This window comes from Pseudofrankia sp. EUN1h (genome assembly GCF_001854645.1).
Lineage (GTDB): Bacteria > Actinomycetota > Actinomycetes > Frankiales > Frankiaceae > Pseudofrankia > Pseudofrankia saprophytica.
This window is the reverse complement of the sequence record NZ_MBLN01000061.1, coordinates 57,672-115,342: the sequence shown is the minus strand read 5'-3', so window position 1 is coordinate 115,342 and position 57,671 is coordinate 57,672. Positions and strand designations below refer to the sequence as shown.

General features: G+C 72.2%; 50 protein-coding genes and 1 pseudogene (2 of these 51 cut by a window edge). 21 read left to right on the top strand and 30 right to left on the bottom strand.

The window, feature by feature from the left end:
* Positions 1-398 carry the 3' end of an AMP-binding protein gene (locus BCD49_RS22325; RefSeq protein WP_007513945.1) on the top strand. Its footprint begins 1,300 nt before the window's first position, so 398 of the gene's 1,698 nt are visible here — the last part of the coding sequence; its start codon lies off the left edge, out of view; its stop codon occupies positions 396-398.
* A gap of 33 nt (positions 399-431) precedes the next feature.
* On the opposite strand, the gene BCD49_RS22320 is transcribed toward BCD49_RS22325, so the two are convergent.
* The gene (locus BCD49_RS22320; RefSeq protein ID WP_007513946.1) at positions 432-1,928 is read right to left on the bottom strand and encodes an aldehyde dehydrogenase family protein; all 1,497 of its coding nucleotides are present in this window, start codon (positions 1,926-1,928) and stop codon (positions 432-434) included.
* A 49-nt stretch (positions 1,929-1,977) separates the two neighbouring features.
* A complete protein-coding gene (locus BCD49_RS22315; protein WP_158072959.1) occupies positions 1,978-3,708 on the bottom strand; it encodes a thiamine pyrophosphate-dependent enzyme in 1,731 nt (576 codons plus the stop codon).
* A 59-nt stretch (positions 3,709-3,767) separates the two neighbouring features.
* Here BCD49_RS22315 and BCD49_RS22310 point away from each other — a divergent pair, with 59 nt between their 5' ends.
* The 4 genes from BCD49_RS22310 to BCD49_RS22295 are packed head-to-tail and all read left to right on the top strand — an operon-like array spanning position 3,768 to position 10,677.
* Entirely contained in the window at positions 3,768-4,571 is an 804-nt protein-coding gene (locus tag BCD49_RS22310; RefSeq protein ID WP_071041856.1) for a TauD/TfdA dioxygenase family protein, read from the top strand.
* Positions 4,568-5,701, top strand: a complete 1,134-nt coding sequence (locus BCD49_RS22305; protein WP_007513949.1) for an Ldh family oxidoreductase — start codon at positions 4,568-4,570, stop codon at positions 5,699-5,701. Before BCD49_RS22310 ends, BCD49_RS22305 begins: the two co-directional genes overlap by 4 nt.
* Positions 5,702-8,098 carry an acyl-CoA dehydrogenase family protein gene (locus BCD49_RS22300; RefSeq protein WP_007513950.1) on the top strand — a complete coding sequence of 799 codons (2,397 nt, stop codon included), beginning with the start codon at positions 5,702-5,704 and terminating at the stop codon, positions 8,096-8,098.
* A complete protein-coding gene (locus tag BCD49_RS22295; protein ID WP_007513951.1) occupies positions 8,095-10,677 on the top strand; it encodes an acyl-CoA dehydrogenase family protein in 2,583 nt (860 codons plus the stop codon). Before BCD49_RS22300 ends, BCD49_RS22295 begins: the two co-directional genes overlap by 4 nt.
* A 23-nt stretch (positions 10,678-10,700) precedes the next feature.
* On the opposite strand, the gene BCD49_RS22290 is transcribed toward BCD49_RS22295, so the two are convergent.
* The gene (locus BCD49_RS22290) at positions 10,701-12,281 is read right to left on the bottom strand and encodes an MDR family MFS transporter (protein ID WP_007513952.1); all 1,581 of its coding nucleotides are present in this window, start codon (positions 12,279-12,281) and stop codon (positions 10,701-10,703) included.
* 454 nt (positions 12,282-12,735) lie between these two features.
* Between BCD49_RS22290 and BCD49_RS22285 the strand changes: the two genes are divergently transcribed.
* Positions 12,736-13,125: an MmcQ/YjbR family DNA-binding protein gene (locus tag BCD49_RS22285; protein WP_007513953.1), complete on the top strand. Its 390-nt coding sequence runs from the start codon at positions 12,736-12,738 to the stop codon at positions 13,123-13,125.
* A 70-nt stretch (positions 13,126-13,195) separates the two neighbouring features.
* Here the strand turns inward: BCD49_RS22285 and BCD49_RS22280 are convergent, their stop codons facing one another.
* From BCD49_RS22280 to BCD49_RS22255, 6 genes are all read right to left on the bottom strand, one after another.
* Positions 13,196-14,035, bottom strand: coding sequence for a GNAT family N-acetyltransferase (locus BCD49_RS22280; RefSeq protein ID WP_007513954.1), 840 nt, complete (start codon positions 14,033-14,035; stop codon positions 13,196-13,198).
* A 26-nt stretch (positions 14,036-14,061) separates the two neighbouring features.
* Positions 14,062-15,495: an SPFH domain-containing protein gene (locus BCD49_RS22275; protein ID WP_442960519.1), complete on the bottom strand. Its 1,434-nt coding sequence runs from the start codon at positions 15,493-15,495 to the stop codon at positions 14,062-14,064.
* Between the two features lie 299 nt (positions 15,496-15,794).
* Positions 15,795-16,004, bottom strand: coding sequence for a hypothetical protein (locus tag BCD49_RS22270; RefSeq protein WP_007513956.1), 210 nt, complete (start codon positions 16,002-16,004; stop codon positions 15,795-15,797).
* Positions 16,005-16,041: 37 nt separating this feature from the next.
* Complete coding sequence (locus BCD49_RS22265) at positions 16,042-17,952, bottom strand: class I SAM-dependent methyltransferase (RefSeq protein ID WP_007513957.1); 1,911 nt, start codon at positions 17,950-17,952, stop codon at positions 16,042-16,044.
* A gap of 198 nt (positions 17,953-18,150) precedes the next feature.
* The gene (locus BCD49_RS22260; protein WP_007513958.1) at positions 18,151-19,230 is read right to left on the bottom strand and encodes an NAD(P)H-dependent amine dehydrogenase family protein; all 1,080 of its coding nucleotides are present in this window, start codon (positions 19,228-19,230) and stop codon (positions 18,151-18,153) included.
* A 44-nt stretch (positions 19,231-19,274) separates the two neighbouring features.
* A complete protein-coding gene (locus BCD49_RS22255) occupies positions 19,275-20,054 on the bottom strand; it encodes an SDR family oxidoreductase (protein ID WP_007513959.1) in 780 nt (259 codons plus the stop codon).
* Between the two features lie 168 nt (positions 20,055-20,222).
* Between BCD49_RS22255 and BCD49_RS22250 the strand changes: the two genes are divergently transcribed.
* Together BCD49_RS22250 and BCD49_RS22245 are read left to right on the top strand one after the other, a co-directional pair.
* On the top strand, positions 20,223-21,395 hold the full coding sequence (locus BCD49_RS22250; protein ID WP_007513960.1) for an NAD(P)/FAD-dependent oxidoreductase: 1,173 nt from the start codon (positions 20,223-20,225) through the stop codon (positions 21,393-21,395).
* Positions 21,396-21,494: 99 nt separating this feature from the next.
* Positions 21,495-22,685 (top strand): allantoate amidohydrolase, encoded by a 1,191-nt coding sequence (locus tag BCD49_RS22245; protein ID WP_007513962.1) that lies wholly within the window; start codon positions 21,495-21,497, stop codon positions 22,683-22,685.
* A 19-nt stretch (positions 22,686-22,704) separates the two neighbouring features.
* On the opposite strand, the gene BCD49_RS22240 is transcribed toward BCD49_RS22245, so the two are convergent.
* The 3 genes from BCD49_RS22240 to BCD49_RS22230 all read right to left on the bottom strand — a co-directional run bounded on the left by BCD49_RS22240 (position 22,705) and on the right by BCD49_RS22230 (position 27,101).
* The gene (locus BCD49_RS22240) at positions 22,705-25,182 is read right to left on the bottom strand and encodes a CaiB/BaiF CoA-transferase family protein (protein ID WP_007513963.1); all 2,478 of its coding nucleotides are present in this window, start codon (positions 25,180-25,182) and stop codon (positions 22,705-22,707) included.
* A gap of 158 nt (positions 25,183-25,340) precedes the next feature.
* Positions 25,341-26,207, bottom strand: a complete 867-nt coding sequence (locus tag BCD49_RS22235; protein ID WP_007513965.1) for a LuxR C-terminal-related transcriptional regulator — start codon at positions 26,205-26,207, stop codon at positions 25,341-25,343.
* A 345-nt stretch (positions 26,208-26,552) separates the two neighbouring features.
* Positions 26,553-27,101 (bottom strand): TetR/AcrR family transcriptional regulator, encoded by a 549-nt coding sequence (locus BCD49_RS22230; RefSeq protein WP_007513967.1) that lies wholly within the window; start codon positions 27,099-27,101, stop codon positions 26,553-26,555.
* Between the two features lie 140 nt (positions 27,102-27,241).
* Here BCD49_RS22230 and BCD49_RS22225 point away from each other — a divergent pair, with 140 nt between their 5' ends.
* Positions 27,242-28,261 (top strand): NAD-dependent epimerase/dehydratase family protein, encoded by a 1,020-nt coding sequence (locus BCD49_RS22225; protein ID WP_071041855.1) that lies wholly within the window; start codon positions 27,242-27,244, stop codon positions 28,259-28,261.
* A 66-nt stretch (positions 28,262-28,327) separates the two neighbouring features.
* Here BCD49_RS22225 and BCD49_RS22220 read toward each other — a convergent pair whose 3' ends face one another.
* From BCD49_RS22220 to BCD49_RS22205, 4 genes are all read right to left on the bottom strand, one after another.
* A complete protein-coding gene (locus BCD49_RS22220; RefSeq protein WP_007513971.1) occupies positions 28,328-29,194 on the bottom strand; it encodes an SMP-30/gluconolactonase/LRE family protein in 867 nt (288 codons plus the stop codon).
* Positions 29,195-29,400: 206 nt separating this feature from the next.
* The gene (locus BCD49_RS22215) at positions 29,401-30,018 is read right to left on the bottom strand and encodes a helix-turn-helix domain-containing protein (protein WP_158072958.1); all 618 of its coding nucleotides are present in this window, start codon (positions 30,016-30,018) and stop codon (positions 29,401-29,403) included.
* A gap of 139 nt (positions 30,019-30,157) precedes the next feature.
* Positions 30,158-31,978 carry an AMP-binding protein gene (locus tag BCD49_RS22210; RefSeq protein ID WP_007513974.1) on the bottom strand — a complete coding sequence of 607 codons (1,821 nt, stop codon included), beginning with the start codon at positions 31,976-31,978 and terminating at the stop codon, positions 30,158-30,160.
* Positions 31,972-34,032, bottom strand: a complete 2,061-nt coding sequence (locus BCD49_RS22205) for an alpha-ketoacid dehydrogenase subunit alpha/beta (RefSeq protein WP_071041854.1) — start codon at positions 34,030-34,032, stop codon at positions 31,972-31,974. The genes BCD49_RS22210 and BCD49_RS22205 overlap by 7 nt, the downstream gene beginning before the upstream one ends.
* A 475-nt stretch (positions 34,033-34,507) precedes the next feature.
* Here BCD49_RS22205 and BCD49_RS22200 point away from each other — a divergent pair, with 475 nt between their 5' ends.
* The 6 genes from BCD49_RS22200 (at position 34,508) to BCD49_RS22175 (ending at position 41,417) form a co-directional block, all read left to right on the top strand.
* Positions 34,508-35,452 (top strand): alpha/beta hydrolase, encoded by a 945-nt coding sequence (locus BCD49_RS22200; RefSeq protein ID WP_007513978.1) that lies wholly within the window; start codon positions 34,508-34,510, stop codon positions 35,450-35,452.
* A 248-nt stretch (positions 35,453-35,700) separates the two neighbouring features.
* Positions 35,701-37,008 (top strand): sugar ABC transporter substrate-binding protein, encoded by a 1,308-nt coding sequence (locus BCD49_RS22195; protein ID WP_071041853.1) that lies wholly within the window; start codon positions 35,701-35,703, stop codon positions 37,006-37,008.
* Positions 37,009-37,086: 78 nt separating this feature from the next.
* A complete protein-coding gene (locus tag BCD49_RS22190; RefSeq protein ID WP_007513982.1) occupies positions 37,087-38,619 on the top strand; it encodes a sugar ABC transporter ATP-binding protein in 1,533 nt (510 codons plus the stop codon).
* Between the two features lie 8 nt (positions 38,620-38,627).
* Positions 38,628-39,677 carry an ABC transporter permease gene (locus tag BCD49_RS22185; protein WP_083401633.1) on the top strand — a complete coding sequence of 350 codons (1,050 nt, stop codon included), beginning with the start codon at positions 38,628-38,630 and terminating at the stop codon, positions 39,675-39,677.
* Complete coding sequence (locus BCD49_RS22180) at positions 39,674-40,552, top strand: mycofactocin-coupled SDR family oxidoreductase (RefSeq protein WP_007513985.1); 879 nt, start codon at positions 39,674-39,676, stop codon at positions 40,550-40,552. The genes BCD49_RS22185 and BCD49_RS22180 overlap by 4 nt, the downstream gene beginning before the upstream one ends.
* Positions 40,553-40,583: 31 nt before the next feature.
* Positions 40,584-41,417, top strand: a complete 834-nt coding sequence (locus BCD49_RS22175; RefSeq protein ID WP_007513987.1) for a mycofactocin-coupled SDR family oxidoreductase — start codon at positions 40,584-40,586, stop codon at positions 41,415-41,417.
* A 68-nt stretch (positions 41,418-41,485) separates the two neighbouring features.
* Here BCD49_RS22175 and BCD49_RS22170 read toward each other — a convergent pair whose 3' ends face one another.
* The 3 genes from BCD49_RS22170 to BCD49_RS22160 all read right to left on the bottom strand — a co-directional run bounded on the left by BCD49_RS22170 (position 41,486) and on the right by BCD49_RS22160 (position 44,267).
* Positions 41,486-42,817 carry a cytochrome P450 gene (locus tag BCD49_RS22170; protein WP_007513988.1) on the bottom strand — a complete coding sequence of 444 codons (1,332 nt, stop codon included), beginning with the start codon at positions 42,815-42,817 and terminating at the stop codon, positions 41,486-41,488.
* 74 nt (positions 42,818-42,891) lie between these two features.
* Positions 42,892-43,461: a hypothetical protein gene (locus tag BCD49_RS22165; RefSeq protein ID WP_241832375.1), complete on the bottom strand. Its 570-nt coding sequence runs from the start codon at positions 43,459-43,461 to the stop codon at positions 42,892-42,894.
* Positions 43,462-43,772: 311 nt separating this feature from the next.
* Positions 43,773-44,267: a nuclear transport factor 2 family protein gene (locus tag BCD49_RS22160; protein ID WP_083401618.1), complete on the bottom strand. Its 495-nt coding sequence runs from the start codon at positions 44,265-44,267 to the stop codon at positions 43,773-43,775.
* A 124-nt stretch (positions 44,268-44,391) separates the two neighbouring features.
* Here BCD49_RS22160 and BCD49_RS22155 point away from each other — a divergent pair, with 124 nt between their 5' ends.
* Positions 44,392-45,000 (top strand): TetR/AcrR family transcriptional regulator, encoded by a 609-nt coding sequence (locus tag BCD49_RS22155; protein ID WP_007513994.1) that lies wholly within the window; start codon positions 44,392-44,394, stop codon positions 44,998-45,000.
* Positions 45,001-45,091: 91 nt separating this feature from the next.
* On the opposite strand, the gene BCD49_RS22150 is transcribed toward BCD49_RS22155, so the two are convergent.
* Positions 45,092-45,325: a hypothetical protein gene (locus tag BCD49_RS22150; RefSeq protein ID WP_007513995.1), complete on the bottom strand. Its 234-nt coding sequence runs from the start codon at positions 45,323-45,325 to the stop codon at positions 45,092-45,094.
* 291 nt (positions 45,326-45,616) lie between these two features.
* Between BCD49_RS22150 and BCD49_RS46465 the strand changes: the two are divergent.
* Together BCD49_RS46465 and BCD49_RS22140 are read left to right on the top strand one after the other, a co-directional pair.
* Positions 45,617-46,050, top strand: a pseudogene (locus BCD49_RS46465) (AfsR/SARP family transcriptional regulator); the annotation flags it as partial.
* A gap of 168 nt (positions 46,051-46,218) precedes the next feature.
* Positions 46,219-47,487, top strand: coding sequence for a PP2C family protein-serine/threonine phosphatase (locus tag BCD49_RS22140; protein WP_083401617.1), 1,269 nt, complete (start codon positions 46,219-46,221; stop codon positions 47,485-47,487).
* A 103-nt stretch (positions 47,488-47,590) separates the two neighbouring features.
* Here the strand turns inward: BCD49_RS22140 and BCD49_RS43640 are convergent, their stop codons facing one another.
* Entirely contained in the window at positions 47,591-48,124 is a 534-nt protein-coding gene (locus tag BCD49_RS43640) for a DUF4332 domain-containing protein (RefSeq protein WP_158072957.1), read from the bottom strand.
* A gap of 699 nt (positions 48,125-48,823) precedes the next feature.
* Between BCD49_RS43640 and BCD49_RS22130 the strand changes: the two genes are divergently transcribed.
* The 3 genes from BCD49_RS22130 (at position 48,824) to BCD49_RS22120 (ending at position 51,173) form a co-directional block, all read left to right on the top strand.
* Positions 48,824-49,363, top strand: a complete 540-nt coding sequence (locus tag BCD49_RS22130) for a DUF5994 family protein (protein ID WP_071041851.1) — start codon at positions 48,824-48,826, stop codon at positions 49,361-49,363.
* 99 nt (positions 49,364-49,462) lie between these two features.
* Complete coding sequence (locus BCD49_RS22125) at positions 49,463-50,308, top strand: GAF and ANTAR domain-containing protein (protein ID WP_083401616.1); 846 nt, start codon at positions 49,463-49,465, stop codon at positions 50,306-50,308.
* Between the two features lie 178 nt (positions 50,309-50,486).
* A complete protein-coding gene (locus BCD49_RS22120; RefSeq protein WP_131803547.1) occupies positions 50,487-51,173 on the top strand; it encodes an ANTAR domain-containing protein in 687 nt (228 codons plus the stop codon).
* Between the two features lie 36 nt (positions 51,174-51,209).
* Here BCD49_RS22120 and BCD49_RS22115 read toward each other — a convergent pair whose 3' ends face one another.
* The 9 genes from BCD49_RS22115 to BCD49_RS22075 form a co-directional block, all read right to left on the bottom strand.
* A complete protein-coding gene (locus tag BCD49_RS22115; protein ID WP_051466397.1) occupies positions 51,210-51,983 on the bottom strand; it encodes a PP2C family protein-serine/threonine phosphatase in 774 nt (257 codons plus the stop codon).
* A 255-nt stretch (positions 51,984-52,238) separates the two neighbouring features.
* A complete protein-coding gene (locus tag BCD49_RS22110; RefSeq protein WP_007514009.1) occupies positions 52,239-52,478 on the bottom strand; it encodes a hypothetical protein in 240 nt (79 codons plus the stop codon).
* 577 nt (positions 52,479-53,055) lie between these two features.
* Positions 53,056-53,547, bottom strand: coding sequence for a general stress protein (locus tag BCD49_RS22105; RefSeq protein WP_007514011.1), 492 nt, complete (start codon positions 53,545-53,547; stop codon positions 53,056-53,058).
* 118 nt (positions 53,548-53,665) lie between these two features.
* Positions 53,666-54,277 (bottom strand): DoxX family membrane protein, encoded by a 612-nt coding sequence (locus BCD49_RS22100; RefSeq protein WP_071041879.1) that lies wholly within the window; start codon positions 54,275-54,277, stop codon positions 53,666-53,668.
* 321 nt (positions 54,278-54,598) lie between these two features.
* Complete coding sequence (locus BCD49_RS22095; RefSeq protein ID WP_007514015.1) at positions 54,599-55,054, bottom strand: STAS domain-containing protein; 456 nt, start codon at positions 55,052-55,054, stop codon at positions 54,599-54,601.
* 5 nt (positions 55,055-55,059) lie between these two features.
* The gene (locus BCD49_RS22090) at positions 55,060-55,383 is read right to left on the bottom strand and encodes a GlsB/YeaQ/YmgE family stress response membrane protein (protein ID WP_007514017.1); all 324 of its coding nucleotides are present in this window, start codon (positions 55,381-55,383) and stop codon (positions 55,060-55,062) included.
* Positions 55,384-55,533: 150 nt separating this feature from the next.
* Positions 55,534-55,788 carry a DUF4332 domain-containing protein gene (locus BCD49_RS22085; RefSeq protein WP_007514019.1) on the bottom strand — a complete coding sequence of 85 codons (255 nt, stop codon included), beginning with the start codon at positions 55,786-55,788 and terminating at the stop codon, positions 55,534-55,536.
* A 322-nt stretch (positions 55,789-56,110) separates the two neighbouring features.
* The gene (locus BCD49_RS22080) at positions 56,111-57,130 is read right to left on the bottom strand and encodes a hypothetical protein (protein ID WP_007514020.1); all 1,020 of its coding nucleotides are present in this window, start codon (positions 57,128-57,130) and stop codon (positions 56,111-56,113) included.
* Positions 57,127-57,671: the 3' portion of a hypothetical protein gene (locus tag BCD49_RS22075; protein ID WP_007514022.1), read on the bottom strand. 814 nt of this gene lie beyond the right edge of the window; only the last 545 of its 1,359 coding nucleotides appear in the window; its start codon lies off the right edge, out of view — the gene reads right to left on this strand; it ends in the stop codon at positions 57,127-57,129. The genes BCD49_RS22080 and BCD49_RS22075 overlap by 4 nt, the downstream gene beginning before the upstream one ends.

Genomic DNA, 57,671 nt, shown 5'->3' with positions numbered 1-57,671 from the left:
TCCGCCGCCGCGGCGAGAACATCTCCTCGTTCGAGGTCGAGGCCGCGGTGGCGGCGCACCCCGGGGTGCGCGAGTGCGCCGCGGTGGCCGTGCGCACCGAGCTCGGCGACGACGAGGTCCTCGTCGCCGTCATCCCGACAGGCCCGGCGGACGCGGCAGGCCCAACGAACTCGACGGACCCGACAGACTTGGCGGACCCGGCGGCCGAGGGCTTCGACCCGGCCGGTCTGCTGGCGTTCCTCGACGGCCGGCTGCCCGCGTTCATGCTGCCGCGCTACGTCGACGTGGTCGCCGACCTGCCCCGCACCGAGACGACCGGCCGGGTCCGCAAGCACGAGCTGCGCGCCCGCGGCCTGCCCCCGACGGCCTGGGACCGGCTCGCCACCTCCCCCGCGTGACCCCGGCGGCGCCGCCTCGACGGCTACGACGGGCTACATCGGCAGGTAGACGTTCTTGGCGCGGACGAACTCGTCGAGGCCGGCGCGGCCGCCCTCCTTGCCGTACCCGCTGCGACCGAAGCCGCCGAACGGGGCGCTGGCGGGCAGCGCGGCGAAGCCACCCAGCGAGATGTAGCCGGCGTCGAGCCGGGCCGCGACCCGGTGGGCGCGGCGCAGGTCGGTGGTGTGGACGTAGCCGGCGAGGCCGTAGGGCGTGCCGTTGGCGAGCGCGACCGCCTCGTCCTCGTCGCGGAACGTCAGCACCGACAGGACCGGCCCGAAGACCTCCTCCTGGGCGATCTGGGCGGCCGGGTCGACGCGGTCGAGAATGGTCGGCGCGAGGAAGAAGCCATCGGCCAGCGCCGGGTCCGCCGACGCGTCCGCCGGGCCGCCGCCGAGCAGCAGCTCGCCGGCCGGCGTCGGCCCGGCGAGCGCCCGCCCGAGCATGCCGAGGATGCGGTCGCGCGCGGCGGCGCTGACAACCGGCCCGACGGCGGTCGCCGGGTCGAGCGGGTCGCCGACGGGCAGGGCGGCCGCGGTCACGACGGCCGTCGCCACCACCTGGTCGTGGACGGACTCGTGGACGATGAGCCGGGTCGGGAACACGCAGCCCTGACCGGCCATCCCCATGCACACCGTGCCGGCGAACCGGCCGGCCGCCGCGAGGTCCGCGTCGGGAAAGACGATGTTGCCGGACTTTCCGCCGAGCTCCAGGACGACCGGCTTGATGCTCTGGGCGGCGTCGGTGAGGATCGCGCGGGCGGCCCGCTGCCCACCGGTGAAGCTGATCTTGTCGACGCCCGGGTGGCGCACGAGCGCGGCTCCGGCCACCTCGTCGCCGGGGACGACGTTGACGACGCCGGCGGGCAGGCCGGCCTCCAGCGCCAGCTCACCGAACAGCAGGGACGAGAACGGCGCCAGCTCCATCGGCTTGACGACGACCGTGTTCCCGGCGGCCAGCGCCGCGCCCGCCTTGCGGGCGACCGACGAGATGCCGCCGTTCCAGGTCGAGATGATCCCGATGACGCCGTACGGCTCGGTGAGCGTGTAGTCGAACGCGTTCTCCGGGAAGATCGGGATGACCCGCCCCTCGAGCTTGTCCGCGTACCCGGCGTAGTACTCCAGGTAGTCCGCGGCCCGGCGGGGCAGCGCGGCCGCGGTCGCCGCCGGGACGGCGCACTCCAGGGTGAGCACGCCGCCGATCCGCTCGGCGTCTCGGCGCACCAGGGCCGCGAGCCGCAGCAGCGCGCCGCGCCGCCCGTCCGGCCGAAGGTCTCGCCAGCGCACGGCCGCGGCTCTCGCGGCGTCGACGGCGGCGCCGACCTGGCCGGGCCCGGCGAGGGTGACGGCCGCCTGCTCGCGGCCGGTCGCCGGGTTGACGTGCGCGTACGTCCCGGCGTCGCCGTCCGGGCGGTCGTCGCCGACGAGCAGCCGCCCCGGCGGCAGCAGTTCCTTCGCGAGAGCGGCGTGACGGTCCACGTCGACCGGCATCCATGCCTCCAGCAGAGCTCGATTCTGGTGGGAGTGCCGTCGATCCCGGTCAGAACGGGGACGGCAGGCGCTCCATCGGGACGGCGATGACGGTCGAGCAGTCGGCGGCGCAGGCGGCGCGCAGCACGGCGGGCAGGTCGGCGACGTCGTCTACCTGGACGCCCTCGGCGCCGAACGCCCGGGCGAGCGCCACCCAGTCGGGGTTGCGCAGCACGGTGCCGAGCTCGCGGCCCGCGTACTTCTCCCGCTGGTCGCGGTTGGAGTTGCCGTACGCGCCGTCGTCGAAGACCACGGTGACGGTGTGGATGCCGTGCTGGACGGCCGTCGCGAGCTCGTTGGACGTGAACAGGAACCCACCGTCGCCGACCACGGTGACGACGGGCCGGTCCGGCGCGGCGACCTTCGCGCCGAGCGCCGCCGGGTAGGCGAACCCGAGTGTGCCCATGTAGGAGGTGCTCAGGTACGTCCGCGGCTCGTACACCGGATACGCCAGGTGGCAGGCGTAGGCCACGGTCGTCGTGTCGGCGACGAGGATGCCGTCCGCCGGGATCCCGGCGCGCAGCGCGTCGACCAGCGCGAACTGCGGCCCGATCGCGTCGAGCTGGGCGCGCACCGCGCGCCGCGCCTCACCAGCCGCCGCCGCGCGGGCCGGGTCCAGCGGCCGGGCCGGGAGCAGCTCGGCGAGCGCGGCGAGCGCGAGCCGGGCGTCACCCGGCACCGCCATGGTCTGCTGGGCCGGCACGTTGCGCCCGAACGCCGCCGGGTCGGCATCCACGTGGACGACCTTCTGCCCGGGACGCGGGTTGATCCCCTGGACGCGGCTGCCCACGGCGAGGATCACGTCGGCGGACTCCAGCACCGGCCGCAGCCGCCGGTTCACCCAGGCCGTGCCGACGGACAGCGGGTGACGGTCGTCGATCGCGCCCTTGCCCTCCCGGGTCGTGACGACGGGGGCGGACAGCAGCTCGGCGACCCGGCGCAGCTCCTCGGCCGCCCCGGCGCCGACGACCCCGCCGCCGGCGAGCACCAGCGGCGCCGACGCGGCGGCGAGCACCGCTGCCGCCGCCTCCAGGTCCGCGGGATCCGGGACGACGGGCGCGGGGACGGCCGGCGCCAACGGCGGCGCCGCGGCGGTCGGCTCGGCGAACGCCTCCGGAGGGATCTCCACCTCGACCGGCCGCGGCACCCCGGCCAGCAGCTGGGTGAACGCCTCGTGCAGCGCGGGGGCGACGGCGTCCGCCTCGATCGCCCTGGCGGCCCACTTCGTCACCGGCCGGACGATGTCGAGCTGGTCGTGCACGTCGTGGAGCAGGCTCAGGCCGCGGCCGATGCCATGCCGGTTGATCTGCCCGGCCAGCAGGAGCACCGGCGAGCAGCAGGCGTAGGCGGTGGCCAGGCCCGAGGCGGCGTTGTAGACGCCGACGCCCGGGACCACCATCGCGACCCCGGGGCGCCCGGCCGTGCGGGCGTAGCCGTCGGCCATGTAGGTCGTCGCCTGCTCGTGCCGGGTGACGACGTAGCGGATCTCGGGGACGTCGACGAGCGCGTCGAGCGCCGCCATCAGCTGGTCGCCCGGCAGGCCGAAGATCACCTCGACGCCCTCGGCGCGCAGCTGCGCCGCCATCGCCGCGCCGCCGGTCATCGTCGCCGCGGGCGCCGCCGCCCGGTCGGTCACCGTCACGCCGCCCGTCACCGCCCCGCCAGTACCGATGTCGCCGCCGCCAGCGGCGGCCGCGGCGCCGGCGGATCGATTCCGGGCGGGCTCGCCTCTAGCGATCACCTCATGAATCATATATCTAATATGCAAAATGCGCGACCAGCCGGGGAGGGCACGACCTCATGACCACGACAGCCTCGAAGGTCGCGGTCGAGCGGCGGGCGGGCGCGCTGGGCGCGCTGGTCACCGGCGTCGACCTCGCCGCCGGCATCGACGACGAGACGTTCTCCGTCGTCCGCCAGGCGTTCCTCGACCACCAGGTGATCTGCCTGCGCGGCCAGGAGAACCTCACCCCCGCCGGCCAGCTGGAGTTCGCCGCCCGCTGGGGCACCATCTCGATCCACCCCTACGTGGCGTCGCTGGAAGGCCACCCCGGCCTGATGCGGATCTACGACCCGAACMCGGTCACCCAGACCTGGCACGCCGACACCACGCACACCGCCCGCCCGCCGGGGATCACCCTGCTGCTCGCGCGGACGATCCCGCCGTACGGCGGCGACACCATGTGGTCGAACATCCAGCGGGTCTACGAGGACCTCTCCCCCGGCCTGCGGGGGACCCTCGACGGCCTGCGCGCCGTGCACCGCGGCACCGAGCTCGCCGCGTCCGCGGGCCTGTCCGAGCAGGACGTCACCGTCACCCATCCGGTCGTCATCCACCACCCGGTGACCGGCCGCCCGGGCCTGTACGTCAACGGCAACTACACCGCCCGCATCGACGGCTGGACCGACGAGGAGTCCGCCCCGCTGCTGAGCTTCCTGTACGCCCGGGTCGGCCGGCCCGAGTACGTCTACCGGCACCACTGGCGGGTCGGCGATCTCGTCATCTGGGACAACCGGGCCACCCAGCACGCCGTCGTCGGCGACACCGCCGGCGCCGAGCGCACCCTGCACCGCGTCACCATCGAGGGCGGCGAGCCGGCGTGACCGGGACGAGGACGGGGACGGGGACGGGGACGGTCCTGATCACCGCCGCCGACCTGCGGGCGGCGCTCGCCGCGATCCTCGCCGGCTGGCGGGTCCCCGCCGAGCAGGCGGACGCCGTCGCCGAGCTGCTGGTCGAGGCGGACCTGCGCGGCGTCGACTCGCACGGCGCGCACCTGATGCCGATGTACGCGGCGCGGCTCGCGTCCGGGCACCTCACACCGCGCACCACGGTCACGGCCATCGCCGACGACGGGACGACGGCGATCCTCGACGGCGGCCTCGGCTTCGGGCAGCTCGCCGGGCTCGAGGCTGCCCGGCTGGTGTCGGCCCGGGCGGCCGAGCACGGCGTGGCGGCGGTCGCCGTCCGCGAGACCACCCACCTGGGGGCGCTCGGCGCCTACACCGCCCGGGTGGCGGCCGAGGGCCTGATCTGCCTGTGCGTGCAGAACGGGCCGACCTTCGTGCCGCCGTTCGGTGGCGTGACGCCGCTGCTGTCGACCAACCCGCTGTCGTACGCCGTCCCGGCCGGCGAGGAGCCGGCGATCGTCTACGACGTGGCGACGACCGCCGTGGCCGGCAACAAGCTGCTGCTCGCGAAGAAACGCGGCGACGCGGCCATCCCCACCGGCTGGGCGAACGACGAGCACGGCCGGCCGACGACGGACCCGGCGGCGGCGTCCGTGCGCCACCTGCAGTGGTTCGGCGGGCACAAGGGCTTCGGGCTCGCGCTGCTCGTCGAGCTGCTCGCCGGCGTGCTGGCCGGCAGCTCGTTCGGGACGACCGAACGCACCGCCTCCCCGCTGCACGGCGACGCCCGCGTCGCCAAGGGCGTCGTGTTCATCGCCATCGACCCGGCCAGGTTCGCCCCCCGGGCCGTGTTCACCGCCGCCGTCGACACCCTCGTCCGCGAGATCCGCGGGAGCGAGCGGGCCACCGGCGTCGAACGCATCTGGCTGCCCGGCGAGCCGGAGCACGAACGGGCTCGGCAGCGAGCCCGTGACGGCATCCCGCTGCCGGCGCCGCTGGTCGCGGAGCTGGACGAGCTCGCCGCCAAGGTCGGCGCGGCGCCCCCGCGGGTCCGCCCGGCGGGCCACGAGCAGCCAGGGGACCACGAGCAGGAGGAGGCCTAGATGGACCTCGCGCTGGACGAGACGGCGCTCGCGGCACGCGACCTGGTCAGGGCGGTGCTCGCCAGGCATCCGGGCCTCGCGCCGGCCCGGGCCGCGCAGCCGCTCGGGCATGACCCCGGGCTGTGGGACGACCTGCGCGCGGCCGGGTTACCCGGGCTCGCCGTCGGCGCCGAGCATGGCGGCGGTGGCGCCGGCCTGCACGCCGCGGCCGCCGCCGCCCTGGAACTCGGCCGGGTGCTCGCGCCCGTCCCCTTCGCCGAGCACACCGCCGCCGCACGGCTGCTGGCCGCGACCGCCCCGGACCATCCGCACCTGGCGGCCGTCGTCTCCGGCGAACTGGTGGCGACGCTCGCGCCACGGGTGCGCTGCGGCGTCGGCACCGCCGTGCCGGCGGGCGCCGTCGCCGGCGTGGTCCTCGCGATCGTCGACGAGACGCTGACAGCGACGCGGACCGACCCGCCAGGCGTCGCGACGCCGAACCAGGGCGACCTGCCGCTCGCCGACCGACCGCTGGGCCTGGGGTCGCCGGCCGCCGTGGTGCTCGGACAGGGGCCGGCGGCCGTCGCCGCCTTCGGCCGGGCCCGGCGGGAGTGGCTGACGCTCGCCGCGGCGTGGCTGGCCGGGCTGGGTGACGGCGCGCTCGACCTCGCGACCCGATGGGTGCGTGAACGCGTCCAGTTCGGCGTCCCGATCGGTTCCTTCCAGGGCGTCCAGCACGGGCTCGCCGACCTGCCGGGGCTCGTTGACGGCGCCGCGCTGCTCGCCCGCGAGGCAGCCTGGTGCCAGGACGCGGGGCGCCGGTCGTTGACGGGCGCGTCCGGTCCCGAGCTGGCGCTCATGGCCCTGCACTTCGCCACCGACGCGGCCAGGGCCACCGCCGGCCGGCTGGTGCAGTACCACGGCGGCCTCGGGGTCGCCGTCGAGCACGACGCGCAGCTGTTCTACCGCCGCGCCAGCGCCTATCCCCTGCTCGCAGGCGCCCCGCGCCACCTGCTGCGCGAGCTCGGCCAGCGCCTCCTCGGCGCCGCGGCCACCGACGGTTCCGTCGGGACGGTGGACGGCTCGATCGACGCCGGCGAGGGCGCCGGCGAGGGCGAGGGGTTCGGGCACCGGCCGGAGGTCGGCGCGTTCGCGGCCGAGGTGCGCGCGTTCCTCGCCACCTGGCTGACCGACGAGATCCGCCAGCGGATGCGCCGGACCGGGACCATGCACGTCCCCGCGCTGCACCGGGCCATGGCGGCCCGCGGCTGGCTCGCCGCGCCCACGCCCGGCGGGCGCGCCACCAGGAGCGTCTGGGAGCTCTCGGCCCTGTTCCGCGAGCTGGAGATCGCCGACGCGCCCTACCACGGCATCGCGACCACCATGATCGTGGCCGGGGTGCTCGACCAGCTCGCGGGCCCGGCGCTGCGCACAGGGGCACTGCCCCGGCTGCTGGCCGGCGAGGCGATCGCCGTGCTCGGCTACTCCGAGCCCGGCTCGGGCTCCGACGTCGCCGCCGCCCGCACCCGCGCCGAGCCGGTCGGCGACCCACCCACCGCCTGGCGGATCAACGGCCAGAAGATGTGGACCACCCTCGCCCACGAGGCCGCGTACTGCTTCCTGCTGGCCCGCACCAACCAGGACGTCCCCAAGCACCGCGGCCTCACGATGTTCCTGGTGCCGCTCGACACCCCGGGCATCACCATCCAGCCGATCCACACGATCGGCGACGAGCGCACCAACATCGTCTTCTATGACGACGTCGTCATCCCCGACGAGAACCGGATCGGCGAGGTCGACGGGGGCTGGCGGGTGATGGCCGTCGGGCTGAGCATGGAGCGGGGCGTGATGGGCGGCACCGGGATGCTCGAACCGCTCGTCCACGACGCGGTCGCCTGGGCGGCCCGGACCGGACCGGACGGGAGCCGGCCCGGCGACGACCCGGCCGTCCTGGAGACGGTCGCGCGGGCCCGCGTCGACGCGGAGGTCGCCTTCCTGCTCACCCGGCATACCGCGTTCCTGAGCGCGTCCGGCCAGTCCCCCGCCGTGGCGGGGACCGTGGCGAAGCTGTTCGCCTCGACGGCCTACCAGCGCGCCGCCGGCGAGCTGCGCGACGTCGCCGGGACGACGGGCATCCTGCGCGGCCTGGATCACGACGCCCTGGCCACCCCCGGCCCGGCGGACGCGGGCGGCACGGGCGGCGCGCTGGAACCAGCGGCCGGCGGGCAGATCGAGCGGGCGGCCCGGCACAGCGCCATGGTCACCATCCAGGGCGGCACCACCGAGATCGCGCGCAACCTCGTCGCCGAACAGCGCCTCGGCCTGCCGAAGGCCCGCGGCGGCACCCGCGCTGCCGGCGCCGTGGCTAACAGCGCGCCGGCGGCGACCGTGACGCCGGCCGGCGTGACGACGGCGTGAGCTGGCACGAGGGGCCGGGGCTCGGCCCGGACGCCGAGGCGTTCCGCGGCCAGGTCTGCGGCTGGCTCACCGACAGCCTCGCGCCGGCGCGCACCGCGGCGCATGCCGACCCCCGGGACCGGACCGGGCTCGACGAACAGTTCGAACGCCGCCTGCAGCGCGCGGCCGGCGCGCGTGGCTGGCTCGGGATCAGCGTGCCGACCGAGCTGGGCGGCGGGGGACGGCCCGCGTCGTTCGCGGCCGTCTTCGACTACGAGGCCGCGTACCACGACGCCCCGCTGGTCGACACCGCGTTGACGCTGGCCGGACCGCCCGTCCTCGCCTTCGCGAGCCCCGACCAGCGCGACCGGCTCGTCGGGCCGATGCTGCGCGGCGAGATCGAGATGTGCATCGCCTACTCCGAGCCTGGGGCCGGCAACGACCTGGCGTCCCTGACGAGCACCGCGCTCGCTCTCCCCGGCGGCGGCTACCGCCTGTCGGGGCACAAGACGCTCGTCACCGGCGGTGGCAAGGCGGACGTCTGCCTGACCGTCGCGCGCACGAACCCGGCGGTGCCCGCGCGTCGCGGCGTCAGCATGTTCCTCGTCGACACGGCACTGCCCGGAGTGACGCTGGTACCGCGGCGCACCATGGCCGGCTACGACCTGTGGGACGTGCTCTTCGACGACGTGGAGCTGCCCGCCGACGCCCTGCTGGGCACCCGTGACGACGGGTGGCGCCAGCTCAGCTACGCCGTCGAGCGGGAGCGCACCGGCATGTTCAGCCTCGGCTGGTGCCAGCGCCTGTTCGACGAGGTCCACCGCTACCTTGCGACCCCGGTCGACGGGGAGACCCCGGCCTGTGTGGGGACTCCAGCCTGTGTGGGGGCTCCGGCCGATGTGGGGACTCCGGCTGACGGGCACCGCCCGCTGGACGACCTGCGCCTGGCGGACGGGCTCGCCGCGCAGTGGACGCAGCTGCGCGACGCCCGGCACGCGGCGGCCCGCCTCATCCGCGAGGAGCTGGCGGGCCAGCGCAGCGGCGCGTCGGCGTCGGCCGCGAAGGTGCTGCTCACCGAGTACGCCCAGCGGCTGGCCCAGTTCGCGACGGAGGCCGCCGGCCCGGCGGGCACGATCGGGGGCACCCTGTTCGGCCCCGCCGCGCCGGGGGCGCCGGCGGCCGGCCGGTTCGCCTTCGAGTACCTCTTCCGTTTCGACGGCACCGTCTCCGTGGGCGCGAACGAGCTGCACCGCGACGGCATCGCCGCCTCGGCCCTCGGCCTGCGCGCCCCCCGCCCGAGCGCCGAAGCCAGGCAACCGGACCGCGTGCCGACGCGCCCCGGTCCGGCGGCACAGCGCCCGGGCGCCGGCTCGCTCGGCGACGCGGGCGCTCCAGGCGACGCACCCACGCTGCGCGCCCCGATCCGGGAACTGCTCGGCTCGTGGCGTCTCGGCCGGCTGGCCGGCGTCCAGTCCACGTCGCGGGGCTATGACGAGCGGCTCTGGTCGGCGCTGCTGCGCGAGGCGTGGCCGGCCGCCGCCGCGACCTCCGACGCCTGGCTGACGACGGCCCGGGTGGTGGCCGAGGAGCTCGGGTACGCGCGCTGCCCGCTGCCGGTCCATTCCGGGCTCGCGCAGGTCGACGCCGCCCTGTGGGCCCTCGGCGACGCCGGCGCCAAGCACCGGGAGGAGCTGCGCCGCGGTACGACCCGGTACGCGCTGTGCGCGCACGACGGGCTGGGATCGCCGGCCTGGGAGCGCGCCGGGGTGATCGCGCGGGCGGCGCCGGACGGCTCCTGGCGCCTGTCGGGCCGGGCACGGTTCGTGCCCTACGCCGACAGCGCGGACGTCTTCCTCCTGCCCGCCCGGCTCACCACCGGCCCCGGACGGCGTGGCCTTCTCCTCGCGGCCGTACCGGCGACCGCCGCCGGCCTGCGGCTTACGACGCACCGCACCCTCAGCGAGGACCACCTCGGCGACGTCGACCTGGCCGAGGTGGTACTCCGCCCCGACCAGGTCCTGGCCCAGGACGACACGGGGGGTCGCGACAGCGACCGCGCTGGCGATCGGAACGGCGGGGATGACGGGGATGGCGGTGGCGACGGGGCCGCCAGCCGGGCACTCGCCGCGGCACTCGCGATGGGGACCATGGCGCTGTCCGCGGAGCTGACCGGTCTGGCGGCGGGCCTGCTGCGCGCCGCCATCGACCATGCCCGCGCCCGGACGGCCTTCGGCCAGCCGCTGGCCGCGTTCCAGGCCGTCCGTCACCGGGCCGCGGACATGTACCTCGACGTGCTCTGCGCCCGCGACGCCACCGCCGCCGCCTGCGACGTGCTGACCACGACGGCGCCGGAGCCACTGGACGACCATGCCCGGGCCGTCGTCGCCGCCGCGAAGGTCACGGCCACGGCGGCGGCGCTACGCGCGGCCACCGGCGCCCACCAGCTGTGCGGCGGCTGGGGCCACCTCGACGACGCCGGCCTGCACCACTACACGAGGGCGGTCAAGGCCGCCGAGGGCCAGCTCGGCTCCCCGTCCTTCCATCGCGCCACCATCGCCCACCACCTGCGTGGATGCCACCCCGCGCCGGCGCCGAGATGATGGCGACCCGTCAACGGGCCGGGTCAGGCCACCCCCGGCCGGGCGCCGGCGCCGGCGCCCGCCGCCTCGGGCGTCTCGTCGGGCTCGGTCGCCGAGACGCGGGCGGGCAGCCGCAGCGCGAGCAGAACGGTCGCGACGGCGGCTCCGGCCGCGGCGATGAACGCCCACCGCATCCCGGCGACGAACGCGTCGGACTCGGCCGCGCCCGCGTTCGTGAGCTGGTCGGACCTGGTCTCCAGGATGACGACCATCAGGGCCGTACCGAGCGCGCCGGCCACCTGCATGATCGTGCCGAACAGCGAGCTGCCGTGCGAGTAGAGCTGCGGCGGCAGGGCACCCAGGCCGATGGTGAACACCGGGGTGAGCACCGCGGCCAACGAGGCCATCAGCACGACGTGCGCCGCGAGCAGCAGCAGATACGGAGTGTCGGTGCCGGTCCGGCTGAGCACACCGAGCGCGATGGCGGAACCGGTGGCGCCCGGAACGACGAGGGGACGGGCCCCGAACTGGTCGAAGAGACGGCCGACCACCGGCCCCAGCAGGCCCATCGCCAGGCCACCCGGCATCACCAGCAGCCCGGTCCTGAGGGAGCTGAGATCGCGCACGTCCTGCAGATACAGCGGCAGCAGGAACATCGAGCCGAGGAAGGCCATGTTCACGGCCGCCATCAGCAGCAGCGAGACCCGGAACGGGCGGTAGGTGAGCGTGCGCAGGTTCAGCAGCGGGCTGCCTGCCCGCTGCAGGCGTATCTGCAGCGCCGCGAAGGACCCGATCAGCGCCACGCCACCGCCGACGATCAGTGCCACGATGATCCCGTTGCGGGCGCCGACCTCGCTGAGCCCGAACAACAGACCGCCGAAGCCGAGCGCGGCCAGGGCGACGCTGGTCCAGCTCACGGAGCTTCGCTGGGTCTCGCCCACGTTCTCAAGCTGGCGCAGCCCGGCCACCGCGACGATGAGTGCCGCCGGGAGAACGAACACGAAGATCAGCCGCCACGACCCCAGCTGGAGGATGGCCCCGGACACGGCGGGGCCCAGCGCCGGCGCGCAGGACATCGCCATCGTGACGTTCCCCATCACCCGGCCGCGGTCCTGCTCGGGGACGACGGTCATCAGCGTCGTCATCAGCAGCGGCATCATCACGGCCGTCCCGGCGGCCTGCACGACCCGGCCGGCGAGCAGGACCGCGAAGACCGGCGCCACGGCGCCGATGACCGTGCCGACGCAGAAGGTCGCCATCGCGATCCCGTACGCCGTCCGGGTCGTCACCCGCTGCAGGAACCAGCCGGTCACCGGGATCACCGCGGCCATCGTGAGCATGAAGACGGTCGAGAGCCACTGCGCGGACCGCGGGGTGATGCCGAAGTCGGTCATCAGCCGCGGCACCGCATTGATCATGATGGTCTCGTTGAGGATCGCGACGAACGTCGCCCCGACCAGCAGCTTGATCACCAGCGGGGTCCGGCGCCGTGCCTCGCCGTCGGAGCCGGCCACCGTCCCGAGCCCGACGCCGGCCCTGCCCTCGCCCTCCCCGTCTCCCAGGGAGGTGGGGCCGCTCCCGCCGTCCCAGCGGGACGTCTCGTCCGATTGGAGGATCGCGGTCATCTCGGTCCTTCGGGTCGCAGGTGCTGGGGTCGGGCCGCCACGTGCTCGCTCCCGCCGGTCCGACACGTACGACAGATACGACCGGGCGTGGCCGGGGAACTCATCGGCGCGGCGGTGGCGGGCGGCCCCCGCCCGAGCCGGGCGGGTCCTGACAACCTTCGCCCGAACCTCCGACATTTTTCGGGTTGGCGGGCCGGCGGGCCGCGCGTTGGCGGACCGACGACGCTCACGTCCCGGCTGGCCGTGCGCGGTTCTGTCCGACCAGGTGGGCCAGCCGCAACCCGCCCTGGCGAGGTGGCCGGGCGGGAGCCGCCGACCTAGGGAGCATGGACGAGGCCAGGCGGGCTCGCAACGAAATTTGTGGCCGCGGAGTTCGGCGGCCAGCAGGCGGCGCACGGCCACTGCCACGGCGATCGGGCTGGGAATGCGCCCGCCACGTGGCTACGGTGAGGTCATGGCGAGCTGGGAGGATGTGCGCAGAATCGCGCTCGCGCTGCCGGAAACCGTCGAGGCCACCTCGCACGGCCAGTACGCCTGGAAGGTGAAGACGAAGGGATTCGTCTGGGAACGGCCGCTGGGCCGCGCCGACCTGAAGGCGCTCGGCGGCGCCGCGCCGGCCGGCCCGGTTCTCGGCGCCCACGTCGCCGACCTGGGCGTCAAGGCGGCGCTGATCGCCGACAACCCGGACGTCTACTTCACGATTCCGCACTTCGACGGCTATCCGGCGGTTCTGGTCCGCCTCGACCGGATCGAGGTGGGCGAGCTGGCGGAGCTCGCCGAGGAGGCGTGGCTCGCCCGCGCCCCCAAACGCCTCGCCCAGCAGTTCCTCGCGGGCCGCGGCTGACCGGGCGGACTGACTTCCGCCGAGGCCAATGATGGTGCCGCCGGCGGGGTGGGCATTCGCTCGAGCGGCACTAACCGAGGTCGGCGTCGGGGACGTAGCGGTCGGTGTCGAGAGGGCTGCCCGGGGTGGCCATGAACGTGTCCTGGTCGGTGATGCGGAACCCGGCCCCGACGAGGACCGCGGCGAGCGAGTGGGCGGCGAAGACGGCCAGGTGCACGGAGCGGGCGGCGCGGACGGAGCCCGCGGCTTCTCGGGCGGCGGCCAGCACGGCCCGGACCGTGGCGTCGGCGTCGTGACCGCCCGCCGGCCCGACGGCGCATCGGTCGCCGTGAACACGGGTGACGGCGTACCCGCCGGGCGTCCTCCAGGCGGCGACGCCCGGCTGGTCCAGGTACCAGGCGAGGTGCTCGACGCGGTGGCCGCCGCTGACCTCGGCGTCGAGCTCGGCGATGTCGTCGGCGGTGGCGGGGCGGATCTCGGCCGGGGCGTCGGGCAGCGCCGCGGCGCCGCCGCCCAGGTACCAGAGTGGCTGCCTGGGTCGCAGGCCCTGGCGTAGGTAGAGCGAGAGTGCCCGCGGGTCGGAGGATGCGAACGTCACCACGGGATGGCCGGGGCCGGGAAGCACTGCCTCCAGCAGCCGCCGGCCGAGGCCGGCGGACTGCGTCCCGGGGTCGATGAACAGGTCGCCCAGGTGGGTGAGGCCACCGCGGGTCAGTGCGCCCGCGAACCCGACCACACGGGCCACGCCGCCCGCGACGTCCGCGACGTCCGCGACGACGAGCCTGCCGGTCTCCCGTTCCAGGTCGAGGAAGTCCGGCTGGCTTGGCCAGGCGCCCAACAGGTCGAAGCCGGCGGCGATGCCCCGGACCGCGGCCATGTCCGCCGGGCGCGCCGCCCGTATGAGGGTCACACCACCATCCTGGCCACCGGACCGTCTCAGGTGCCCTTCTGGCCGCGGTTGCCGGTGACGGGTGAGCCGTTCGGCTGGCCGGGCGGGGGCGGCGCGGCACCCTCCGGTGACGTGGGCCTGGCCTGGCCCGGCGTGCTGCCGCTGAGCATGGTGCGGGCCATCTGGAGGGCGCTCGTTCCCTGGGAGAGCGCCTGGGCCAGAGCCTCGGAGAGGCCGGTCGCCCCGTTCAGGACGATCAGCTGGTCGATCGCGCCGAACGGCTTGGCCGCGGCCTCCACGATGGCCGGCCACTGCTGGGCGAGCTCCTGACCGATGACGGCGTCCTGGTTGACGGCGAGCGCGTCGGCACGTGCCTTGATCGCCTCCGCCTCGGCCAGGCCGTGGGCGCGCAGCGCGTCCGCCTCGGCCATGCCGACCGACCGCTTGGCGTGGGCGCTCGCCTCGCCGGCCTTGCGGGTCGACTCGGCGTCGGCGGTCGCCAGCAGCTCGATCTGCTGCGCCCTCGCTCCCGCCTCGGCGCGGACCCTGGTCGCGTTGGCCTCGGCGGCCAGCTGGATCTGGCGGGCGTCGGCCTCGGACGAGCTGATCTTGGCGTCGCGGTCGGCGCGGGCCAGGGTGGCCTTCTCGTACGCGCGGGCGTCGGCCGGCTTGCGGACGACGGCCTGCAGCCGCTGCTCCTCCCTGTTGGCCTCCAGCTCGGCGACCTTGGTCTGCTCGACGACGACCTGCTGGTTGGCGACGGCCTCGGCCAGCGGACCGGCCTGGGTGGCCCGGGCGGCGGCCTCGTCGACCTCGGCCTGGAAGCCGGACCGCTTGATCGAGCTGTTCCGGCTCGCCTCCGCCTTGAGCGCCAGGGCGATCTGCTCCTGCTCGGCGGCCTGCCGGTCGGCCTCGGCCTCGGCGATCCTGGCCTGGGCGGCCACGGCGGCGACATGCGGGCGGCCGAGGTTGTGGATGTAGCCGGTCKGGTCGTCGATCTCCTGGATCTGCAGCGAGTCGACGATCAGCCCCAGCTTCTCCATCTCGGTGCCGGAGCTCGCCCGGGTCAGCTGGGTCAGCTTCTCGCGGTCGCGGATGAGGTCCTCGACGGTGAGCTGGCCGACGATGGCCCGCAGGTGGCCGGCGAAGACGTTGTGCACCCGGGTGTCCATCTTGTCCTGCTGGTCGAGGAAACGGMGGGCCGCGTTCGCGATCGAGACGAAGTCGTCGCCCACCTTGAAGATGACGACACCGCGGATGCCGACCGGAATGCCCTGCTGGGTGACGCAGTCGATGCCGAGCTGGGCGGCCCGCAGGTCGAGGGACATCTTGCGGACCGTCTGGACCCCGGGCAGGACGAGCACACCCTTGCCCGTCACGATCTTGAATCCCAGGCTTTCTACCACCGAGTCGGCCGGACTCTTGCGCGCCCGCAGACCGGAGATAATCAGCGCCTCGTTCGGCTCGGCGACCCGCCACATCAGTCTGAACAGCCCCACCGCCAGCAGGACGCCAACCACGACCGCGACGATGGCAATGAGCAGCACGACGCCTCCAGGTTTYCCACGCGCCAGCCGAGCCCGGGCTCGGTGGCCGGACTTCCCGCCCGCCCGGGTCGGTTTCTCCTTCTACACGGAAGTGCGATCCGGACTGGCCGGGCGGAGCTTTGCGACCTTTCCGACCAGGAGCCGCGGGGCGCTTCCGGAGCGGAATTGTTACAGATGTCCGCCCGATTACAAGAGGATTCAGCCACGACGCCGCAAACGGGCGGCGCGGACCGTCACAGCCGGACGACGAGCACTGTCCGCGGCGGGAAATACTCGACGACGAGCACCCGTGAGCCGACCGTGATCGTGGCCTCGCCGTCCTCGGCATAGGCGTGGAAGGCCTCCGAGCCGCCGCGCACCGCCAGCATGACCTCGCCGACGGCCCCCGGCGCGATCTTCCCGGTGACCCGTCCCGACTTGCCGATCACCACGTGGTCAGCCATACCGCCCTCCGGATGACTACCGCTGGGCACGCACCGGTCAGGCCGCCTCGCCGCGCGCGGCTGGCCGGGCGGCGGTCTCCTTACGGGCGACGACACGGTAGACGTTCGACCGCCGGCCTGTCAGCAGCAACGGCAGCATCATCGCGTCCACGGCCGCGGCGAGCGGATAGAGCGGAACGGTCACCGCCTGGGCGGCGAGCCGGCGGGTGCGCCGCCAGCCGGTCGCCTCGTAGGGCAGCCAGGGCAGGGTCGGGTCCGGCTGCAGCTTCTGGGCCAGGTAGAAGACCGCGCCGACGGCGTCGCCGAACATGTGCGCCGGGCCGAACTCGGTCTTCAGGACCCGCAGCCCGCGTTCGGCGAGCGCCTTGACGAGCTCGTCGGGCGGGATGAGGTGCAGGTGCTGGGGCGGACACAGGCCGACCCAGAAACCGCGGAACAGGCGGAACGACAGCCCCTGCGCGTGTGGGACCTCGATGATCAGATGCCCGCCGGCGGGCAGGGCCGTGGCCGCCGTGTCGAGCTCGGCCCGCGGGTCGGGCGTGTGCTCCAGGTAGTGGAACATGCTGATCACGTCATAGCGGCCGGTGATGTCGTCGACGAGGTCGGGAAACATCTTGCGGTACGCGTGGCCCACCCAGCCGCGCCGTTCCGCCTCGTCGATCCCGTGGCCCATGTCGACCGCGTCGAACGTGACGCCCGGCAGCAGCCCGGCCGCGACGAGGCAGAAATGCCCGTACCCGGCGCCCACATCCAGCCAGCTGGTGGGCTTCGCCGCCGACGGCAGCAGCTTGGCCCGCGCCCGGTAGCCAAGGTCGGACGCGGCGAACATGCCCTCGATCTTCTCCGCCTGCAGCCCGTCGTAGAAGTCGCGGTAGTAGAAGTCGAGACCGGCGGGCGCGAGCCGCGGGTTCAGGAAGACGTGCCCGCAGGCGCGGCACTGGTCGTACCGGAACCGGCCGGGCTTGCGCAGGGTGATGTCGACGGTCTGGACGCGCGCCGCGAGCGCCGCCGACCCGCACCACGGGCAGGACTCACGCCGTTCCTCGAGCATCTCCGCCACCCCGGCGGTGATCTCCTCCTGGTAGAGCGCCCGGCGGCGGCGCTTCTCGGGGTCGGGCACCGCCAGCTCCCGACGCGCGCGGGCCGCCTCCTGCGCCGTCGCGCGGGCGGCCTGGGCGGCGAACACCGGCCAGCCGGCGAGCCTGCGGGCCGAGATGGCGACCGGGTTGCCGACCGCTGGGGAGAAACGGCCTGCGGCGACCGCGGCGGGCTGCGCCGCGGTCGCCGCCAGCGCCGCGAGGCCCCACGCCGGGCTCGCCAGGCACGAGGCCGCCACCGCGGCGGTGCGCGCCAGCGGCAGGAACGCCATCGACTGGTAGGGGTGCTGGCAGGCATCCACGCGCAGCCGGACGCGTTCCGCCGCGCCGGTCACGCCGCCCGCGCCGGTCACGCCGGTCGCCCCACCGCCGCGGGCGGCCGTCAGGCCCGGCACGATCGCCAGATCGGTCGTCGACGGCGCGTACTGCTTGAGTCGTCGCGTCAGCCTCGCCAGGTCAGGCGCACGGTAGTCGTCTCGTTCCTCGACGCCCGCGCGGGCGAGGATCTCGCGGTCGACGAGCAGTGCCTGGTTCGCTCCCCTGCCGGGCACGAAGCGGTTCGCACGGTACCGGGACGTGTCCACCAGCCGGGCGAGGTCGAGCACCAGCTCCGGCGCGAGATCCGCCGGCACGAGGTCGAGCACCTCGAGCCCGTGGCGCAGGGCGTGCGCGCTCGCGGCCCGGCGAGCGCCCTCCGACAGCCGCACCCCGGCCGCGATGAGAAAGACGTGTGCCCCGTCGACCGGGTCGGCGCTGTCGGCGGCCCTGGCGAGCCCCTTCAGGCGCCCGCGCAGCCGTGCCCCGTTCGCCAACACCAGGGCACATGTCGTCATCGCGAATAACCGGCGCATGAGGCACTCCTACTCGCAAGGTAGTCATGACCTTACAGATGCCCCCCGAAGCCGCCCCGGCCACCACCCCCCGCGATCTCGCCGCCCGACCTCCGTCGTCGGCACGCCCCAACCCCGTCTCTCACCCGGCCGGTTCGGCGCCGCCGGTCAGCCCTCCTCGATCACCCGCCGAACCGGCCCAGCGGGCCCTCGCCGGGGCTACCGACCCGCGACGGTGGGGCGCAGGGTGCCGAAGCCCGGGACCAGCGGGAGGTCGAGCGGCGAGAGGAGGCCGGGATCGGCGGCGACCACGGCGGGGATGGTGTTGACCGCGCGCATCCCGTTCGCCAGGCAGCCGCCCTCGTTGGGGTCGCCGGAGTCGAAGGCGCGGAACGCCGTCTCCTGCTCGATGTTCGGGCTGCCCTGCACCGTGACCCGGTAGGCGTCGTTGTCGACCATCTTCGGCCGGGGCCACTCGGGCGCCGCCGCGTGGGTGATGCGGTTGCAGTGCTCGACGACGATGCGGGGCTCGCCGTCGACCCATCCCCGGATCTCGAAACGCACGGCCGCGGTGTGGCCGACCTCGATCCGCCCGTTCGGGAAGTCGATGGGCTCGGGCGCCGCCCACTTCTCCCAGATCGTGTCGATCTTCTCCAGCTTCGCCCCGACGGCGTCGGCGATCATCGGGATCGTGTGGCCCCAGCCGAAGATGAGGAGCTCCGGGATCTCCAGGAGCGCCTGCGTCTCCACCGGGTCGCCGAGCCCCATCGGGCTGTAGTCGCCGGTATAGGTGGAATAGTCAAGGATCTCCTGGATCCGCACCGAGTCGACCCGCCCCGTCAGGCCCATCAGCGTCATCGGGAAGAGGTCGTTCGCGAATCCCGGGTCGATGCCGGTCGTGAAGCAGCTGGCCACGCCCTCGGCGCAGGCCTGGGACAGCTCGCTGGTGAGCTCTTCCGAGCAGGCGGGCGGGTAGACGAGCGGCGTCATGGCCGTGGAGACGACGTTGACGCCGGCGCGCAGCGCCAGTGACATGTTCGCGATGTTCTCGGCGGCGTACGCCGCGGTCGGGCCGAAATAGGCGACGGCGTCCGCGCCGCGGCCCAGAACCGACCGCGCGTCGCGCGTGGCCGTGACCCCGATGGGCCCGATGCCGGCGATCTCGCCGGCATCGACCCCGTCCTTTGCCGGGTCCGCGACGATGACTCCGACCAGTTCGAAGACCGGGTGTTCGACGAGCTCCCGGATGACCCGCTTGCCGACGAATCCAGTTCCCCACACGATGACCTGGTACTTCATGACGCACTCCTGGGTGGTCGGGATACCAGTTGGCGGTGCGTCGGCTAGCGCATCAGTTCGCCGCTGTTGACCAGGAGGTACTGGCCGGTGACGGCCCTGGAGAGGTCCGAGCAGAAGAACACCGCGGTGTCGGCCACCTCGCGGTCCTCCGTCATGCGGCGCAGCGGGAACCGCCCGGTGATCTCCTCGAGGATCTCGTCGGTCGACTTTCCCTCCGCCTGGGCGCGGAAGTCGACGTAGAGCTGGACGTTGGGGCCCCACATCCAGCTGGGCACGACGGTGTTCACCCGGATCCCGTCGGGGCCGAGCTCGTCGGCGAGGTAGTACATCGCCGACAGCAGGGCGCCCTTGGACGCCGCGTAACCCGCCTGGGGCATAGCGACCTTGAACGCCGACTGGCTGCCGACCAGGACGACCGAGCCGCCGCCCCGCTCCTTCATGACCGGGACGACGGCCCGCAGCAGCCGAAGACTGCCGAGGACATTCGTGTCGAAGGCCCGGCTCCATTTCGTGAGGTCCGCGTCGAACAGGCCGCCGAACGCGTCCTCGTAGGCGGCGACCTGGACCACGGCGTCGACCGAGCCGAAACGGTCCACGGCCGCGGCGACAAGCGACTGGCAGCTCTCCTCGTCGCAGATGTCCGCGGGGTGCGGGAGAATCCGCTCACCCGTCGGGTCTAACTCCTTCGCGGTCTGGCGTAAACCGTCGGCCGACCGGGCGGCGACGACCACGTTCGCGCCGGCGGCGAGCATGGAGGTGGCCATCTCCCGGCCCAGGCCACTTCCCACCCCGGTGACGACAGTGGTCTTGTTCCGCAGCAGCATTCTCGTTCCTCTCCCCTGGCCTCGACCCCGGCGGGCGAAACCGGATTTCACATAGTGACGCCGGTAACGCCTCGCCACCAGTCCCGCCAGCGGCTTTCGGGTTGGCTAGCGTCGGCGGGCGAGCTGGGACGCGGACGAGCCGGGAGGCCAGATGGAGCGGAGGGTGCCGTGACCGGCGGGCGGGTCGTGATCGTCGGTGGCGGGCTGATCGGCCTTTCGATCGCCCGCGCCCTGACCACCCGCGGGGTGCGCGACGTGCTCGTGCTCGAACGGGCGACGCTGGCGAGCGGCGGGACCGGGAAGTCCAGCGGCATCGTGCGGTGCCACTACGGCGTGCCGTCCCTCGCCGCGATGGCCTGGCGCAGCCTGCCGGTGTTCGAGGAGCTGGGCGCGGCCGTCGGGTTCCGGCAGGTCGGCTACCTGGTCGCCGTGGGCGCCGGGAACGCGGAACCTCTGCGCGCCAACACCGAGATCCACCAGCGGCTCGGGATCGACGTCGAGATGATCTCCCACGACCGGGCGGCCGGGCTGTGGCCGTACCTGCGCCTCGACGACCTCGCCGCCTTCTCCTACGAACCCCGTGGTGGGTACGCCGACGCCTCGCAGCTCGCGAACCACTTCGGCCGCGAAGCCCGCGACGGCGGCGCCCGCATCCGGCAGGGAACGCCGGTGGCCCGCGTCCTGACCCGCGGCGACGCGGTGACCGGCGTCGAGCTGGCCGGCGGCGACGTGGTCGACGCGGACGTCGTCGTCGTGGCCGCGGGCTGGTGGTCAGGCGGGCTGATGGCCGGCGTCGGCGTCGACCTGCCCGTCCAGTCGGTTCGCTCGGAGCTGCTGGTCGTCGACGCCGGCGAGCCGCTGCGGGACCTGCCGGTGCTCTCCGACCTGGTCAGCCTGCAGTACGCGCGGATCGAGGGCTCGGGCGAACTGCTGGTCGGCAACAGCGACCACAGCCAGCCGTCGTTCGCCGACCCGGACGACTACTCCAACCAGGCCAGCGAGGCCGGCCTGGAGCGGGCGGCCGAGAAGGTGCTGCACCGCTTCGACGGGTTCCCCGAGCCGTCGGTGGCCCATACATACGCCGGCTGCTACGACGTCACGCCCGACTGGAACCCCGTTGTCGCGCCGGCCGGCGCGGCCGGGCTGTTCCTCGCGGCCGGCTTCTCCGGCCACGGCTTCAAGATCAGCCCAGCGGTCGGCGTGCTGATGGCCGACCTGGTCCTCGACGGCGACAGCCACGACCCGGACATCCCGGGGGCCGACTTCCGCCTGGAGCGCTTCGCCGAGGGGAATCCGCTGACGAGCCGATTCCCGTACGTGGGCGCCGGCGAGATGCGCTGAGCGAGGCGCGCCGGATGATGAACGGCGCGCGACGAGCGACGCGACGAGCGATGAGCGATGAGCGATGAGCGACGGCCGAACGAGCGTTGGAGGAGCCTGATGTCCGTCGAGAGCATGCTGGGCGATCTCGACGACGTCGGGCGCGCCCCGACCGGGGGCTACCGCCGCTTCGCCTGGACGGACGAGGACCTCACGCTGCGGGAGTGGTTCCGCGCAGCGGCCGAGGCCGTGGGACTCACCGTCACCGAGGACCGGGTGGGAAACCAGTGGGCCTGGTGGGGCGACCCCGACGCGTCCCTGGCCGCCGGGCGCCCCGGTGTGGTGACCGGGTCGCACCTCGACTCGGTGCCCGGCGGGGGCAACTTCGACGGCCCGCTCGGCGTGGTCTCGGCCCTGCGCGCCGTCGAGGCGCTGCGCCGCGACGGGTTCACCCCGGCTCGCGCGATCGGCGTCGCGAACTTCGTCGACGAGGAGGGCGCCCGCTTCGGCGTCGCCTGCACCGGTTCGCGGGTGCTGACCGGCGCGATGCCGCGCGACCGCGCCCTCGCCCTCACGGACGGCGACGGCGTCACGCTCGCCGAGGCGCTCGCCCGCGCGGGCCGGGACCCCAACGAGCTCGACCGCGACGACGCCGCCCTCGCGCGGGTCGGGACCTTCGTCGAGCTGCACATCGAGCAGGGCCGCTGGCTCGTCGACGAGGGCTCGCCCGTCGCGGTGGCCTCCTCGATCTGGCCGCACGGGCGCTGGCGCTTCGACTTCGCCGGCGAGGCCAACCACGCCGGCACGACCCGGCTGGCCGATCGTGACGACCCGTCGCTGAAGCTCGCGGCGCTGATCCTGACGGCCCGTGAGGTGGCCACCGGGCTGGGCTGCTTCGCGACCGTGGGCAAGGTACGCATGATCCCGAACGGGGTCAACGCGATCCCCTCGGCGGCGACCGGCTGGCTCGACGGCCGCGGGGCCGACGAGGAGGCCGTCCGCCGCCTGGTCCCGTCGATCGAGGACGCCCTGGGCATCCGCGCCGTCGAGGAGTCGTTCACCGCCACCACCCGGTTCGATCCGGCCCTGGCGGCCGATCTCGCGGAGCTGCTCGGCGGGGCTCCGATCATCGGTACCGGCGCGGGGCACGACGCCGGCGTGCTCGCCGCGCACGGCATCCGCTCGGCGATGCTGTTCGTGCGCAACCCGACGGGTGTCTCGCATTCCCCCGCCGAGTACGCCGAGCCGGCCGACTGCGAGGCCGGCGCCGTGGCGCTGGCGACGGTGCTGCGCTCGCTGGCGGCAAGCTGACCGGACCGCCTGATGGGACCTATTCGACGCCCCGCGGCACGGTTCCGATGACGCCGGCCGCCGCGAGCTCGGCGAGCCGCGCCTCGTCCAGGCCCAGCTCGGCGCCCAGCACCTCGATGTTGTGCTCGCCGAGCGTCGGCGGGCGGCGGCGATGCGCCCAGCCGCCGGAGGCGGCGCGGACCGGCAGCGACGGCAGCGGGACGGTCCCCGCCCACGGCAGCTCGACGGGCCGGTAGGAACCACGCGCCGCCAGGTGCGGGTGGTCGTGGACGAACCGGCCGTCCCTGACTTCGCCCGCCGGAATGCCCGCCGCGACCAGCCGCTCGACGAGCGCCCCGCGTTCCTGCCCGGCCGTCCACGCGGCGATCCGCCTCTCGAGCTCGTCGGCCCGCGCCCGCCGGCCCTCGGCGGTGGCGAGTTCCGGGTCGTCGGCCCAGGGGCCGGAGTCCATCAGCCTGGCGAGCGCCCGCCACTGCTCGTCGGCCGCGACGGTGAGGGCGACCCATCGGTCGGGCTCGGCCGTCGGGAAGACGCCCTGCGGAGCGGCGACGGCGTCCCGGTTGCCCAGCCGTTCCAACAGGACACCCTCGGACGTCCAGGTGATGACCTGTTCGCTCGCCATCACCAGCGCGGCCTCGGCCAACGGCGACTCGACGAGCGTCCCCGTCCGCATGCCCGTGCTCGTGCCCGTCCGGCGGGCGGCGAGCAGCGCCGAGGAGAGCGCGAAGAACGAGTTCGCGGCGGCCATCGGGTCGGCGGGGCCGCTGGGGTTGTGCGGGGCGACGTCCGGGTAGCCGGTCCGCCAGCACAGGCCGGAGAACTGTTCGACGGTCTGCGCGTAGCCGACCATCGATCGGCGCGGCCCCGTCAGGCCGAACGCGGGCATMCGGAGCATGACCAGCCGCGGGTTGATCTCGTGCACCGTGTCCCAGTCGAACCCGGCCGACTCCAGCACCCGCGGCGCGTAGTTCTCGATCAGCACGTCGGCCTCCGCGATCAACCGCGTCAGCAGCTCCCGGCCGGCGGGCGCGGAGAAGTCGACGGTGATGGAGCGCTTGTCGCTGTTCGCGCCCAGGTAGAAGGCGCCCAGCTCCCACCAGTGGTCCTGGGTCGCCGGGGCGGGGCCGACCAGGCGGGCGCCGTCGACGCGCCGGGTGCTCTCCACCTTGAGCACATCCGCGCCGAGCGCGCCGAGCGCCGTACCGACGAAGCCGCCAACCCACCAGGTGCCGAGGTCGAGCACGCGCAGGCCCTCGAAGGGCAGGGCGTCGTCCGGCGAGTCGGCCCCAACACCAACACCAGTCCCAGTCCCAGTACCGGCACCGGCACCGGCACCGGCACCGGCACCGGCCCACGTTGCCGCCCGCGCCACGGGACGTGGCTCCTTGTCGCGTCGCGGCCGGACCCCGTCGAACAGGAACGGCGGCGCCGGCTCCAGGAAGCCGGGGTCGTGCGCGTTCGGCTGGTAGAAGCCACGGTCGACGACGTGCGGGTCCGTCAGGATCGTCTGGCCGTTGTGCACCGGCGCGCACGGGATCCGGAAGGCGGACGCCTGCTCGACCACCTCGGCGACGGTGTGCCGCCGGGTCCAGGCCCGCACCGCGGCGGTGAACTCGTCAAACCGCTGGTAACGACCGAGGTGCGTGGTCATCTGCGGGTCGCCGAGCCAGTCGGGGCGCTCGATCAGGACGACGAAGTCCTCGTGGTTCTGGGCCGAGGCCAGGTTGAAGCCGACCCAGCCGTCCGAGGCCGGCTCGACCGACGGGTTCAGCCGGTTGCGGGACGGCGGCGTCGCCGGCGAGGCGGCGGTGATGGAGGCGCCGACGTCCTGGAAGAGGTTCGTGGCGTACGCGGTGACCTCGAGCAGCGGGGCGTCGACCAGCCGGTGGGCGCGGCCACCCTGGAGGGCGGCGACGGCGGCCGCCGCGGCCATCGTGCCCGTGACCCAGAGGCCCTCGGAGCTGCCGGTCATGAGCGGGGGTCGGCCCGGCAGCCCACGCATGGACAGCGAGCCGGACTCCGCCTGGATCGTCAGCTCGCTCCAGGGTCGGCCGGTACCCGCCCAGGGCCCACGCAGGCCCCAGGGGGTGATCACCACCACGGCCGCGTCGCCGAAGCCGGCGAGGAGCTCCTCGCCGGGGGCGTCGGGAAGCTCGAGGATGACGATGTCGGCGCCGAGCGCGGCGACGTCGGCCAGAACGCCTGGCTGGTCGACCTTGCCGAAGTGCAGATAGCCGCTGAGCGCCGGTCGGAGCGACGGGGCGCCCGGGGCACCGAGGCGGGTCACGTGCGCGCCGGCGTCGTGGAGGAGGCGGCCGGCATAGCCGCCAGCGATGGATCGGGACCACTCGGCCACCCGCAGGCCCGTCAGCGGGCCGCCAGGTGGCGGGCCGTCAGGCGGCGGACCGCCGGTCGGCGGGGCATCAGCCGGCGGTCCGCCGGCCGGCGCCTCGCCCATCGCTAAGTGGTCGGGGTCCGGGTCGGGCCGCGCAGTCACGCCAGCTCACCGCCATCAGGTCGCGCAGGACGGCCCGCCGCTCGTCCGGTCGCCACCTTCATACGACCGCCGACGCCCAGACGCCAGGCAAACAGGTGGACGGTCCGCCGCGACGCCGGGAACGCCAGGAACGCCGGCGGCGAGGCGGTGACGGCGCGTCACTGCAGCAGGCCGGACCTCCGGGCCACGTTGACGGCCGCGGTCCGGTTGCGCACGCCGAGCTTGCTCCGGATGGTGCGCAGGTAGGCCTTGACCGTCTCCGGGCTCACCACCAGCCGCTCCGCGGTCTCGGCGTTGGAGAGCCCTTCGGCCACCAGCCCGAGAACGTCCAGCTCCCGGCGGGTGAGCGCGACCGCGACCTCCGCCGCGGCCTCATCCCCGGCCTCATCCCCGGCGATCGACTTCAGGACGCTGTCCTCGAGCAGGTTGCGGATGGCGGCGATCCTCGCCCGGGCGGGCGGCGCGGAGACCTCGTCGGTCAGTCGTTCCAGTTCGCCGTCGATCTGGAGCAGCGCCCGCGCGTCCACGTTCCACTGCCGCGGGGCGGCGATCCCGTGCCTCCTGGCGGCCTGGGCGGCGAAGGCCTCCACCTCCCGGACGAACGACAGCGCGGACCTGGTCGTCGTGGCACCCGTCGACTTGTCGGACCGCCAGGCCAGGTAGAAGACGAACACCACGCGGCCGTCCAATCGCAGTGGGACGGCGAGCATGGAACAGATGTCCTCCTGGCAGTCCGCCAGACCCGGGCAGGCGGCGGTGGCCTGCGCGCGCCCGTCTCTGGTCGCGGTCGTCACGTGCCGGCCCAGGGCGACGACCCGACCGCCAATACCCTGATCCGGAGCCGCTGTCGCCCCCAGATATTGGTCCATTCGCGCACCGTCGGCGCATCGTATGGTCAGCGCCCTGGTGCGGGGATGGACGCGGCCGGCAAGGGCGATATCGGCGTCGAAACGTTCCCTCAACCGGGACGTCACCTTGGTGAGAAACTCGTCGACCTCGACGCGGTCAGACGACTCAGATGTCATTGTTGCTCTCCTCAACAACCCCCCAAGCCACCAACCTACGGGATCTCGACGATCGAGGCGACCAGGTGTTCCTCCATTTCCTGAACCTGGCCGGCGACCCGTGCCGGAAGAATACGGCCGGTGTCTCGTCCCGGACAACCAATAGACCGGGCCGGCCAATAAGCCGAGCCGGCCAGGAGGTTGCTTACCGGCCAAATGACCGTGCATATACACACCCACCAGGGCACCGCACGAGGGCACCGGTGGAAGACCGACCMGAGTCCTGGGCCACCGAAGTGAGCGGCCCGGCCTCGGGTATCACCCCTTGGGGCGTCATCCGTCAGGGTGTAGCTCCTCAGGCGGTCGTCACCGAGCGCGGAGACCGTCGAGGATGAGCGCCAGGATCCGGTCGATGCGCGCGTCACCGTTCTTCGGGTCGATCCGCCACAGCACGCTGAGCTGCAGAAGCACGTCCTCGGGATCGAGTCCGGGCTTGAGAACGCCGGCCTTCTCCCCCGCCGTCAGCAGGGTCGCGATAGCCGCGACAAACGGCTCGTACGCCGGATCGTCGAGGCCGCCGTTCGTCGCGGCGTGCACGACCTCGGAGACGCCGAACTTGAGCCGGGCGTAGCGGGCGACCTCATCGAACCAGCGCCCGAGCGCCTCCAGCGGCGGATACTCCGTCAGCAACGCGGGCGCCAGGTCGATGAGCTGGCCGATGTCGTTGCGGTAGAGCTCCATCACCAGCGCCTCCCGGGTGGGGAAGCGCCGGTACAGGGTCGCGATCCCGACCCCCGCGCGCCGGGCGATCGCGCTCAGCGAGGCCGCGCCGTCCTCGCTGAGCGCGGCCCGCGCGGCGGCCAGGATCCGCTCCCGGTTCTGGAGCGCGTCGGCGCGGGTCGGCTGCGAGCTCATGTGCGCGGTCCTTCGAGGCTTGGCAGATCTCGGGTTTGGCGGATCTCGGGTTCGGCAAAGTGGAGCGCCCTCCACTACAGTCGACCCATCAACGGAGACCACTCCACTTATATTGCCACCCCGCCTCGAAGGAGCCGACCATGACCGGACCAATCCTCGTCACCGGCGGTAGCGGCTACGTCGGCGGCTGGGTCATCGCCGAGCTGCTGCGCCGCGGCCTCGACGTTCGCGCGACCCTGCGCGATCAGGCCCGGGCGGCCGAGGTCGCCAAGACCACGGCCCCCGCCACCGGCTCGTCCGGCCGCCTCAGCTTCACCACGGCCGACCTGTCCGCGGACGACGGCTGGGCAGAGGCGATGGTCGGGGTCGAGCACGTCCTGCACGTCGCGTCCCCGATGGGAATCAGCTCGGACGCGGGCCCCGAGTCGCTCATCCGCCCGGCGGTGGACGGCACCCTGCGGGTCCTGCACGCCGCCGCGGACGCGGGCGTGCGTCGCGTGGTGCTGACCTCGGCGGCGAACGCGGCCAGCCCGTCGTCGTACACGACCGAGGGCGTCACCGACGAGACGCTGTGGACCGACCCCGACGACCTCACCCTGATCCCCTACCGGCGCGCCAAGACACTCGCCGAGAAGGCGGCCTGGGAATTCACGGCCTCGCGGGCGAGCGCACCGGAGCTCGTCACGGTCCTGCCCGGCGCCGTCTTCGGCCCGATCCTGTCCACCGCGACGATCGGCTCGGTCGGGATCATCGCCCGCATGCTCAGTGGCACGATGCCTCGCGTCCCCCGCATCGGGCTCGAGGTCGTCGACGTCCGCGACCTCGTCGACCTCCACCTGCGCGCCCTGGAGAGCTCGGCGGGGGCCGGGCAGCGCTTCCTCGGCACCGGAGAGTTCATCTGGATGCGGGAGATCGCACAGCTGCTGCGCTCGTGCCTCGGCCCGGCGGCCGCGCGGGTGTCCACCAGGGGGGTGCCCGACTTCGCCGTCCGGCTGGCGGCGCGGCGCGACCCGGCGTTGCGCGAGATCGCCCCGGCGCTCGGCCGCCGGAGCAGGCACAGCACCGCCAAGGCTCACGAGCTGCTGGGCTGGCGGCCGCGCCCGGCCGCCGACGCCGTCCTCGACTGCGCTCGCAGCCTGYGCGAGCACGGCGTCGTCTGACCACCTCGCCCAGCTCAGCCCGGTCTCTCAGGCCTGTCTCTCACGCCGGCCGCTCAGGCCTGTCGCTCAGCGCGCGAAGTTGAGCCGAAGGCCCGGCCAGGGCCACTGGAGCGAGTAGAGAACGCCGCGCCCCGCCGAGCAGATGAACGCGGTGTCGCCGTCCGGGCCACCGAAGCAGATGTTGGTCACGTAGGGGTCGTGCTCGGGCGTCACGAACTCCCGGAGAACCTCGCCGCCCGGGCTGATCACCGTGATCCCCGACTTCTCCAGATTCGAGGCGCAGACGTTGCCGGCCCCGTCGATCGCCAGGCCGTCCCAGTGATGCTCGCCGCCGGTGGAGTACAGCTCGGTGGTGGCGCCGAGGGAGCCGGGTGCCTTCACGTCCCAGGCGAGCACCCGCCCCGAGTAGGTCTCCGAGGCGTAGAGCTTCGCGCCGTCCGGCGACAGCCCCATACCGTTGGGATACTCGAGGCCTTCCATAGCGATCCGGATCGTGCCCGCCGCGGGATCGGCGTAGTACAGCACGCCGCGGGTGGTGTCGACGATGTAGCACGAGCCGTGCTCGTCGAACACGATGTCGTTGAGATTGCCGATAGGCGTGCCGTCTACCTGGGTGAACACGACCTCGACGCTGCCCGTGGACAGGTCKACTCGTTGGACGTATCCGCCCTCGTTGCCCTCGGCCATCCAGTACGGAAACCGGATCTGGTCCTCGGTCTTGAAGGCCAGCCCACCGTTGTTGCAGACGTAGACGGCGCCGTCGGGGCCGAGGGCCGCGCCGTTGGGACCACCGCCGCAGTGGATGGGGGACAGCGCGCCGTCCGCCGCGACGCGGGTCAGCGCGCCACCCTCGATCTCGACCACGAGCACCGAACCGTCATCGAGCGCGATCGGTCCTTCGGGGAACCGCAAGCCGCTGGCCAGGACCTTCATGCGTGGACCTCCATGCCGCACCGGGCGTACCGAATCGAGCACCCGGATCGAATCGGGCACACGGTCCGACATTGTGCTCAACCGGACGAACCCGGTCGAGCACTGGTCCACGGCCCGGTCGGCGGCGTCGGTGTCCTGTGACATCCCTCCGTCGACGGCGAGGGTGTCGCCGGAGACGTACGGCGACGCCGGACCGCGGCCGCCGCCTAGTCGGTGACGAACCAGATGGCACGGACGAGCTGGCTGGTCTCGTTGCGCAGCCGGTGGGGGACGTCGCCGCTGATCCTGATCGCCTCGCCCGGCCCTACCTGGCGGGTCTGGCCGTCGATGATGATGGTCAGCGTTCCTTCGAGGATGTAGCCGTAGTCGGTGCCCCGATGCCGTTGCGGCTGGTCGGCCGGCGCCGAGTCCGCCCCCGGCTCGTAGTCCGTCAGCAGGAAGTCGACGTGCTCGTCGACCGGCTCGACCAGGCGGCGCCAGCGGACACCGGTCTGGAAGGCGAGGTACTCCGGCACCGGGGTCGGCTCCGGCGCGGGGCCCGTCGGCGCGGCGCCGTTCGCCCCTCGCCCATCGCCGACGCCGTCGGCGTTCGCCGCCGGGGCGGCCGGCGGCGCGGCCCGCGGCGGCACGCTGTGGCCCAGCAGCTCGTCGAGGGAGACGCCGAGCTCCGTCGCGATGGCGAACAGCGTGTTCACCGCCGCCTGGCTCTGGCCCAGCTCGAACTGGGACAGGAAGCTCGCGGAGACCCCGAGGCGGCGCGCCAGCTCCCGCACGGACAGGCCAGCGCGTTCCCGCGCGTGCCGAACGTTAGACCCAACGGACACGCTCATACCCCCAGGGCCAGATCGATCGGCCTTGCGTGACCCGGCCACGTGGGGCTCCTCCGTGTGACGACCACAAAATCGTCACCGAGCGTACGCGGCGCGCACCGGGATGCCCCGCTCTTCGTCAGTCCCACGCGGGTCAGTTCCCTCCCGCCTCGGGCCGGTCCTCGCCGGCGCCGACCGACGCGGGTGGTGAGGAGCCGGCCGCCGCGCGACGCCGCAGCACGAACTTCTGCACCTTCCCACTCGGGGTGCGTGGCAGGTCGTCGACCACGACCAGCAGCTCCGGGGCCTTCTGGATGGCGAGGCCCGCCCCGGTCAGGTGGTCGCGCAGGTCGGCCAGCGTCGGCGGGGTCCGGCCCGGCGCCGGCACGACGAACGCGCAGGCACGCTCCACCAGCGTCGGGTCGGGGCTGGCGACGACGGCGACGTCCTGGACGGCGGGGTGGGTGAGCAGCACCGCCTCCACCTCGGCGGCGCTGAACTTCTCGCCGCCGCGGTTGATGATGTCCTTGATCCGCCCGGAGATGACCAGGGTGCCGTCGGGGCCGATCCGGGCCACGTCCCCGGTACGGAAGAAGCCGTCCGGGGTGAACGCGTCCCGGTTCAGCTCCCGGTCGAGGTAGCCCAGGAACAGCTCCGGGCCGCGCACCAGCAGCTCCCCCTCGCGTCCGGCACCGACGGCGGCAGCCGAGCCGGCGGCTCCAGCTCCAGCTCCAGCCCCGGCCCCGGCCCCAGCTCCAGCCCCGGCCCCGGCCCCGGCCCCGGCTGAGCTCTCCGGCCCGCCGGACAGGGCGTCGGGGTCGCAACGCAGCTCGTTGTCACCCATCGGCGGTCCTTCCCCGGCAGCGGCGGCGTCCAGGTCCCCGTACGGGTCGGCCATCGAGGAGGTCGGCAGCTCGGTCGAGCCGTAGGTGCGCACCACCCGCGTGCCCATCGCCGCGTGGGCCCGGCGGACCAGCGCGGCCGGGATGTCCGCGCCGCCGCAGACGAACACCCGCAGCGCGCTGCGACGCCCCCGCTCGGCGTAGACGTCGGCCAGCCCGCGCAGGAACGGCGTGGCGCTGACGGTGAAGGCGCAGCGGTACTCCTCGATCAGGTCGAGGGCGGCCGCGGCGTCCCACCGGCTCTGCAGGACGACCGGGCAGCCGAGGTCCGCCGGCAGCAGCAACCCGTACGACAGACCGGTGATGTGGCTGAGCGGGGAGGCCATGAACACCCGGTCGGCCGGGCCGAGCCGGGCGGCGCTCGCCATGGCGCGGGTCTCGGCGAGCAGCGTCTGGTGGCTGTGCAGCACGCCCTTCGGCGCTGAGGTGGTGCCCGAGGTGTAGAGCACGACCGCGATGTCACCCGGATCGGCCCGTGCCTGTCCCCGTGCGGCGGCGGGCTCCGGCGCGCCGGCGGGCGGGTCGGCCAGCCAGTCGGACAGCGACTCGACACCCGCGGCACCCGCGATGCCCTCGACACCCACGCGCACGGCGACCACCGTCGCCTCCGGCCGGTCGTCCGCCGGCGATGATCCGCTCCGGGCGGGCCGCGCCGCGCGCAGCGCCTCCCGCAGCACCTCGGCGTGCCGGTAGGAGCGGTACTGCTCGGGCACGAACGCCGCGGCCGGCCGGGTCTGGCGGACGATGTGGCCCAGCTCCCGTTCCCGGTAGATGGGCACCACCGGCACCAGCACCGCGCCGGCGAGGAAGACGCCCCAGGAGACCACCATCGTCTCCCACCAGTTGGGGAGCTGGATCAGCACGGCGTCGCCGGTGCCGACGTGGCGAGCCCGCAGCCCGGCGGCGACCCGCTCGGCCGCCGCGGCGAGCTCGGCGTAGGTCAGCCGGCGCTCCCCCTCGACCACCGCGAGCTCGTCGCCGCGCGCGGCCACGGTCTCGCGCAGCCGGTCGGTGAACGTCGCCTGGGGAAGAACGTAGTGGTCCACCGCGTGCGGCCTGGTCGGGCTCAGCATGCCGTCACCTCCCGGACGGCCTGGACGATGTCGGCGGCGCCCGCCTCCCAGCGGCGTTCCAGCGACGGGGCGTACGGCGCCGGCGTGTAGCCGGCCCCGACCCGGCGCACCGGCGCGTCGAGCGACCAGAACCCCTCGTTCACGGCTAGCGCGGCGATCTCCGCGCCGACCCCGAAGTCGACCACCGCCTCGTGCGCGATGACCAGCCGGTTCGTCCGGGCGAGTGAGGCGAGCACCGCCTCCCGGTCCAGTGGGACGATCRTGCGCAGGTCCAGGACCTCCGCGTCGATGCCTTCCGTCGACAGTGTCTCGGCGGCGGCGAGCGCCTCGAACACCATTCGCGACCAGGACACGATCGTGACGTCGGTGCCCGGACGGACCACCCGGGCCTGGCCCAGCGGAACGCGGTGGTCGGGGGTGGGCATCGCCCACTTCCGCTCGTACAACAGCCGGTTCTCGATGAACACCACCGGGTTGTCGTCCTCGATGGCGGTCCGCAGCAGGCCGTAGGCGTCGTCGCCGAAGCTGGGCATCACCACGGTCAGGCCCGGGATGTGCGCGAAGAGCGTCTCCAGGCTCTGCGAGTGCTGGCTGCCCGACGAGCGGCCCGACCCGAACTGGGTGCGCACGACCATCGGAACGGTGACCGCGCCGCCGGTCATGAACCGCAGCTTGGCCGCCTGGTTCATGATCTGATCGAGACAGACCCCCAGGAAGTCCAGGTACATCAGCTCGACGACGGGACGCAGGCCCGCCATGGCCGCGCCCACCCCCAGGCCCATGATCGCGGTCTCCGCGATCGGCGTGTCCAGCACGCGGTCGGGGAACTCGCCGGCGAGGCCGCGGGTGAGACCGAAGACGTTGCCGCCGGCGACGTCGATGCCGGCGAGGAAGACCGACGGGTCCGCGGCGAGGGCGTCGCGCATCGCCTGCCGCAGGATGCGCGAGCCCGACGACGGGCGGCTGCCGGCCTCGTCGGCGGACACCGCCGCCGGGGACGGCCCGCCAGCCGGGGACAGCCCCGCCGCCGAGACGGCGCTCCCACCGACGGCCGTCGACGTGGCCGGGATTGCCGCGACGGCCGACGCGGCCCGGCGAGCCGGTCGCCCCGCATAGACATGGTCGGCGGCTCCGGCCGGATCCGGTTCGGGAGACTCCCGGGCGAACTTCTCGGCGTCCTCGACGTCCGCCTCAGCCCGCCGCTCGGCGCGCTCGACGTCCGCCGCCGGCACGCCCAGGTCGAGCAGCCGCGCCCGGGTCAGCAGCAGCGGGTCCCGGGCCGTCGCGTCGGCGAGGTCCGCCCGCTCCCGGTAGCGCTGCTCGTCGCCCTCGTAGTGGCCGCGCACCCGGGTGGTGACGCTCTCGACCAGCACCGGGCCATTCCCGGCCCGGACCTGGTCCAGCACCAGGCGCATCCCGTCGGCGACCGCCTCCACGTCGTTGCCGGCCAGCTCCACGAACGCCATGCCGTAGGCGCCGGCCCGCGCGCGCAACGGCACCGGATGCTGGTCCTCGGCCCGGGAGAACTCGGAGAAGCGGTTGTTCTCGCAGAAGAACACCAGCGGCAGCCGCCAGAGCGCGGCCATGTTCATCGCCTCGTGGAAGGCCCCGGTCGCGACGGCGCCGTCGCCGAAGAAGGCGATGACGGCATCTCCGCCGCCGCGGCGGCGCAGGGCGTGCGCGGCGCCGAGCGCGATCGGCAGCCCGGCGCCGACGATGCCGTTCGCGCCGAAGATGCCGAGCCCGGGGTCGGCGACGTGCATGGAGCCGCCGCGGCCGCGGCAGGCGCCGGTCTCCTTGGCCATCAGCTCGGCCATCATCTGTCGTGGGGGCAGGCCCTTGGCGAGGACGTGACCGTGCCCGCGGTGCGTCGACGTGATCACGTCGCTGGTGCGGGCGTGGGCGAGGGCGCCGACCGCGCAGGCCTCCTGGCCGACCGACGTGTGGACGAATCCCGGCACCAGCCCGTCGCGGTACAGCACGGCGACCCGCTCCTCCACACGGCGGATCAGCACCATGCGTTCGTAGGCGTCGAGTAAGCGCGCGCAATCCATCTGGCTCTCCCGTCCGGGGGMACGACGACCGCCGGCTGCTCGCCGGGGCGTGACGGCTCGACCCGCCGAGGCTCCGCTGCCCCGCCGGCCGCGCGCGACGGGCGGCGACGAGCGGCGATGGTCCGTCCGTGGGGTCGGCCGAGGGGGTCGGGCCGGTCGACTCGGCCGTGGCGGCCAACGTAGCCCCAACCGAACAGGAGTGTCCAGTGGGACTTGACACCCCCGTTCGTCAACACCGAGAGTAACCAGGGTCGGCCACGCAGACCGACTGTCAAGTGCCACTTGACAACGTGACGGACGCCATCMACGATGGTCGACACGCCCACGGGTAACGCACCCGTAATAAGCAGGACGCCGCGAAACCGAGAAGTCGCCGCGACCGCTTCCTATACCAGCCCCAAGACCATGGGCCGGGGCGGGCGAACGCCTGACCAAAGGCATTCCACACGCTCCTGCCCACGCCGGAGGACTTCCGATGCGCCGAGAAGACGTCGAGTTCAGCAGCGACGGCACGACCGTACGCGGCTGGCTCTACCGCCCGGATGTCGACGCGAGCACCGAGAAGGTTCCCGCCGTCGTGCTGGCCGGTGGCTGGTGCTATGTGCGAGAACTCGTCATGCCCTACTACGCGGAGGCGTTCGCATCCCTGGGAATCGCGGCGCTGGTGTTCGACTACCGCAATCTCGGGGTCTCCGACGGTGAGCCGCGCCAGCACCTCGACCCGTGGGCACAGATCCGCGACTACCAGAACGCGCTGAGCTTCCTGGAACGCGCCGACGGCATCGACCCGGACCGGCTCGGCGCCTGGGGCATCTCCTACTCCGGCGGCCACGTGCTCGTCCTGGCGGCCACCGACCCGCGGGTGAAGGCGATCGTCAGCCAGATCCCGGTGGTCGACGGCTACCGGAACATGCGCCGGGTCCACGGCGGCCTCGGCTACCGCAAGCTGTGGGACGCCGTCCTCGAGGACCGCCGGCTGCGCTACGAGGACCCGGCAAAACGCCTGTACATCCCGCATGCCAGCGAGACACCCGACAGCGAGCTGTCGTCCTGGCCGTTCCCCGAGACGCGCACCACCTTCGCCGCGCTGCAGGCCACCGAGGCGCCGCTGTACGAGAACCGCAGCACGATGGAGTCGGTCGACCTGCTGCTGAACTACGACGTCACGCCGTTCGCCGACCGGATCTACGACACCCCGGCGATGGTCATCGTGGCCGAGGGCGACGACATCACCCTGTGGGACCTCGAGATCGGCGTGTACAACCGCCTCCCGACCGCGAAGAAGGAACTCGTGGTCCTTCCGCACACGACGCACATGACCCTATACAGCGACCGGTCGAAGCTCGACCAGGCCGCCGCGCACGCGTCGCGCTGGTTCGCCGCCCAGCTGCTCGTTACGACCTCGCGCAGGCCGGGCTGACCCGCACCAACCGCATTCATCGCTATTCCCCGAGCGCCCTCGCCCGGCTTGTGACGCAGCTTCCCCCTCCACCTTCCGCGCCATCACGCGATGGCATCACCCGGCCGGCGGGAACGTTTCGGGCAGACGATATACCGACTGATTCACGGGCTCCGGCGGTGCGACCGCCACCGCGGTTCCGCGCGCCCCGACCGGTCCGTCACCCGCCGCGCCGAGGCGGAAAACCGGCTCATCAAGGAGACAGCACGATGGCATCGAACGAGTCACGCATCGTCGATTTCGCAAGGAACGCAAGATTCTCGCACCCGACCTCACGGCGCTCGTTCCTCGCCGCCATGGGCGCCGCGGGCATCGCTCTGGGTATCGGTGCCTGCGGCTCGGACTCCGGCTCGTCGACCGCCGCGGCCGGGGCGAGCGGCGCGGCCGGCGGCGGCAAGCTGGTCCGGAAGCGCACCTTCTCCCAGGTCACCACGCTGTCCAACGACTACTTCGTCGCCTTCAACGACGGCGGCAAGCAGGCGATGGCCGCGTTAGGCGTGCCGATGTCCAGCCTGGAGGACCAGGGAAACGTCAACACCGCCATCGGGCAGGTGGGCAACGTCCGGACCTCCGGCGGCGCGTCGATCTTCGGCACCCCGGCGACCGAGGCCCAGGCCGCGGCCGTCACCAAGGCCTGCCAGGCCGCCGGCATCCTCTACGCCAGCTCGTACACCGCCCCGGCCTGGTACACCCCGGCGGACGCCGACAAGTGGGTCCGGTTCATCACGCCGCCGTCGGTGAAGATCGCGGAGGCCACCGCGCGCGCCATGTTCCAGAAGGTCGGCGGCTCCGGCACGATCATCCACGTCCCGGGCCAGAAGGGCTCGTCGGCCGACGACCAGCGCACCGCCGGCCTGAACACGGCGCTGAAGGACTTCCCGAACATCAAGATCGTCACCGCGTCGCCCGGCAACTGGACCTCCGAGGACGCCCGGACCTCGCTGACGAACATCCTGCCGTCGGTCAAGGACTTCGTCGGCGTCTTCGCCCAGAACGACAGCGAGGCCGCCGGCGTCATCGCGGCGCTGGACGCCCAGCGCATCACCGGCAAGATCGTCGTCGGCTTCGACGGCAACAAGCAGAACATCCAGTACATCGCCGACGGCAAGCAGTACCTGACCAGCGCGACCGTCGGCGGCCTGACCGCCGGCCTGCTCGGGATCACCGTCTTCGACGTGCTGAACGACGTCGAGTTCTCCCTCCCGGAGAAGTTCATCTCCCAGGGCGCGCTGCTGGTCACCCCCGAGACCGCCGACAAGGTGCTCTCCACCGTCTACGCGGACAAGCTGCCGTTCGAGTGGGAGCGGATGAGCAAGGCCCTGCACCCGAACGACTGGGACCCGCAGACCCTGCTGAACCCGATCGACCCCAACGAGTACTACAAGGGCGTCCCCCAGGACGAGTACAAGCTGAACTCCGCCTGGGCGTCCGCCGACATCGCCTCGGTGCGGACCACCTACGYCAGCGCCTTCAAGTCCGGCCCGCTGCTCGAGTTCAAGGACAGCCTCGTCGCCTAGCCGGACCCAGGCAGCACGCCTGGGCAGCGGACCCAGGCAGCACGCCCAGGCACACAGAAAGTGGGGTGGATCCAGCCCGTGCCTACCCAATCGACCGTCGCCCTCACGGGAATCTCCAAGCGCTACGGTCCAGTCCACGCGCTGCGCGACGTGTCCATGACGGTGGGTACGGGCGAGGTGCTGGGCCTCGTCGGCGAGAACGGCGCCGGCAAGTCGACCCTGATCGGGGTGCTCAGCGGCACCGTCCGCCCGGACACCGGAACGATGACGGTGGGCGGCCAGGACGCGCCGCTGGGCAGCCCACGCGCGCTGGCCGCCCTGGGTGTCGCGGTCGTCGTGCAGGAGCAGGCGCTCGTCGAGTCGCTGCGCGTCTACGAGAACATCTACCTCGGCCGGGAGATCCGGACCGGCGGCCGGGGGCCGGGGCGGAAACGGCGGCTGCGGGCCGCCGCGGCGGCGCTGCTGCGGGACATGCACGTCGACGACATCAGGGCCGACGCCGTCGTCGCCGACCTGACCTATCCGCAGCGCCAGTTCGTCGAGATCGCCAAGGCGTTCGCGGACGCCCGCATCGCGGACACCCCGCCGCTCATCCTGCTCGACGAGCCGACCAGTGCCCTGAGCGAGCATGAGGCCGAGCTGCTGTTCTCGCTGATCGAGCGGTGGCGGGACCGGGCGTCGTTCATCTACGTCTCGCACATCCTGCCCGACGTGCTGCGCCTTGCCACCCGGCTACTGGTGCTGCGGGACGGGAAGGTGGTCGACGACCTGCGCAACGAGGGCGTCACCGACCGGCGGCTGCACGAGCTGATGGTCGGCCGGGAACGCAGCGTCGACTACTACCGGGAGACCGAGCAGACCGGCGCCGCGGCGGCCGCCGAGCCGATCCTGGAGATCACGGGCGGCTCGGTGGCCGGCGCGTTCACGGACGTGAACCTGGCGATCCGGCCGGGCGAGATCGTCGGCGTGGCGGGTGTCATCGGGTCGGGCAAGTCGGAGCTGGCCGCCGCCGTGGCCGGCGCGACCCGGCTCGGCGGCGGCTCGCTCACCGTCGACGGGCGCCGGCGGGACCGCTGGTCGGTCCGCCGCGCGGTGCGGGCCGGGGTCTGCTATGTCCCGCCAGAGCGGGCGAACGACTCCCTGTTCAGCGCGATGTCGGTGCGCGGCAACATCTCCATCGGCTTCCTCGACCTGCTCACCTCCCGCTGGTCCGGGCTGCTGCGGCTGCGGGACGAGCGCGGCCGCGCGGCCAGCCTGTCGTCGCGGCTGCGCATCAAGACGGACTCGCTGGCCACCCCCATCCGCGAGCTCTCCGGCGGGAACCAGCAGAAGGCGGTGTTCGCCCGCTGGCTGGCCCGCAGGGTCCGGGTGTTCGTGCTCGACGACCCCACCCGCGGCATCGACGTGGGTACCCGCGAGGAGATCTACACGATGATCCGCGACCTGACCCGGGACGGCGTCGGCGTGCTGCTGTGCGCCGAGTCCCTGGAGGAGGTCATCGGCCTGGCTGACCGGATCGTCGTGCTGCGGGACGGCCGGGTGACGGCCGAGATCCCGTCGCCCGCGACCGGCAAACCCACCGACGTCGACGTCATCAGCCACATGATGTGAGGACCACCGTGACCCACAACTCGACCGATCTGGCCGCGCCGCAGGTCGCCGGCTCCGGGGGTGACCCTTCGACGCCGGCCGGCCGTTCCGGGCTCAGCGGGCTCACCGCGGTCACCGCCACGCTGTCGCGGAGCCGGACGATCGCCGTCCCGCTTGTCGCGCTGCTGGCGCTCATCATCTACTTCGGCAGCCGGAACTCGGCGTTCCTGTCGACCGACTCGGCGCAGAACATCCTGCGGCAGATGGCGTTCCTGACCGTCATCGCGCTGGCCGGGACGTTCGTCATCCTCATCGGCGGCATCGACCTGTCGGTGGYGGCGAACGCGACGCTCGCCGGCATCCTCATCGCCAAGTGGATCGACTCGTTCGGCGGCCCGTTGGCGATCATCATGGTGCTCGCCGTCGGTGGGCTGGTCGGCCTGGTCAACGGGCTCGTCACCACCGTGTTGCGCGTTCCGTCGTTCCTGGTGACGCTGGGAATGATGTCGGTGCTGGACGGGATCTCGAACACGATCTCCCACGGCGGCCCGGTGGCCTTCAGCTCCGGGCTGCTGCACACGCTCGTCAACGACTCGTCGATCCCGGGCATCCCGAACGGCGCGCTCACCGCGCTGATCCTGACCGGCCTGCTCACCGTGCTCGCGTTCGCCACCTCCTTCGGCCGGCACCTCTACGCGGTGGGCGGCAACGAGCGCGCGGCGCGCCTGTCCGGGGTGCGGGTGCAGGTCGTGAAGCTGCTGGTCTTCGCGCTCGCCGGGGTCATCGCGGCGGTCGCGGGCATCATCTTCACCGGCCAGGCGAGCACCGGCGTGCCGCTCGGCGCCGATCCCAGCCTGCTGAACTCGATCGCGGCCATCGTCGTCGGTGGCACCGCCCTGTCCGGCGGCGTCGGCGGCCCGCACCGCACCCTGCTCGGCGCGCTGGTCATCGTCATCCTCGGTGCGGGCATGGACATCACCGCCGTCGACCCGTACACGCAGCTCATCGTCAAGGGCACGGTGGTCATCGCCGCTGTCGCGATCACCATCGACCGGCGGCGCTACGGGGTGATCAAGTGAGCGTGCCGAACGAGTCGGGGGCGAACGGACCGGGGCCGAACAGACCGGGACGCGTGGCCGGCAAGGTCGCCCTGATCACCGGCGCCGCCCGCGGGCAGGGCCGCGCCCACGCCGTCCGGCTGGCCCAGGAGGGCGCCGACATCATCGCGCTCGACGCCTGCGCGCCGATGACCACCGTGCCCTACCCGCTGGCCGGCGAGGCGGAGCTGGCCGAGACGGCCGCGCTGGTCGAGGCGCTGGGGCGCCGCGTCGTCGCCCGCCGGGCCGACGTGCGTGACCTGGCGGCGGTGACGGCCGCCGTCGACGAGGGGGTCGCCGAGCTCGGCCGGCTCGACATCGTCTGCGCCAACGCCGGTGTCAACACGCCCGCGCCCATGATGGAGATGACCGAGGAGATCTGGACCGAGATCATCGACGTCGACCTGAGCGGGGCCTGGCGCACCTGCCGGGCGGCGATCCCGCACCTCATCGCGGGCGGCCGTGGCGGCGCGATCATCCTCACCAGCTCCGCGGCCGGTCTGAAGGCGTACGCCAACATCGCCCACTACACGGCGGCCAAGCACGGCGTCGTCGGGCTGATGAAGACGCTGGCCCAGGAGCTGGCCCCACACCGGATCAGGGTCACCACGGTGAACCCGACCCAGGTCGACACACCAATGATCATGAACGAGCCGATGTACCGGCTGTTCTGCCCGGATGTCGACAACCCCACCCGGGCGGACTTCGCACCGGTGTCGCAGGCGATGAACGCGCTCCCGATCCCCTGGGTCGAGCCCGAGGACGTCAGCAACGCGGTCCTCTTCCTCGCCTCGGACGAGGCCCGCTACATCACCGGGATCGCCCTGCCGGTGGATGCCGGCGTACTGGTCAAGTGATCAAGTGACGTCACGACGCAAGGAGACGGACATGGCGGGACGAGTCGAAGGCAAGGTCGCGTTCATCACCGGGGCCGCCCGGGGGCAGGGCCGCAGCCACGCGGTGCGGCTGGCCGAGGAGGGCGCCGACATCATCGCGGTCGACCTCTGCGCCGAGATCGACACCACCGACTACGCGGGGGCGACCCCCGAGGACCTCGCCGAGACCGTCGCGATGGTCGAGAAGCTGGGCCGCAGGATCGTCGCGGCCGAAGGGGACGTGCGCGACACCGACTCGCTGCGCGCCGCGGTCGACCGCGGGGTCGCCGAGCTCGGCCGGCTCGACATCGTCGTCGCCAACGCCGGCATCCTCTCGAACGGCCCCTCCCACGAACTGACCGAGCAGACGTGGGGCGACATGATCGACATCAACCTGAGCGGAGTGTGGCGCACCTGCAAGGTCGCCATCCCGCACCTGCTGGCCACCGGCGACGGCGGCTCGCTCATCCTGGTCAGCTCGGTCGCCGGACTGCGCTCCTACTCGGGCGTGAGCCACTACGTCTCGGCCAAGCACGGGGTCGTCGGCCTGATGAAGACCCTGGCCCAGGAGCTGGCCCCGAACCGCATCCGGGTGAACACCGTGAACCCGACCCAGGTCGACACTCCCATGATCCAGAACGAGAGCATGTACCACCTGTTCTGCCCGGACATCCCCAACCCCACCCGGGAGGACTTCGGCAAGGCGTCGTCGGAGACGATCCTGCTGCCCATCGACTGGGTCGAGTCGATCGACGTGAGCAACGCCGTCCTCTTCCTCGCGTCGCAGGAGGCCCGCTACATCACCGGGGTCGCCCTGCCGATCGACGCCGGCGCCCTGGTCATCTGACCGGCGCGCCTCGGAGCGAGGCCGCTCAGCGGCGGGTTCGCGCCGGGGCAACGCGCCGGGGCAAGAGGTCAGGACAGGCTGGCGGGCAGGCGGCTCCAGCCGCGCAGGACGCGGTTCGCGCGGCGGCGGGCGCCCGGGAGCAGCGTCGCGTCCGGGTAGCGGTCGAAGAACGCGCGCAGGCCGACCTCGCCTTCCATCCGGGCCAGCGAGGCTCCCAGGCAGAAGTGCCGGCCGGCGGAGAAGGAGACGTGGTCACGGGCGTTCGCGCGGGCGACGTCGAACGTCGCCGGCTCGGCGAACACCTTCGGGTCCCGGTTGGCGCCGGCGAGGACGGTCACGACGTAGGTCCCGGCCGGAACGGTGACGCCGCGAAGGTCTAGCTCGCGGGTGCTGATGCGCCCGGTAAGGAGCACCGGCGGATCGATCCGGAGGATCTCCTCGACCGCGCCCGGCCACAGTTCCGGCTGGCCGCGCAGCCGCCCGAGCTGCTCCGGGTGCCGGCTCAGCAGGGTGATGCCGTTGCCGAGCAGGTTCACCGTGGTCTCGAAGCCGGCCGCGAGCACCAGCCCGGCGATCGACTTCAGCTCGCTCTCGTCGAGCCCGCCGTCCTGGTCGCGGGCCACGATGAGCTGGCTGAGCAGGTCATCGCCCGGCTCGTGCCGCAGCCAGGCGAGATGCCCGGTCAGCCACGACTCGAAGTCACGCATGGCGGCGGTGACGGACCGGAACTGCCGGAGACCCAGCCCGAAGTCGAGGCTCGGCGCGACGGCGGATCCCAGCGCCAGCACTCGGGGCCGTTCGCCGGGCGGGACCCCGAGAATCTCGGAGATCACGGTGACCGGCAACAGGGCGCAGTAGGTGGCGACCAGGTCAACGGGCTCGGCCGTGGCGAGGCCGTCGAGGAGCTCGGACGCTATCTGTTCGGTGCGCGCCCGCAGGTTCTGGACCGCCCGCGCGGTGAACACCCGGCTGACCAGCTGGCGGTGCCGGGTGTGCGTGGGTGGCTCCGTGACCAGCAGCGACGGCGGCTCCATGGGATGCAGCACGTCGGGCGCGGTCCGGGCCATCAGAGCACCGAGGAGGCCACCGGCCCGGGCCGGGCTGCCGGCCCGGAAGTCACCGCTGGCGAGAACCTCCCGTGTGACGGCATGGTCCACGGTCAGGAACGCGAACCGACCGCGGTACAGCGGCCCGGCGGCGCGCACCTGTTCGACGGCCTCCCAGACCTCTCCCCCGCCGGCACCCGCGACGATCAGCCGGCCCTGCAGGTCCCCCCGCCGCGCCGCCGCCCGCACGGCGACCCGGGGAAGCCCGTGGGCCGCGCCCCAGTACACGGCCGACCGGGCGTCATCACGCACCCGTCCCAACGGCCGCGGACACCGCTCGGCCGGCGGCGTCACCGCATGATCCTCGGTGGGAGTCGGTCGAATGCCCTGGTCCGTGGACATATGACCAAACTAGCCGGCACCCGCGGCTACGGGGAGGAATCGGGGCTGTCGGCGCCGGCGATCAGCGAGAACGCGCGCTCACGTCGTCTGCCCCACCGCGCGGCCCGCTCCCCGGCTCGCGCCATCTTCCCCTGGTCGTAGTGGCGCCGCGCCCACGGGCTTCCCGGGGCGGCGAGCCGCAGGACGCCCCAGATCCCGACAACGGTCACGAAGACACTGAACATCGCCACCCAGGGTTTTCCCTTGATCGCGGTCAGCACGGTAAGGGACAGATTGAACAGCACAAGTGCCACAAGGGTCCAGCGGGCGGAGCGTTCGTCGTCACTGATGTCATCCAGCCCGAAGGGTGCGGCGCGGACCAGGAGGAGCCCGGTCAAAGCCGTGGCAACGATGACGGCATCGACGGAGGAGCGGCCTTCCTTCGTCCAGTAGACGTCCTTCAGGTGGAGCAGGAGCGCGAATTCGTCGAGAACGAGGCCGGCCCCGATCCCGAAGACGAGCGCAAGGATGTCACGCCACGGGTGGACGGCGCTGGGAGCGAAGCCGATGGTGCCGGCCGCGAGCATCATGAGAACACCGAAGAACTCGTGGTGCACGTGCACCCCGCCGGCCGAAATGTTTCCCGGCCACCATCGAACGTTCGCCCGGATGAGGCGGGCGGAGGTCCTGATGAACAGGAACCCGCCGACCAAGCCCACGAGAAGAAGCAGCAACGGCTGACGGCCGGTTCTGATGAACTGCTCGTGATATGAGCCGGTGAGCCAGGACCACTCCATGCCCGGAGTCTGTCAGCACACGGCGATACCGCCGCTCGTCCCGCGCCGGGTCCGCGGACGCATCGCCGCCGCCGGCGGAGCGGAGCGGTCGCGCTCCTGCGCAGCAGCGGCTCGGCCGCCGGGCCACCCGGCTACCTGCCAGCTCCCGGGGGTTGGGTACGGGCRTCTTCGGAACCGATGCTGGCCAGCAGCGCCGGGAGCTGGCCAAGCGCCACCGCCATGCCAAGGACGTTCTGATACTCGCGCAGGTGAACGATCCGACCGTCACGAACCCTGAGGACGAGGACGAACGACGCCGAGGCCTGACGGTTGATGGTGGTTATCGTTCCGGCGAGGTCGTACTCCACGATGATCACTTGCGGGTCCGCCGTGTCGTGGATGACCACATTGCGGAATCCCTCGAACCGCACCGGCAGAGAGGCCCGGCCCGCCGCGGCGAAGGCGCCGAACACCGCTCGCCCCTCGAAGCGGCTCGGCATGCCCGGCCGGGCGAACGGGAGCTCGATGATGACGTCCTCGGCGTACAGCTCGTCCGCGCGTTCGGGGGCGTTCCCGAGAAGTGCCTCCTGGAAACGGGCAAAGGCCTCGCGTGGGGTCATCTCGGCGCTGKCGGACGGTGACACCATTCGGTTCCCTCCAGACTGGGCGCGCGACCGACCGGTCTAGGCCGTCCCGCGGAGCTAACATGAGTCGCGACTCAGAATATGATGAGTCTTGACTCATGTTGTCAATCCCAGGAGGACGCCACCCATGTCGGAAGGCAGGTCCTCAGCGGCCGATCGGGGCGTCGTGCCAGCAAGCCAGGGTCTGCGCGCCGACGCACGGCGCAACCGAGCGCGGATCCTGGATGCCGCCGAGGCGGTCTTCGCCGAGAAGGGCGCCTCGGCGTCGACGGAGGAGGTCGCCCGGCGGGCCGGGCTCGCGATCGGCACCGTCTTCCGGCACTTCCCGACCAAGGAAGCCCTGCTGCGGGCGCTGGTCAGCGACCTCGTGGTTCGGCTGGACGACGAGATCAAGACCTTGGTCGACGATGGCGATCCGGCGACCGGTCTGTTCGTCTTCTTCGCGAGCATGGTCGAGCAGGCGGCGGCCAAGAAGACGGTCGTCGATCTCCTGGCCGCCTCGGGGATCAACCTCCCGGTGGCCAAACCGATCCACACGCTGCGAGAGTCGATCGACGCGCTGCTCACCCACGCTCAGGACGCCGGCGCCGTACGCGACGACGTCCGCGTTCCGGAGGTGCTCGCGCTCCTCACGGCCGCCTGTCAGGCAGCGCTGCAGGCAGGCTGGGACGACGAGCTGCAGGCCCGGACACTCACCATCGTCTTCGACGGGCTACGTCCACCCGCACGCAGATGACGCGGGCCCCGGCCGTCCCCGCGAACAGGCGGCGACCGGTACCCGGCCCGGCAGGAACCGGCGAGCGGCCCGCCCGACGAGCGACGCGGGCTCAGGACAGGCCGGCGGCGGCGGCGGCCTCGGCCAACGTCGGCCAACCGGAGCCGATCAACACCCAACCATCGTGGCCCGCGCGCGGGCTCTTGGGGTCGTGGACCTTGACCTGCCAGTTACCAGGGCTGGTCTCCCTGGCGAACGCGGACTTGCCGTCGCAGGTGCCGTAGCGGCTACCGAGCACGCCTACGGCCGTGGATGACCCGGAGGCGGAACCGTACTGAGCGGACATGAGGTGCCTCTCCAAGGGAGTTCACCGACGTGCCCGGGCTGAGCCTGAGGCTCGTAGAGCCGCGACGCTGATGCGCGGCAGGCCGGATTGTTTCCCAGTGACCTAAGCTTACGCCGCCTCTGCCCAACTGCCGACCCGGGACCGTACTGAACCGCGACCGCCAGAGCCAGCGCCATTGGCGTGATCGCCGGTAACGCCCCGCGGCGGTCGTGAAACGGCAACGGTTACCGCCACCGGAGGACCTAAATCGCGATCAAAGGGCCGCCAATCGACCGCGGCAAAATCGGCCAGGTGCAGATCGGAATGCTTGGGCCATTCGAGGTTCGTACGGACGAAGGCGTCCTCGCTGACCTGCCGGGCGCCCGGTCGCGCGCGCGGTTGATCGCTCTCGCGCTCGATCCAGGTCACGAGGTCCCGAAGGCGACGCCCGTCGACCGGATTTGGGGTGAACGTCCGCCGTCAGAGGCGGCGAATGCCCTGCAACGCCTGGTTTCCCGGCTGTGGAGGGCGCTGCCGGAAGGGGCGGTCGAGGGCAGACGGACGGCTCCCTGCTGAGGGTGGAACCCGGCGCCGTCGACGCCGTGCGGTTCGAACGCCTCGTCGACCAGGCCCACGATGACGGGGACCCGCGGTGGGTACGACTGCTGCGTGAGGCCCTTGCCCTGTGGCGCGGTACGGCCATACAGGACGCCGGGCTGCAGGACAGCGCGGCGTTTGACGCGGCGCGCAGGTGTAGCCCGCCGACGACCGCCTGATCGGCCGAGCCCGCCGGTCACCGCACTACCGCTCCTTCGTCACCTGCCACGCCATTTGCCGGCCTCCTCCCCGTCGATCAGGAGCGAAGCGGGGTGTCGACGTGACCGGCTGACGCGGTCCGGGGAGGCTCACCCGGTATGAACGGTCGAGCAGGGAGAAGAGGCACCAATGGTACAGGTGGCGGCCGGTCTAGCAAGATCATGGTGGATCGGTCGGAGGGATTCGGTGAGCGACTGCTGGGTGTGCTGCTGGACCGCGCTCACGAGATGCCGCCACAGCTGATTGCCCCACTGGTGGCGGAAGAGATCGGCAGGATCGGCGGGCGAGACATCTCGATCCTTCTGCAGGACTATGAGCAGCTGATACTCACGCCGCTGCCGGGCAGGAGCCTCGCGGTCGGGAAGCCCGAGCCGATCGACGACTCCCCCGCCGGCAYGGCATTCCTCCGCGCGATGACTGTCGAGCAGCCACAGGCTGACGGTACGCGAATGTACCTGCCGCTGCTGGACGGTAGCGACCAGGTGGGGGTACTGGCGTTTACTCTCGACACGGTCGATGATGATGACCGCCGGTTGCTGGGGCGACTCGCCGGCCTTGTCGCCGACATGTTGGTGACCAAGAGCAGCTACACCGACCAGTTCTTCCAGGCCCGGCGTCTCGAACCGATGAGTGTCGCCGCGGAGATCCAGTGGTCGCTGCTGCCTCCGCTGACCATGATCACCCCGCAGGTCGCGGTGGCCGGCATTCTCGAACCCGCCTACAACATCGCGGGCGACAGCTTCGACTACGCCCTCAACGACGACATCCTTCACATGGTCATCATCGACGCGATGGGCCACGACCTGGACGCCGCGGTGCTGGCGACGGTCGCGATCGGCGCCTACCGGCACGCCAGACGTGCCGATATCGGGCTTGCCGACCTGTACACGTTCATGGACGCAGCCATCCACAAGCAGTTCGGTACCGATCACTTCGTCACAGCGCAGATGATGCGTCTGGATATCGGAACAGGTCACTTGCAGTGGGTTAACGCAGGCCATCCGGCGGCGTTGCTGATCCGCGATCGCAAGGTTATCCAGGCGCTGGAGAGCCCTGGGACCCTGCCGATCGGCTTCGGTGGTGACATACCGCAGGTCAGTGAGCAGACGCTCCTACGCGGCGACCGGGTGCTGTTCTTCACCGATGGCCTCGTCGAGGAGCATGAGACGGGCGGGCAGCAGTTCGGCGAGGAACGCCTGATCGACTTCGTCGAGAGTGCCCACGGAAACAGTGTGCGGGAGACGGTGCGGAGTCTGTCCCACGCGTTGATGCGGGAACGGCGCGGGATCACGACCGACGACGCGACGCTCTTCCTGGTCGAGTGGTGCGGGGGCACCGCCGACCATCTCGCGAGCATAGATATCTAATCTGGCAAGAGCTGGTCCCGCCCGGCTGTCCCATGCCGGTCACCGGCGCGAGGGCTCRCATCCGGCCACCGTGGTGGACGACCTGAGGTGAGGGCCGCGGATGTCAGGCGGGGCGCAATGTGTTGGCGGTCTTCGCCGCGTCGATCCAGGCTTGAATCTGCCGCTCGGAGAGCCCGACAACCGGCCCGTGCCGGTCCTCGATCATCTTCTTCAGGTTGGCGGCGTTGCGACGCCCCAACTCCCTGATCGAGGCGACACCGATCTCCTCAAGGATCGTCCGATATCGGGCGCCGATGCCCTTGATCCTGTCGAGATCGCCTTCGCGGGCCTGGTGGCCACCGCTGTTGGTCGTGGTCATGGTGCTCCCCCTTTCCTGGGGAGTTCGGCGTGCGGGATGGACGTCGAGCACCGCGACCAGACCGGCCGCGACGAGCTGCTCGAAGACGGCGGGCCGGGCGCCGCRCACACTGATCCATTTCTGGCGGCGAGCCGCCAGGGAAGCGGCGCCGGCCAGCACATCCAGGCCCGCCACGTCGAGGACCGGCACGTCGCCGAGGTCGACGACCAGCAGCGGCTCCCCCGCGTGCATTCCATGGTCGAGGGCGGTCTGAAGCGCGGTGCCCGCGGCGCCGGCCATGCCGCGAACGTGGATGGTCGTGACCTGATCACGGTGCGAGGTGAAGATCCGGGCTCCTGCCGCGGCCGATACGACCTCACCATAAGTGACCTTGAGACGTTGAGTGTCGTTGTACGTCCCGAGCTGGGCAAGGGCGCGGGCCCGGTCAGTGTCRCCGAGTGGTCCCAGGAGAACATCGAGGAGGTCCCGTCGATACTCCACTACGCTCGCCAGATCCCATCGGACGGGCGATGGCTGGGATACAGCGGATCGACCGGCGGCAGGCCCCACGCGGACCATGGGAAAACCTCGACGGGGATAGCGATACCGAGGCACTCGAAACGTTCGGGCAGGCTCACAGGCAACGTCCCATGGACGATCACCGATGGCGCCCGAGCGTGAGCGGAACACTCGCGGTCTCGCGGCAGTTACGCGGCGTTTCCGATCCCGAGCCGGCTATTTGCCTAGCTGGTTCAGCATAGCGCGAAAATTCCTGATTGTCGACCGGCGCAAAACGCCTCGCAGGATCCCGCGGCCCTGATCCGTGCCAGCTGATCGAGAACCAAAAACCATCATCATACAAGGGCGGACGCACTGTGGTACAGTGAAGATCGGCCGGAATCCTACGAATCCGGAATTCTGCGAATGTCGACGCCAGGTTGGTGTCAGCACCGGCCGTGGCCATCCGGCGGCTCTTATCGCCGGAGTTAGGCGGCCGTCATGACGACGGGCCGAACTTCCGCACTTCTCGACGAGGTCGACGCCGCGCGCTTCGACGGCGACGGCGGCGCACCCACCAAGCTCCAGGTCACCCTCGCGGACATGCGTCCCGAGCCGGTCGGCGGCGGTGAGCTACGGCTGTCACTGGCCCCGGCCCGCGGCCGGGAATCCTTCGACGRCGCCTGGTGGCCACGGACCTGGCACCTGGCCAGCGAGCTTCCCCCGCTCGTCGCCGCGTTGTCCGCCACGGGTGAGGCGCCCGGCCGGATGTCGGTCAACGGTGACATCTGGACCGACATCCCCCGCGTGCTTCCACGACCGGGCCGCCCGCCGCTGCGGATCAGCTGGTTTCGCGCCCTCGACCCCCACACGGTCACGCTGGGCGGCGCCAACCGAACACGCCTCTTCCTTCTCGTGATACCCCCCGACGCTGCCCCGGAGGCGGGGGAAGAGGTGCTCCAGATGGCCGCCACCGGCCGGCTGTCCGGCCCAGCTGGCCAGATACTGCGCCACGCGGGCGCCGCGCCATCACCAGAATGACCACGGACCGCCCCGCCCGCTGACAACGGTCCGGTCCTCGCCGGCTGATCAGGCGGAAAAGCGCTCGCCAGACCGGCGCGACGCGACTCTCGAGATGTCATGCTCGGCACGAACCTGGGGGCAACCCATGCTGGTAACCCGACCATGACCGTGTTCGACGATGGCATCGCCAGGCCGACCCAGGAGCTGAGTTCCGAGCAGGCGCGGGCGGATGCCCTCGACCTGCGGGCGGGCCTGGCCGGTCTCGCTGGTCTGGTGTCCGGTTCCCTGGACCTTCAGGAGCTGCTGACCCGGGTGGCGAGCTTCGCCGCCCAGGCCATCCCAGGCGCCGACGGCGCCGGGGTGACGTTGCTGCGTCTCGACCGGGATGACGACCGTATCGAGGCACTGGCGGCCAGCGCGCCGTTCGTCCGGGACATCGACGAGATCCAGTATGCGGTCCTCAACGAAGGTCCCTGTATCACCGCGACCCTCGACCGGCGCACGGTCCGCTCGGGATCACTGGGCGGCGAACGGCAGTGGCCCCGCTTCGGCCCCCGGGTCGGCCGCCTCGGTGTGCACAGCGTGCTGTCACTGCCGTTGTTGCTACCCGACCAGGTGGTTGGCGCGATCAACGTCTACGCCCACGGCAAGGACGTCTTCGACGACCACGCCGCCGAACTCGGCGAGCTGTTCGCGGCCCCGGCCGCGGTCGCGGTGCACAACGCCCAGGTGCTGGCCCAGGCGCTGAACCTCACGATCCAGCTGCAAGCCGCCCTGTCGACCAGGCCGGYCATCGATCAGGCCATCGGGCTGCTGCGCGGCCGCACCGGCGGGACCGCGGAAGAGGCATTTGCCCGGCTGCGCGCGATCAGCCAGCGCGAGAACGTCAAACTCGCCGCCGTCGCCCAGCGCATTGTCGATGAGGCGGTCCGCCGGGCCCGAGCCCGCAATCGCGAGATATAGCTCGGTCCTCGGTGCCTCCGCGGCGGCGCGGCCGGCTCGACCGAGTAGCCTGAAGATGGCACCCACGGATCCGGGGCCCTGACTCGTGTCCGGTGCCCCACCAAGCACCGCGACCCGCGGTACTCGGCTTTGTGGCCGAAAAGGGCGTTCGGGGACGCCGTTTCGGAGTACCCCCGTCGTGGATATTTCCACTGCTTTGGCGGCGGACCTCGCCGCTCTCACCGAATCGCTCGACGAACCGGGCGCGGATATCTCACGAACCCTGCGACAACTCGCCGCCGACGCCAAGAGCGCCGTAGGATCCTACCTCGGTCTCTCGGCCATACTCTCCGCCGGAGAGAATTCCCTGATTTTCACCGTGCTCGAGGACGATGCCGAGCGCGAAGACATCCGTGCCTCGCTAAGAATGTCCCTTCCCCCGAGTACTCCCGCAGCTGAGGATCCGGCGGCTACGACTTCTCTGATCCTCTTCGCCGCGGCTCCCGGAGCGTTCCTCGACCTCGCGACCGACCTGAGCTGGCTGACCAACGACAGCGGCGGCCTCGGCACCACCGGATTCGTACTCGACGAGGACCTCACGGTGCCGCGCGACCCGGCCGCGCCCAGCGGGCTGAAGACCCAGTCGACAATCGACCAGGCCGTCGGCGTGCTGATCGGCAGAGGCAACACCCCCGAGCAGGCATATCAGCACCTCGACATGCTGGCCRCCGACGCCCGCGTCGGCCGGCCCACCGCGGCCGAGGCGATCCTTGCCGAGCTGGACGGGCCGAGCTGGACAGATCTGGGTGCCGACGACGGGCGCCCGGCGCACCCACAAGGGCCCGACGGCGAGGCGATACCGACCCTGCCGCCACGGGACCCATAGCGCCATCCGGCTGTCGGGACCAACTGTCATCCTCAGTCAGATGTCAGACCGTGCCGGCGGGGGCGCGGGAGACTCCTGTCGAGCCACGTCGATCGCGCGCAGCGCGAGAACAGCGATGTCGTCGGCATGGGGGCCACCGGTGAAGGCGAGCACATCCGCCTCAACGGCATCCACGAGGTCGTGCGCGCTGAGCTGCCCCGTCGCGGCGAGGAGAGCTCGGAGGCGTTCCTCGCCGTACTGTTCGCGGCCCCGTCGAGCTTCGGTGACACCGTCCGTATACAGCAACAACGTAACTCCCGGCCGCAGGGTCACGCGCACGTTCTTCAGGCCGGAGTTGTCGAACAGACCCAAGGGCAGACCGTGATGCCCGATGGCGCGCACCGAACCGGCGGCGCTTCTCAGCAGCGCGGGCATATGCCCCGCCGACGCGAGGAGCGCGCGGGCTCCACCTGGGCCGGGAAACAGCATGACGTAGGTGGCGGTGAGGAAACGCTCGCTACCAGGACTCCGGGTGAGAAGCGCCGTATTCAGGCGGTCGAGCACCCGCGACGGAGTCTTCTCGGTCGTCGCGACGGCGCGGATCGTGTAACGCGCCAACGCCGCGATCATCGCTGCTTCCGGGCCATGGCCGCTGACGTCCCCGATCACTGCATCCCACCGTTCCGACTCCGGTTCACGCCGTACGTGTACTCGGCCTGTGCTGCTCCTGGAGCCGGTGTCGCCGCGCGTCCGCACCGGGAACACGTCGTAGAAGTCGCCAAGCGCCCCCAGGCCGTCAGCCGCCGGCAGGCTACGCGCGGCGACCTCCATGCCTGGAACACCAGTCGTCCGTGGCGGCAGCAGACCCATGTGCGGGGCCAACCCCTGGGCCACAAGCACTCCTAGCCGCTCCGCCGCGCGGCCCGCGCGCGCGGTGTCCTCGCGCCGTCCCAGCTCCCCCGCCGCGACGGTCGCGAGACCTTCGGTTGAGCCGCCACTTCCTTGTGCCACGCGCGATCCGGACCGAACGGCGGCCGCACGCGCCACCGTCGCGTCGGCCCGATCATGGGGCAGCACGGCGCGGGCTCAGGTCAGGCCGGTAGCGGCCAATGCCTCGGCCAACGTCGACCAGCCGGAGCCGATCAGCAACCACCCGTCGTGGCCCACGCGCGGACTGGTGGGATCGTGCACCTTGACCTGCCAGCTGCCAGCGCTGGTCTCCCTGGCGAACGCGGCCCTGCCGCCACACCTGCCGTATCGGCTACCGAGCACGTGCGTCGGCGTGGGCATGGAGAGCGCGGATGTGGAACCGTTCTCAGCGGACATGAGGTGCCTCTACAGAAGAGATCACCGAGGCGCCCGGCGCTGAGCCTGAGGCTCGTGGGGCGGCGACACTGACGCGCGGCGACCCCAGCCCGAGCTGGCTGTTTCCCAGCGGGGTCATCGTACGCCGTCCCTATCCCGTTGTCCGGCTCCGGACGGAACGATCAGACCTCTGAAATGCCAGAGGGCGGCGGGAAATCCCGTCTCGACAGCCACGTCAATGGCCGCTCGTAGTCTTCACGTGCTCCGTGCTGAACGGATCGCCGGACGACCGCCGAAGGGCGCCGGGCGATCGTACTCGCGGCCAAGGCCAGTTCGAGTCCGCCCGGCCGGCGAGGCTGTTGCCGCCGGGGCTGCGATCGTCCGGAGGCAGCGCGGCGCATCGCCGGTCAACGCTCTGCTCGACGACGCCGCTGTCGCCGAGCAGAGCAGCTGGAGGCCGGCGGGGCCCGCACCACCGGCGAACCCGGGGACCCAGCTCGTCGAAGGTCAGGGGTACCGCGGCGCACCGTCACCTGCGTGTCCATGCTGTAGGGAGGAGCCGAGTCGGATCGGGTTCCGTCCGCCCGGAAGTGCCCGGCTACTGGCCTACGGACATTGCGGAGACCAGCCTGCGGGCCTGGCCGACGAAGCGGTGTTCGATCAGGACCTCGTATTTTGTCGCGACGACCCGGCTGATCGAGGAGAAGTCCCGGGCACCACCGTGGGTTGCGGCGCGGAATCCGATCTGGCTCCAGACCAGTCCAAAGGCCGCGCCCAGGAAAGGAGTGGTAATCAGGAATCCGATCTGGTTCTGTGTGCTGAAAAGCGCGAAGGCGATGCCGACGAACAAACCCATCCAGAGGCCGGAGACCGCACCCGCGATCGCGGCCTTGCCGTGGGTGAGGCGCCCGGTGACGCGCTCGACCGACCTCAGTTCGGTACCGACGATGACGACGTTCTCGACGGGGAAATCGTGGTCGGCCAGGTAGTCGACCACGTACTGGGCCCGGGGATAGTCGTCGTATATCCCCAGCGATATCGGATCTTCCAGGTTCAGCGCTGGACGCGGACCGTCGGGTTGGGTGGTCACTTCTTGTGCCTMATTCCGAGAGGAGATTCCGGAGCTGGCGAGATGGAGCGTCCCGTTCTCCGCCCGGCCGTCCGCCCTGGTCCCCGCGGACGGTGCAGGGCGACACGAAGACGGCTTCTCATGCGAGCCAGGGCAGGCGTCGTACCAGTGGGGTCRCTACCCAGGCGCGGCCCAGTCCCAGCGTGCGGCCGGCGCCCAGGCAGGYGAGGACGACCAGCACGGCGGCGTAGATGAGGTGCTCGTCCAWGAACGGGTTGCTGGCCGACGGGAGGACGGCGCTCCACATCATGACGGTCAGGACTGCCCCGGCGGTCGCGGCCAGCCACATCCCGATGCCGAGCATCAGCGCCGCGCCGATCGCGAGCAGTGCAACCATGAACAGCACGTCAGCGAAGGCCGTGCCGGCCAAGGAATGGTAGAAGCCCGTGAACGGGCCCTTGGCGGCGGAGCCGAGGAATCCCTTGGTAGGGCTGCCGCCGTGGATCCAGGCCTTCGCCGAGGTCGTGTCGTGGCCCAGCCCGAACGCCTTGTCCAGGAACGCCCACAGGAACACCCAGCCCAACGCGAGCCGGACGACCGCCAGCAGGTAGCGGACGACCGGAGCCGAGTCTCCACCGCCGGCGGCCGTCGAGACCGGCTGTTGTCCGGGCGCGGATGGCCGGTCTGCATGGTTCTGGGATGCCATGCTGGCTGACCGGGCTTCGGCGTCATCGACGGCCGGCCGCGTCATGGTGCCAACGGGTCGGTCGATGGTCTCCACCGGGGCGTGGTGATTCTTGGCGATGTCGACCATCGCGCTCACGTTCCTTCGATTCTCGTCGATCGGGTCCGCGGGCGAGCGGCAGATGACCCTCGAAGCCCGGGAAAGACACCTTGACCCGCTGGTCGTTCCACGGAACGAAGACCAGCGGCAGGCTAAGGACGGCGACGAAAAAGATGGTCGCCGTTCAGGTTCGACCAGTGCGCGTGGAGCGCACGACATGCCGGCGAGGCGCGGGCTGCGTGTTGTCCGATGCAGGCGGCCGGAGGTCCGGCGACGCGTCGGTGGCGGTCATGACGACGCCCCGTCCTGGGCCCAGCTGGTAAGTGCGCCGGCGGGACCGCCGACCGCGGCGGGTATCAGAGTCCCCATGACCGGTGCGGGACGCACATCCAGCCGTTCAACCAGGCGGGTCAGCGCGAACAGCCGGTAGATACGGGGGCGGGCGCCGATGACCATGATCGGGATGTCGGCACGGGCCGCCCGGTTCGCCGCGTCGAACAGGACTCCCAGCCCGCAGGCGCCCAGAACCGACACGCCGCCAAGGTCGACGACCAGCAGCAGGGGCGCCCGGTCCAGGCCAGCGCTCAACGCCGCGCGGAACGCGGCCCGGGTCGCCAGGTCGATCTCACCGTGTGCACGCACGATCGTTCTGTCGGGCGGCGCGTAGATGTCGGCATGAAATCGGGAGACGAATCTGTCCGGGCGCTGCGCCAACGCCTCGGACGTGTGGGCGGGGGTTTTCATCACGATCAGCGGCGCGAGGTCGTGCGCCGACGCCGCCGAGGCGAGCGGTTCGACGCGCGCCGTCGAGGCGAGCGGCCCGACCCGCCGGTCACCAGGCGCACGGCCAGCAGCACGATGACGGCCCCGACGATCGCGGTGATCCACGTCGACAGGCTGAAGAACGTGTCGAGCGACTTGACATTGAAGATCATCTTGGCGAGCCAGCCACCGAGCAGGGCGCCGACGATCCCGGAGACACCCGCGACCACCCAGCCCGTCCGCTCTCCGGTGAGCTTCTCGGCGATCAGGCCAGCGACGAGCCCCAGTACGATCCAGGCGATGATGCCCATGTTTTCCCTGCTATTCGTTGTTGGCCGGCTGTTTTTAGTGCACCGGCGGGCACTCGCCGCGTCATCCCCAGGTTGTCGTGCAGTGGAGCGGCGTGGCGGGGTGTGGTGGTATCAGGCGGCCATGGTGGGCGACCGGATGAACCGCGGATATCAGGCAGGACGCGATGCTCCGACGGTCCTTGCCTTGTCGATCCAGGTTTGAATCTGTAGCTCGGTGAGCCCGATGACCGGCCCGTGCCGGTCCTCGATCATCACCTTCAGGTTCGCGGCGTTGCGGTGACGTAGTTCCCTGATCGACGCGACCCCGACTTCCTCCAGGATCGCGCGGTACCTGACGCCGATGCCCTTGATCTTGTCCAGATCGCCTTCGTGAGCCTGGTGGCGGTCGATGTCGGTCGCACTCATGAGACTCCCTTTCCTGGGAGTTCAGCGTGCGGGAAAAAGGAAACACCGGCGGAAACGACGACACCAAGGCGCCGGAAAAATTGGGGAAACTTCACKGGCAACGTCCCAGGGGCGATCACTGGTGGCGCTCGAGCGTGAGTAACACACTCGCGGTCTCGCGGCAGCTATGCGGCGTTTCCGATCCCGAGCCGGCTATTTCCTAGCTACTTGAGCATATCCCGAAAACGCCTGGTTGTCGACCCGGCGCGAAACGCACCGCACGATCCCACGGCCCGTACCGCGCCAAGAGCCGGTTGTTTTGACCAGCACCCGGGCTCAGGAGTCACGGAGTCCTCGACCCGAGTAGGCGCCGGGCGTGCTGCTCCGTGGAGAGCAGGGCGAGGGTGGCCGCCGCCCCCTGGTTGGCGTTGCGTCCTCCGGGTTCGAGGCCGTCGTGGCAACCGCCGGTCGTGGTGTCGACCAGCGGCGTGCCGGCGTCGTTCTCGCCGAGGAACCAGCCGTGGGCCTGCCCGAGACCGGTGAGCCAGTCGCGCTGGCCGGTCGCCGCGTGGGCCCGCGCGCAGGCGTCCGCGATGGCCGCCGCCTCGATGGGCTGCTGGTCGAAGCCAGGCCTGAGATCACCCCTAGGGCGCCGGCCGCCGACGGGGGTCAGCGACAGAATGTCGCCCCGGGTCTCCACGTAGAGCAGCCAGGCCAGCAACCGCAGACCGTTCGCACCTGCCGTCCGGTCGGACAGGCACATGCCGGCCAGGATCAGCGCCTCCGGCACCGCCGCGTTGGCATAGCGCAGCGTGGGGTCCGGCCAGGGCCATCCGGGATCATCCTTGATCGGGCCGATCTCGGTAACCGCGTCGGCGAGCAGAGTACGAGCCGGCTCGTCGTCCGGGTGGGCCAGCAGCAGCTCGCCCGCTCCGAGCGCGGCGAAGGTCATGGCCCGCGGCCAGGGGGAACGGCGGGCGGCACTGACCTGGAACCCGGCCCGGGCCCGCGCCCGCAGCCGCCGGGTGGGCGCCAGCGCCGCCGCGGTACCCAGCCCCCACAGGGCCCGGCCCCAGCAGTCACCAAGTTCGGGGTCGTCCCACCAGCGGCCTTCGCTGTCGCGCCGGTTGGCAACCATGCCGTCCGGCGCCTGCGCCGCCAGCACGAAGTCGAGATAGAGGTCCAACAGCCGGATGAGTTCCGGAAGCAGCGACGGCTCGCGGGAGAGGACCACCAGCCCGCGCGCGACGTCGTCCACGCAGTACCCGTGCTCCCGGCGCGGCGCCGAGCCCAGAGCACGTCGGAACAGGCCGATGTCGTCGCTGAGCCGGAAGAGATGAGCGAACGAGATCGCCGGCGTCACCGGGCCGCCGTGGTCTCGGCGAGCTGCTGATCGAGGTCGCGGGCAGCCGAGACGGACGGGTGCCGGCGCAGGCGGCGGCGGATCTCGTCGGCGCGCCGCGCGTTGCGCCGGGACCGGGTGACCGCCAGTAGTGGGACGGCCTGGGCGGCCAACGCGCAGCCGGTGTCGAGGTTGCCCAGGTCGATCTGCACACCCGCGCGGCGCAGCAGGTAGGTCGCCCGATCGCGCGGTTTCTCGGCCGGGTGGGCCGCCTGTGCCTGGCTGAGCCATCCGTCGGCGGACAGCAGGTTTCCTAGATCGATGTAGCAGCAGCCAATCTGAGCCTGGAACTCGGCCTCGTCGAAGTAGCACGCCCAGGCTGGCTCCTGCGTCGTCGCCTGGTCGAACGCGGCCTCGGCGATGCCGAGTTCGCGCTGGCAGGAGGCTTCGTCGACGAGCGCCGCGTGTGCCCGGGCCTGGCGCATGTGCAGCATCGCGCCGACCCGGCCGGTGGTGCCGCCCGCCGTGCGCACGGCCGCCTCCGCCAACCCGAGTGCCTCGA

Coding starts and splice junctions, on each gene's coding strand:
- BCD49_RS22320 (WP_007513946.1), bottom strand. CDS start 1,928: ATGCCGGTCGACGTGGACCGTCACGCCGCTCTCGCGAAGGAACTGCTG.
- BCD49_RS22300 (WP_007513950.1), top strand. CDS start 5,702: ATGGACCTCGCGCTGGACGAGACGGCGCTCGCGGCACGCGACCTGGTC.
- BCD49_RS22290 (WP_007513952.1), bottom strand. CDS start 12,281: ATGACCGCGATCCTCCAATCGGACGAGACGTCCCGCTGGGACGGCGGG.
- BCD49_RS22285 (WP_007513953.1), top strand. CDS start 12,736: ATGGCGAGCTGGGAGGATGTGCGCAGAATCGCGCTCGCGCTGCCGGAA.
- BCD49_RS22270 (WP_007513956.1), bottom strand. CDS start 16,004: ATGGCTGACCACGTGGTGATCGGCAAGTCGGGACGGGTCACCGGGAAG.
- BCD49_RS22265 (WP_007513957.1), bottom strand. CDS start 17,952: ATGCGCCGGTTATTCGCGATGACGACATGTGCCCTGGTGTTGGCGAAC.
- BCD49_RS22260 (WP_007513958.1), bottom strand. CDS start 19,230: ATGAAGTACCAGGTCATCGTGTGGGGAACTGGATTCGTCGGCAAGCGG.
- BCD49_RS22255 (WP_007513959.1), bottom strand. CDS start 20,054: ATGCTGCTGCGGAACAAGACCACTGTCGTCACCGGGGTGGGAAGTGGC.
- BCD49_RS22245 (WP_007513962.1), top strand. CDS start 21,495: ATGTCCGTCGAGAGCATGCTGGGCGATCTCGACGACGTCGGGCGCGCC.
- BCD49_RS22235 (WP_007513965.1), bottom strand. CDS start 26,207: ATGACATCTGAGTCGTCTGACCGCGTCGAGGTCGACGAGTTTCTCACC.
- BCD49_RS22230 (WP_007513967.1), bottom strand. CDS start 27,101: ATGAGCTCGCAGCCGACCCGCGCCGACGCGCTCCAGAACCGGGAGCGG.
- BCD49_RS22210 (WP_007513974.1), bottom strand. CDS start 31,978: ATGCTGAGCCCGACCAGGCCGCACGCGGTGGACCACTACGTTCTTCCC.
- BCD49_RS22200 (WP_007513978.1), top strand. CDS start 34,508: ATGCGCCGAGAAGACGTCGAGTTCAGCAGCGACGGCACGACCGTACGC.
- BCD49_RS22175 (WP_007513987.1), top strand. CDS start 40,584: ATGGCGGGACGAGTCGAAGGCAAGGTCGCGTTCATCACCGGGGCCGCC.
- BCD49_RS22155 (WP_007513994.1), top strand. CDS start 44,392: ATGTCGGAAGGCAGGTCCTCAGCGGCCGATCGGGGCGTCGTGCCAGCA.
- BCD49_RS22150 (WP_007513995.1), bottom strand. CDS start 45,325: ATGTCCGCTCAGTACGGTTCCGCCTCCGGGTCATCCACGGCCGTAGGC.
- BCD49_RS22115 (WP_051466397.1), bottom strand. CDS start 51,983: ATGGAGGTCGCCGCGCGTAGCCTGCCGGCGGCTGACGGCCTGGGGGCG.
- BCD49_RS22110 (WP_007514009.1), bottom strand. CDS start 52,478: ATGTCCGCTGAGAACGGTTCCACATCCGCGCTCTCCATGCCCACGCCG.
- BCD49_RS22095 (WP_007514015.1), bottom strand. CDS start 55,054: ATGAAAACCCCCGCCCACACGTCCGAGGCGTTGGCGCAGCGCCCGGAC.
- BCD49_RS22090 (WP_007514017.1), bottom strand. CDS start 55,383: ATGGGCATCATCGCCTGGATCGTACTGGGGCTCGTCGCTGGCCTGATC.
- BCD49_RS22085 (WP_007514019.1), bottom strand. CDS start 55,788: ATGAGTGCGACCGACATCGACCGCCACCAGGCTCACGAAGGCGATCTG.